Origin of the sequence: Nocardioides sp. CER19 (genome assembly GCF_029846275.1) — a bacterium.
Lineage (GTDB): Bacteria > Actinomycetota > Actinomycetes > Propionibacteriales > Nocardioidaceae > Nocardioides.
Genome location: NZ_JARVWS010000002.1, coordinates 110,049 through 167,719, shown reverse-complemented (window position 1 = coordinate 167,719; position 57,671 = coordinate 110,049). Strand labels below are relative to the sequence as shown.

The 57,671-nt window shown below is 68.6% G+C and carries 43 protein-coding genes and 1 tRNA gene (1 of these 44 only partly in view); 23 read left to right on the top strand and 21 right to left on the bottom strand.

Annotation, left to right across the window (positions count from 1 at the left end; all coding sequences use genetic code 11):
• Positions 1–207: 207 nt before the first annotated feature.
• From QDS12_RS09295 to QDS12_RS09275, 5 genes are all read left to right on the top strand, one after another.
• Positions 208–948: a hypothetical protein gene (locus QDS12_RS09295; RefSeq protein ID WP_279878705.1), complete on the top strand. Its 741-nt coding sequence runs from the start codon at positions 208–210 to the stop codon at positions 946–948.
• 766 nt (positions 949–1,714) lie between these two features.
• Positions 1,715–2,560: a TIGR04255 family protein gene (locus QDS12_RS09290; RefSeq protein WP_279878704.1), complete on the top strand. Its 846-nt coding sequence runs from the start codon at positions 1,715–1,717 to the stop codon at positions 2,558–2,560.
• Positions 2,561–2,571: 11 nt separating this feature from the next.
• Positions 2,572–3,216, top strand: coding sequence for a hypothetical protein (locus QDS12_RS09285; RefSeq protein ID WP_279878703.1), 645 nt, complete (start codon positions 2,572–2,574; stop codon positions 3,214–3,216).
• Between the two features lie 30 nt (positions 3,217–3,246).
• Positions 3,247–3,960: a hypothetical protein gene (locus QDS12_RS09280; RefSeq protein ID WP_279878702.1), complete on the top strand. Its 714-nt coding sequence runs from the start codon at positions 3,247–3,249 to the stop codon at positions 3,958–3,960.
• Between the two features lie 805 nt (positions 3,961–4,765).
• Entirely contained in the window at positions 4,766–5,938 is a 1,173-nt protein-coding gene (locus QDS12_RS09275; RefSeq protein WP_279878701.1) for a restriction endonuclease, read from the top strand.
• Positions 5,939–7,082: 1,144 nt separating this feature from the next.
• Here the strand turns inward: QDS12_RS09275 and QDS12_RS09270 are convergent.
• On the bottom strand, positions 7,083–8,024 hold the full coding sequence (locus QDS12_RS09270; protein ID WP_279878700.1) for a nuclease-related domain-containing protein: 942 nt from the start codon (positions 8,022–8,024) through the stop codon (positions 7,083–7,085).
• A gap of 164 nt (positions 8,025–8,188) precedes the next feature.
• Between QDS12_RS09270 and QDS12_RS09265 the strand changes: the two genes are divergently transcribed.
• On the top strand, positions 8,189–10,618 hold the full coding sequence (locus tag QDS12_RS09265; RefSeq protein ID WP_279878699.1) for a UvrD-helicase domain-containing protein: 2,430 nt from the start codon (positions 8,189–8,191) through the stop codon (positions 10,616–10,618).
• Positions 10,619–10,674: 56 nt separating this feature from the next.
• Here the strand turns inward: QDS12_RS09265 and QDS12_RS09260 are convergent, their stop codons facing one another.
• A complete protein-coding gene (locus QDS12_RS09260) occupies positions 10,675–13,764 on the bottom strand; it encodes a DUF3427 domain-containing protein (RefSeq protein WP_347882181.1) in 3,090 nt (1,029 codons plus the stop codon).
• Positions 13,765–14,208: 444 nt separating this feature from the next.
• On the opposite strand from QDS12_RS09260, the gene QDS12_RS09255 reads away from it, so the two are divergent.
• Entirely contained in the window at positions 14,209–16,053 is a 1,845-nt protein-coding gene (locus tag QDS12_RS09255; protein ID WP_279878697.1) for a hypothetical protein, read from the top strand.
• Between the two features lie 670 nt (positions 16,054–16,723).
• Here the strand turns inward: QDS12_RS09255 and QDS12_RS09250 are convergent.
• From QDS12_RS09250 to QDS12_RS09240, 3 genes are read right to left on the bottom strand one after another with little or no spacing between them, the layout of a single operon-like run.
• Positions 16,724–19,771, bottom strand: a complete 3,048-nt coding sequence (locus QDS12_RS09250; protein ID WP_279878696.1) for a type I restriction endonuclease subunit R — start codon at positions 19,769–19,771, stop codon at positions 16,724–16,726.
• A complete protein-coding gene (locus QDS12_RS09245) occupies positions 19,768–20,964 on the bottom strand; it encodes a restriction endonuclease subunit S (protein ID WP_279878695.1) in 1,197 nt (398 codons plus the stop codon). Before QDS12_RS09245 ends, QDS12_RS09250 begins: the two co-directional genes overlap by 4 nt.
• Positions 20,961–22,523 (bottom strand): type I restriction-modification system subunit M, encoded by a 1,563-nt coding sequence (locus tag QDS12_RS09240; RefSeq protein WP_279880406.1) that lies wholly within the window; start codon positions 22,521–22,523, stop codon positions 20,961–20,963. The genes QDS12_RS09245 and QDS12_RS09240 overlap by 4 nt, the downstream gene beginning before the upstream one ends.
• 89 nt (positions 22,524–22,612) lie before the next feature.
• Here QDS12_RS09240 and QDS12_RS09235 point away from each other — a divergent pair, with 89 nt between their 5' ends.
• Entirely contained in the window at positions 22,613–25,033 is a 2,421-nt protein-coding gene (locus QDS12_RS09235) for a DUF262 domain-containing protein (RefSeq protein ID WP_279878694.1), read from the top strand.
• A 344-nt stretch (positions 25,034–25,377) separates the two neighbouring features.
• Here the strand turns inward: QDS12_RS09235 and QDS12_RS09230 are convergent, their stop codons facing one another.
• Both QDS12_RS09230 and QDS12_RS09225 read right to left on the bottom strand, forming a co-directional pair.
• Positions 25,378–25,983 carry a class I SAM-dependent methyltransferase gene (locus tag QDS12_RS09230; RefSeq protein ID WP_279878693.1) on the bottom strand — a complete coding sequence of 202 codons (606 nt, stop codon included), beginning with the start codon at positions 25,981–25,983 and terminating at the stop codon, positions 25,378–25,380.
• Between the two features lie 104 nt (positions 25,984–26,087).
• Positions 26,088–26,798 carry a thermonuclease family protein gene (locus QDS12_RS09225; protein ID WP_279878692.1) on the bottom strand — a complete coding sequence of 237 codons (711 nt, stop codon included), beginning with the start codon at positions 26,796–26,798 and terminating at the stop codon, positions 26,088–26,090.
• A 450-nt stretch (positions 26,799–27,248) separates the two neighbouring features.
• Here QDS12_RS09225 and QDS12_RS09220 point away from each other — a divergent pair, with 450 nt between their 5' ends.
• From QDS12_RS09220 to QDS12_RS22665, 4 genes are all read left to right on the top strand, one after another.
• Complete coding sequence (locus QDS12_RS09220) at positions 27,249–27,446, top strand: helix-turn-helix domain-containing protein (protein WP_279878691.1); 198 nt, start codon at positions 27,249–27,251, stop codon at positions 27,444–27,446.
• Positions 27,443–28,855: a tyrosine-type recombinase/integrase gene (locus QDS12_RS09215; RefSeq protein ID WP_279878690.1), complete on the top strand. Its 1,413-nt coding sequence runs from the start codon at positions 27,443–27,445 to the stop codon at positions 28,853–28,855. Before QDS12_RS09220 ends, QDS12_RS09215 begins: the two co-directional genes overlap by 4 nt.
• A gap of 60 nt (positions 28,856–28,915) precedes the next feature.
• The gene (locus QDS12_RS09210; protein ID WP_279878689.1) at positions 28,916–29,557 is read left to right on the top strand and encodes an endonuclease/exonuclease/phosphatase family protein; all 642 of its coding nucleotides are present in this window, start codon (positions 28,916–28,918) and stop codon (positions 29,555–29,557) included.
• 81 nt (positions 29,558–29,638) lie between these two features.
• Positions 29,639–30,133 (top strand): DUF4279 domain-containing protein, encoded by a 495-nt coding sequence (locus QDS12_RS22665; RefSeq protein WP_347882180.1) that lies wholly within the window; start codon positions 29,639–29,641, stop codon positions 30,131–30,133.
• Positions 30,134–30,396: 263 nt separating this feature from the next.
• On the opposite strand, the gene QDS12_RS09200 is transcribed toward QDS12_RS22665, so the two are convergent.
• Positions 30,397–30,480 (bottom strand) — tRNA-Tyr (locus QDS12_RS09200).
• Positions 30,481–30,573: 93 nt separating this feature from the next.
• Here QDS12_RS09200 and QDS12_RS09195 point away from each other — a divergent pair.
• Both QDS12_RS09195 and QDS12_RS09190 read left to right on the top strand, forming a co-directional pair.
• Positions 30,574–31,065, top strand: a complete 492-nt coding sequence (locus tag QDS12_RS09195; RefSeq protein WP_279878687.1) for a YajQ family cyclic di-GMP-binding protein — start codon at positions 30,574–30,576, stop codon at positions 31,063–31,065.
• Between the two features lie 55 nt (positions 31,066–31,120).
• On the top strand, positions 31,121–32,476 hold the full coding sequence (locus QDS12_RS09190; RefSeq protein ID WP_279878686.1) for a TrpB-like pyridoxal phosphate-dependent enzyme: 1,356 nt from the start codon (positions 31,121–31,123) through the stop codon (positions 32,474–32,476).
• Here QDS12_RS09190 and QDS12_RS09185 read toward each other — a convergent pair.
• Both QDS12_RS09185 and QDS12_RS09180 read right to left on the bottom strand, forming a co-directional pair.
• On the bottom strand, positions 32,473–33,138 hold the full coding sequence (locus tag QDS12_RS09185) for a response regulator transcription factor (protein ID WP_279878685.1): 666 nt from the start codon (positions 33,136–33,138) through the stop codon (positions 32,473–32,475). The genes QDS12_RS09190 and QDS12_RS09185 overlap by 4 nt on opposite strands.
• The gene (locus QDS12_RS09180; protein WP_279878684.1) at positions 33,123–34,385 is read right to left on the bottom strand and encodes a sensor histidine kinase; all 1,263 of its coding nucleotides are present in this window, start codon (positions 34,383–34,385) and stop codon (positions 33,123–33,125) included. The genes QDS12_RS09185 and QDS12_RS09180 overlap by 16 nt, the downstream gene beginning before the upstream one ends.
• A gap of 108 nt (positions 34,386–34,493) precedes the next feature.
• On the opposite strand from QDS12_RS09180, the gene QDS12_RS09175 reads away from it, so the two are divergent.
• Genes QDS12_RS09175 through QDS12_RS09165 form a run of 3 tightly spaced genes read left to right on the top strand, consistent with a single transcriptional unit; the run spans position 34,494 to position 37,649 of the window.
• The gene (locus QDS12_RS09175) at positions 34,494–35,258 is read left to right on the top strand and encodes an ABC transporter ATP-binding protein (protein ID WP_279878683.1); all 765 of its coding nucleotides are present in this window, start codon (positions 34,494–34,496) and stop codon (positions 35,256–35,258) included.
• Complete coding sequence (locus QDS12_RS09170; protein ID WP_279878682.1) at positions 35,255–37,132, top strand: FtsX-like permease family protein; 1,878 nt, start codon at positions 35,255–35,257, stop codon at positions 37,130–37,132. Before QDS12_RS09175 ends, QDS12_RS09170 begins: the two co-directional genes overlap by 4 nt.
• 58 nt (positions 37,133–37,190) lie before the next feature.
• A complete protein-coding gene (locus QDS12_RS09165; RefSeq protein ID WP_279878681.1) occupies positions 37,191–37,649 on the top strand; it encodes an Rrf2 family transcriptional regulator in 459 nt (152 codons plus the stop codon).
• Positions 37,650–37,777: 128 nt separating this feature from the next.
• Here QDS12_RS09165 and QDS12_RS09160 read toward each other — a convergent pair whose 3' ends face one another.
• Genes QDS12_RS09160 through QDS12_RS09145 form a run of 4 tightly spaced genes read right to left on the bottom strand, consistent with a single transcriptional unit; the run spans position 37,778 to position 41,475 of the window.
• Positions 37,778–38,734 (bottom strand): sulfate ABC transporter ATP-binding protein, encoded by a 957-nt coding sequence (locus tag QDS12_RS09160; protein ID WP_279878680.1) that lies wholly within the window; start codon positions 38,732–38,734, stop codon positions 37,778–37,780.
• 5 nt (positions 38,735–38,739) lie between these two features.
• A complete protein-coding gene (locus QDS12_RS09155) occupies positions 38,740–39,549 on the bottom strand; it encodes a sulfate ABC transporter permease subunit (RefSeq protein WP_279878679.1) in 810 nt (269 codons plus the stop codon).
• Positions 39,542–40,432 carry a sulfate ABC transporter permease subunit CysT gene (gene cysT, locus QDS12_RS09150; RefSeq protein WP_279878678.1) on the bottom strand — a complete coding sequence of 297 codons (891 nt, stop codon included), beginning with the start codon at positions 40,430–40,432 and terminating at the stop codon, positions 39,542–39,544. The genes QDS12_RS09155 and cysT overlap by 8 nt, the downstream gene beginning before the upstream one ends.
• Positions 40,432–41,475 carry a sulfate ABC transporter substrate-binding protein gene (locus QDS12_RS09145; RefSeq protein ID WP_279878677.1) on the bottom strand — a complete coding sequence of 348 codons (1,044 nt, stop codon included), beginning with the start codon at positions 41,473–41,475 and terminating at the stop codon, positions 40,432–40,434. The genes cysT and QDS12_RS09145 overlap by 1 nt, the downstream gene beginning before the upstream one ends.
• Positions 41,476–41,705: 230 nt before the next feature.
• On the opposite strand from QDS12_RS09145, the gene QDS12_RS09140 reads away from it, so the two are divergent.
• A complete protein-coding gene (locus QDS12_RS09140) occupies positions 41,706–43,571 on the top strand; it encodes a 2-oxoacid:acceptor oxidoreductase subunit alpha (RefSeq protein WP_279878676.1) in 1,866 nt (621 codons plus the stop codon).
• An 11-nt stretch (positions 43,572–43,582) separates the two neighbouring features.
• The gene (locus QDS12_RS09135) at positions 43,583–44,548 is read left to right on the top strand and encodes a 2-oxoacid:ferredoxin oxidoreductase subunit beta (RefSeq protein WP_279880403.1); all 966 of its coding nucleotides are present in this window, start codon (positions 43,583–43,585) and stop codon (positions 44,546–44,548) included.
• Positions 44,549–44,557: 9 nt separating this feature from the next.
• On the opposite strand, the gene rarD is transcribed toward QDS12_RS09135, so the two are convergent.
• A complete protein-coding gene (gene rarD, locus QDS12_RS09130) occupies positions 44,558–45,472 on the bottom strand; it encodes an EamA family transporter RarD (RefSeq protein WP_279878675.1) in 915 nt (304 codons plus the stop codon).
• A gap of 126 nt (positions 45,473–45,598) precedes the next feature.
• Between rarD and QDS12_RS09125 the strand changes: the two genes are divergently transcribed.
• The 3 genes from QDS12_RS09125 (at position 45,599) to QDS12_RS09115 (ending at position 49,804) form a co-directional block, all read left to right on the top strand.
• A complete protein-coding gene (locus QDS12_RS09125) occupies positions 45,599–46,600 on the top strand; it encodes a LacI family DNA-binding transcriptional regulator (RefSeq protein ID WP_279878674.1) in 1,002 nt (333 codons plus the stop codon).
• A 74-nt stretch (positions 46,601–46,674) separates the two neighbouring features.
• On the top strand, positions 46,675–48,141 hold the full coding sequence (locus tag QDS12_RS09120) for an FGGY-family carbohydrate kinase (RefSeq protein WP_279878673.1): 1,467 nt from the start codon (positions 46,675–46,677) through the stop codon (positions 48,139–48,141).
• A gap of 25 nt (positions 48,142–48,166) precedes the next feature.
• Complete coding sequence (locus tag QDS12_RS09115; RefSeq protein ID WP_279878672.1) at positions 48,167–49,804, top strand: hypothetical protein; 1,638 nt, start codon at positions 48,167–48,169, stop codon at positions 49,802–49,804.
• Positions 49,805–49,862: 58 nt separating this feature from the next.
• Here QDS12_RS09115 and hutI read toward each other — a convergent pair whose 3' ends face one another.
• The 5 genes from hutI to hutH are packed head-to-tail and all read right to left on the bottom strand — an operon-like array spanning position 49,863 to position 56,757.
• Positions 49,863–51,029 carry an imidazolonepropionase gene (gene hutI, locus QDS12_RS09110; protein ID WP_279878671.1) on the bottom strand — a complete coding sequence of 389 codons (1,167 nt, stop codon included), beginning with the start codon at positions 51,027–51,029 and terminating at the stop codon, positions 49,863–49,865.
• Positions 51,026–52,381, bottom strand: a complete 1,356-nt coding sequence (locus tag QDS12_RS09105; RefSeq protein WP_279878670.1) for a formimidoylglutamate deiminase — start codon at positions 52,379–52,381, stop codon at positions 51,026–51,028. Before QDS12_RS09105 ends, hutI begins: the two co-directional genes overlap by 4 nt.
• Positions 52,378–53,538: an allantoate amidohydrolase gene (locus QDS12_RS09100; protein ID WP_279878669.1), complete on the bottom strand. Its 1,161-nt coding sequence runs from the start codon at positions 53,536–53,538 to the stop codon at positions 52,378–52,380. The genes QDS12_RS09105 and QDS12_RS09100 overlap by 4 nt, the downstream gene beginning before the upstream one ends.
• Positions 53,535–55,205: a urocanate hydratase gene (gene hutU / locus QDS12_RS09095; protein ID WP_279878668.1), complete on the bottom strand. Its 1,671-nt coding sequence runs from the start codon at positions 55,203–55,205 to the stop codon at positions 53,535–53,537. Before hutU ends, QDS12_RS09100 begins: the two co-directional genes overlap by 4 nt.
• 10 nt (positions 55,206–55,215) lie before the next feature.
• Positions 55,216–56,757 carry a histidine ammonia-lyase gene (hutH, locus tag QDS12_RS09090; RefSeq protein ID WP_279878667.1) on the bottom strand — a complete coding sequence of 514 codons (1,542 nt, stop codon included), beginning with the start codon at positions 56,755–56,757 and terminating at the stop codon, positions 55,216–55,218.
• Positions 56,758–56,837: 80 nt separating this feature from the next.
• Here hutH and QDS12_RS09085 point away from each other — a divergent pair, with 80 nt between their 5' ends.
• Complete coding sequence (locus QDS12_RS09085; protein WP_279878666.1) at positions 56,838–57,584, top strand: IclR family transcriptional regulator; 747 nt, start codon at positions 56,838–56,840, stop codon at positions 57,582–57,584.
• A 9-nt stretch (positions 57,585–57,593) separates the two neighbouring features.
• On the opposite strand, the gene QDS12_RS09080 is transcribed toward QDS12_RS09085, so the two are convergent.
• A protein-coding gene (locus tag QDS12_RS09080) for a MerR family transcriptional regulator (RefSeq protein ID WP_279878665.1) crosses the window boundary here: on the bottom strand, positions 57,594–57,671 show its 3' portion. Its footprint extends 309 nt past the window's final position; 78 of the gene's 387 nt are visible here — the last part of the coding sequence; its start codon lies beyond the right edge, outside the window — the gene reads right to left on this strand; its stop codon occupies positions 57,594–57,596.

The window sequence follows — 57,671 nt, the reverse complement described above, 5'->3', positions numbered from 1 at the left end:
GTCGACCGAAGGTTAAGGAGGAAGAACAGCCGGCCGCAGGCGATTCGTGGAGGTGGACCGATGGTGCTCGGCCGAGCCGAGCACACGTGTTCCTGCTTCGAAGGACGGTGCGCCTCCCCTCGCACCCGGCTCGGTTCCGAGGCAGCGGGCCGAACCCGATCCCTGGAGGGTGCAGAGCCTTTACTCTTATGGTGACGAGGAGGCCACGTGGACCCGAAGCAACTAGCTTCTCAAGCGCTGACCAAGGCCTTGACCTTCCAGGGTCCGGTTGCGCGCAAGAACTTCGAGCGACTCCGCCGCGTTCATCCGAACGATTCACCCGTTCAACTCCAACGCCGAATCACGAAGTACTACCTCTCTACGGTGGCCACCTCCGGCGGCGCCATGGGTGCCGCCGGTGCCGTGCCCGGTGGTGGCATCCCGTCAGCAGCTTTCGATGTCGTGGCCTTCACCGAAGCGTCGGTGCTCTATGCGCTCACCCTGGCCGAACTCCACGACCTTCATCCTGAGGACCTAGAGCGGCGGCGACTACTCGTTCAGACGATCCTCATCGGCGACTCGGCGATCACGGCCCTCAACAAAGGCGTAGGTCGGGCAGTCCCCTTCTGGGGGTTCAGGATCGTCAAGAGGATCCCTATGTCGGCGGTCAACGCGGCGAACAAGGTGCTCGGGCCTCGGTTCATTACCAAGTACGGCACGAAGCAGGGCGTCCTCGTGCTGAGCAAACAGATTCCCCTGGGGCTGGGTGTCGGGGTAGGAGCTGGCGCCAACTACCTCATCGGACGGACCATCGCGGGCACGGCAAAGAAGGTCTTCGGTCCGCCACCGGCGACGTTTGCTTCAGAACAGGACGCGGCGGAGGACGTTCTCGAACCGGTTTGGATCACGGACGAGAACGATCGCGGCGAGGACGATGGCTCGGTCTCGATCGAGCCCGACCAGGGCTGAGTGGTCGACCAACGGCGGTCGTTGGCTTGGGCGCGGTGATGGACAAGTGAACCGGCGGATCCGACTCAAATATCGTGCAACACTCAGCTGGTGCCGGCGAAAGAAGGTTCAGCGCGGAGCTCCTCACCTTGATTCGTGAAATGTGTCGACCTCCGAGCCGATCTTCACGATCGCGTCTGGCCAACCGAACTGGATTTACAGTCTAGGTAAAGAGATCTCCCGAACTGGGCGGTCAAGCGAACAGACTCGCGCTCGGACACAGCTTGGACATGAGACCGCCGTCTCAGGATTCGAACGTCCCGGACTGACTCAGTTCGTAGACACCCGAAAGTAGAGGGAAGTTGTACAGGCGCCCTTGAGGGACGTCGGCGCCGCCCGGTTCTTCGAAACTCAGCCTACGCCGCCGATCAGGTTGCCAGGTCGGTGGCGTCCATGTCGATCAGCGCTCGGTATGCCCGCTGTGCAATCAGCACTCGTTGTCGAGCGTACCGCGGGTTGGTTGCGGACTCTGGGGCCCACAAGGCCCAACGCCCTGCCTCGACGCTGACGGCGGAGGGCACGCAAGAGGACCACCGTTGCGACCTGTGGGATAAGACACCCCAAGGCAAAGTTTGGCCTGCCTTCAGGCGGAACCGATCCTCGGTGTCGGTCGTTCCCGATAGTGTCGGTCTCAGTGCGACTCTTGGTACCGTAACCGGTGATGGATCCGGTACCGGGACGAGTGCTACGGTCACTCATCCAAACACACAAAGGGGGTTGACTACGCATGCCGACAACCCATCCACTCGTCTACGGGGTCCTCGAGCTTCGGGTGCCCTTCTCCCCGTCCTTGACAGTTCCGGACTCTGCCCACCGGCTCGCGACGATTCTGGGCGATCTCCTGCCCGTCCTTCGTCAGGAGCAGAGCACGACCCTCGCGCCGGATCCCAACGGAGTCATGACGCTTGCGCCCGGGGGCATGGGATGGCGCCTGCTAAGCGTTGACAGCACGAGAAACCTAGTTCTGTCGAACACGTCCATTCACTACGAGACGACGCGATACCCCGGATACGAAGTCTTCTGCGAGGAAATCCGCCGTTGCCTGTCTGCCATCGCTGAGGTCGCCGCCCCCGTGGGTATCGACCGCCTCGGTCTTCGCTACATCAATGAGATCCGGCCCGAGGCCGCACCTACGACGTATCAGGCATGGAGTCGGAGCATCGCGCCGACGCTTGTGGAAGCCTTCACTGAGCTTGAGACCACTATGGGCGAGGCTTGCTCGCGGCGCTCCGACAACCGCTGTGAGTTGATGACGGCGGAGTCAACCTTGCAGTTCGCAATGCCAGAGAACACGGCACTCACGCTTCGAATGGCGAACCTTCAGGGACCTGGGATCGTAGGAAATGAGCCGCTTCGGCGGGCACCAGTTCCGGACCCCGGCCCCTTCTATGTGATCGACTTTGACGGGTATTGGCCGCGCCAAGCCGCGGAAGTACGCGCGTTCGATGTTGATGACATGCTCGGCTTGATCGAGCAAGTCCACAGTCCAGTTAAGTCTGCGTTCAATTGGGCTACCACGGCCGACTATCGCGCCGACGCCGGCGTTGGCGCCGGCCGGCAAGCAGCGGAGTAGAGATGACAACTATGACCGAACCGACGACGACCGGAAGCTCCCAACTCTCATACGAGCCGCAGATGGATTCCACGACAGCGCCCCAAGTCTCGCGGTGGAACGACCTTCGGAGTCGGGCGGCCGGTGTTCGCGATCAGAGCCGCATCGTTGGCGCAGACGCCGAAGAACTGCACCGCGAAGTGCAGGACTATGACTTGAGCGATCGTGCCGCCGTCCATGTGCGACGTGGGCACGCGGCTCTGCTCGAGGAGCTTTCGAATTTCGGCCTCGGCTGGAACGAGATTGCCACCGCGGCCGGCGTGAGTCTCTCAGCCGTGCGCAAATGGCGGAATGGCGGCGACTGTTCAGCGGACAACCGGATGGCGCTCGCCCGACTCGTCGCCCTCATTGAACTGGCAACCGAGGCCATGATCGAAGACGCTGCGGGCTGGCTACTGACTCCAGTTGTGGATGGCTACACGATCCGACACCTTGATCTGATCGCCGCTGACCGACCGGACTTGGTCCTAGACTTCGCGTTTCAGCGCAAGGGTGGACGGGACGTCCTCGACGAGTTTGATTCCGAGTGGCGTGACCACTACCGCAGAAAGTTCGACGTTGTTACGGATGGAGATGGCGTTCGGAGCCTCAAGCGTCGGGAGACGCCCGAGAGGTGACATAGCGTCTGGCGAAGACAGGGGCGGGGCTTGACTACGGAACTCGAGGATCCAACGGATCCGGAAGCGATGTACTTGGAGGTCGGTACTGCCGTACCGGTCGCGAGACCGATCATGTTTGGTGACGTCTTCCGCGACGTGTCATGCATCCGGGGCGGCGCTCCTAGCCCTTTCGTCATGGTTGTAACGCACCCCTGCTCGATGCGCTCCGGGACGGAACTCAAACAAACCGTCGTTACGGCTTCCCTTGGCGATCCCGGATACCCTGGGCGTAAGGCGGCAAAGTGGCGGCGTGGCTGGTTTGACCAAATGCCGATCTTCGACCTCAGTGGGGGTGCGGAGATCATGGCAGTCGACTTCGGGGCGCTCCATGCCTCAGACACAGCGCAACTCAGCCTGGACAACCGCGTCTTGGCCCTCAGCAACTACGGCATCGCGGTGACCCTCCAGCGGTGGATCTACCAGTTGTCGCGGGACCCTGTGCCGCTTGGCGACCTCGACGGGTACATTGCGCCGCCTCTGGCCGAAGTAGAAATTCAGGAGGAATGGTGCCAGGTCGCCCTGGACACCGCTCCAGCCGATTCGGAGGTCGCCGACGTACTAAAGGTTGCGGGCGAGCGCGTACAGGAGATTCTCGGCAGGCCGGGCAGCGGCGGCCTTCGAGACGGTTTGCTGGAGTCGAGCTCACGGGCTGACGTGCGCCGGAAGGTTAAAGCGATCCGGATGGCTGAGCTGGGGCGATGACCTATCCGGGTGCAGTCGTAGCCAACCCGGGGCCTGCTCAAGGCAAAGCACTGTCCGTTGCCCGAAGCCATCGTCTGCCTCCCCAGACCAGATCGATCGACTGCGGCACTTCCGAGAGATCGCTCCTCGGCCGCAACGGCGCGACTGCCCGCGTGCGCACGACACAAAGCGGGCCATGTGGGCCGAACGTCCGATCGCCATGCGGATCAGCCTGCTGGTAGGCCCCTGGACGAGCGGGACGCGAGGCTGGTTGCGGCGCCACCCGAGCAGCGTTTACGCCACGTTCCACCGCAACGAAGTCGTGGCATCGGTCAGAGCTAGCCATGCAATGTCACGTGCGCAGGTTGGGGGATCCTTCGATCACCGCGGTGTCATCCGGCGGGACTTCCTATGATGACCCCACGCCGACTTGGTGCGTCGCGGTTAACGTTCCGTTTCGCGATAGGTGCTTCCACGACCGTGCCGCTCCGGCACGTCTGCCGCACACCTTAGATTCCCTCAAGGGATTCGAATTCCTTATCAGCGTCCGCCATCGCTGCCGGATTGTCAGAACGACGAAGTTGGCGGGGTCACCTGCGCGATCGGACTGGTGATCCCGAACGCGGACATGCGTCGGCAGGGACGCCGAAGGTGCGGCCCAGACTTGACTCCCCCGGCCAGCCCGGCCGCACACAGCCCAGTTAGGCGCCGGGCACTCGAACTGCGCTGGCGGCCCACGATATTGCCGGCGCGACCACTAACGTGAGTTATCGGTCACGGATCGAGCAGGAGCAGAGCCCGCGGCCCCCGAGGAAGGCATGTTGAAGTGGAGTTGAACGAGTTGCTTGACGTGATGGACCGAGCTGCGGCGAATCTCGCCAAGCTTGAGCAGGTGTGGCTGCGAGCAGCGCCGATGATCCCTGATAGCCCTATCTACCTGACGACCCCGACCGAGTATGAGGACCTCGCGCGCGACTGGCACGACCTCCTCACTGGCATCCCACCGATCGACGGCTGGCGGATCACGGTCGAGTTGCCCGATCCGGCTGCTATCGGCCAGGCCTTCATCGATTACCAGGACAGCGGTGAGCCGCCGATCAGCGTCTTCGAGGAGAGCGTCGGGCCGCAGCGCGGACTCGCCGAGTACCGACAGCGACTCGCCAAGGCTCGCCGGCGCGCAATCCGGGCTCGGCTCGAGGAACTGACCGCCTTGGTGGATGGGACCCTTCCCGCGATCGTGGCTGGCGTTCCCCGAGACTCGACCGACGAACTCAAGAGCGACCACGTCACCTTGATTCGGGGCGCAGTCACCGAGATCGAGCGGCTCCTCGGCGACGCAGTGCAGAGGACTGGACGCTGGAGCGACATGCACCGGCACTTCTACTTCAGCGAGGGCCACGACTGGCACGACGTTCTGGAGTTCGATTGGCCCTCGGTGCGTCCAGATGTGCTCGCCGCGGGTATCGCGGACACAGACCCGCTCGAAGTGCCGGCGATCGACCTGGGCGTAGCGGCCGCGAGCAGTCCTACCGGCGGCGCAGTCACTGCGCTTGCTTGGGACAACCTCGACCCTGACGACTTCGAGCGGCTGCTGTACGTCCTGCTGCACGCCTTGCCCGGGTTCCAGAACGTGCAGTGGCTCATGCGCACCACAGCTGCCGACCGCGGCCGTGACCTCTCCGTGGAGCGGGTCCTGTCGGATGGCTCCGGCGCGGTTCGCACTGAGCGCGTCATCGTCCAAGCCAAGCATTGGCGCACGAAGTCTGTCGGCGTCGACGAGGTGAGCACCAACGTGGCTCAAATGAAGCTCTGGGAACCACCGCTCGTGGAAGGGCTCATCATCGCGACAAGCGGCCGCTTCACATCCGATGCCGTCGCTTGGATCGAGGCGCATAACCAGCGAGGGGTCGCGCCCCGCGTAGAGGCGTGGCCAGACAGCAAGCTCGAGAGTCTCCTGTCCGGCCACCCGGACATAGCGCCGGTCTTCAAGTTGCGCTAGCGACCAGTCGCGCAATGCGTACCGGGGTGGTCCAGTCTCTCGGGGACGCCGCCTGCACGGCACCCGGCCATGCATCGAGGGTCACCGATCCGCCGCTTCGTGGGTCTCCCGCCCGTCGGACACACCTGCCGCGGTCCACTCGGCCACGGTGGCTGCGGGCGCCGAGGTGCACGGATCCGCAGCGGCAGATGCGTTTCCAGCTGGCGTCCTTCCGCCGCCTTCGCAGCGCACCGCGAGACGCCTTGGCGTAGGAAGTTGGATCCAATGGGACGTCCATCTAGCCGAAATTCTTGGCCGCTCTTACAGGAGGCGTTCGAACTCGATCATGTCGACGACAGGCCCCGCCCAGGTCCAACAGATCCGGTGACCGGCATCGTGACGGCCGACTAAGCCTTGCCGATGCATCCGTCGAAGAACCCGGGCGCACATCCAACCCTCTGCGTATGCACTCAACAGGTCGGTCTCGACCCAGCGCCCACCGATCAAGCGATGCCCGAGGTGCTGGACGACCACGCGGTCGGCACCGCCGATCGGCTGGCGGGCGGAAGAACGGCAAACGCATCCGTGCTCAAACAGCACTCGTGTCTTCCGCCCGACTGCCCTTGCGTCCATGCGCTCGGTGGTTCGCTCGAGCAGCGCGGCGATCTGATCCTGGAGCGCAACGCTCTGGGGATTCGGCCGGCGGCTCATGGGGACCACCGCTCGCGCGTCCCGCGTATCGGCGCCACCGCACGCAGACGCGATAATCGCACTCGGACTCGCCGAGTGCCTCGGTCCCTCCCCCGACCATGAACCATGGTCTCACCGGCGGCGATGTTCCAAGATCCGGAGGCCGTGACGCATGGCCTCCGCAGGCATGATGATGAAGCCACGATGTTGCCTCTTAGACAGGCGATGTTGAGGCCTGGGTCGGTGTTCACGCACCGGCTCAGGCCGCTTGTATTGTATGCCGGATCCACACCAGCGTCCCGCTCCAAGGCCAGCCGTCAAGAGCTGCGAGGTCGATCTGTGGATAACGGACGCGCCAGCGAGGTGCTCCGGACTGGCAGGCCGACGCATGGAGCGTCGCAACCTGTGACGTGGGCGAAGTAGGGCTCAGCGGGGACGTGAGAAGGACCTGCGAGCGAGACGATGCCTGAGCGCTTCAGCCCCGCCAGGTCGTGGAGCGACGACCCACATCGTGGATCGCCTCGATGGTCGACGGGTCGAGGATCTCCCCATGACGCAGCAACCACTTCGTCAACTGCATGCGTGGAACAACCGTGACCCCATCGGGCTGGCTCTTCACCAGGACGTCTGCAGCGTTGACGGTGACGATCAGGCCTTCGACAAACACAGGGAAGCCGCATTCACGCGAGAGGGTCTCGGCCGCTCGGTTGGCCTCGTGCCGACTGTTGCGGACATAGGGCTGCTTGTTGCCGTTCACCATAACCGTGTTGCCGCCGACCCAGATCTTAGCGCCGGGGTGGTGCTTGGCGTTGGCGGTGAACACGCCGCCAGGGCCGACGACCAGGTGGTCGATGTCGGATCCGCGGTTGCCCACGGGAATTGCGTGAATAACGCGCCAGCGAGGATCCTTCTTCATCAGCTTGTCGAGCTGGGCTGCCACCTTCTCTTCGCCGTCCGCGCCGATTCGCCACGCTCGTTCCTCGGTGTGGATTCTGAACGCACGGGCAACCAGCGTGCGCACCGGGGCGGCGACCTGAGCGGAAACGGCTTGTTCGCGCGCCGCAGAGCCGGGCGCGTTGGTCGCCAAGTCAACCCACGGCCGCTCGGCGGCAGGTCCAAACTCTTTGGGTGCGGGATCCGGGACGGGGATCGAGTCTGCGGCGCCGCCGACGGAGACGGCGTCCACGGCATCCACGGCGTCCACGGCGTCCACGGCGTCCACGGCGTCCGCTGCCAGCGCAGGCTCCGACTCCGGGACTCTCGCAGGTGTGACCTGAACATTCGCGGCCTTCCAGCCGTCCACGGCAGCGATCAACGGCTCGAGGTCATCGGGATTCTCGGGGTGCGGCTCATCGGTAGCGAGGTCCCACCAACCGACTTTGCGCTCCTCGGCGGACTGGACGTACAGCCGGTCCATGCCATAGCGCTTCCACCGTCTCACTACCAGCGAATCCCTGCCCGTCGCCGCGCTCAGGGGCGCCTCCTGACTCACAAAGCAAAACCCTAATGACGGTAGCCGGTGCACACAGCAGTTTCTGAAGACCGCCCGTGCACAACGCTGGACCGCCCTAGGGTGACGCCGTGCTCGCGGCGATCGGCTTCATCACCTTGGCCATCGTCGTGGGGATGGTGTTGCTGAGGGCCCGGAGCGCGAAGCCACTCTCCGCGACTGAGGCGTCGGCGGTCGATGCTGGCACCCGCTGGGCCACAGACGTCCAAGAGGCCATCGCCCACGCAGAACAAGAGCTCCGATGGATTACGCGTGATCAGTGTCTTGAATGGGCGGCGAGCCGTCCGGCGAGGGTGTCGGCGCGGACCTTGAAGCGCCTTGATCCCGTCGTGCGGTCAGCCGTCGAGTTCGTGTGCGGCGACCTCTCTCTGCTCGTGGCCACGGTCAACGGGCGCATCCGAGAACGCGCCCTCGTCGAGCGGAAGAAGTTCGTAGATTCCATCGAGTCGCAGCCGCTCACCGATGAGCAAGCGACCGCGGTCGTCACAATGGACAACCGCGTGCAGGTGGTCGCAGCGGCCGGTTCAGGGAAGACGTCAGTGATGGTGGCGCGGGCGGCGTACGCCATCCGCTTCGGCTTCGTCCCGGCGGACAAGGTGCTCCTTCTCGCCTTCAACAGGGATGCCGCTGAGCAGCTCCAATCCCGGCTCGAGGGCCGCTTTGCAGCAGCCGGCATGGACTCGACCGGCTTCGCGGCCAACACCTTCCATGCCTTTGGGCTCTCGTGCATCGGTCGTGCGACCGGGCGAAAGCCGCGTCTCGCGGGCTGGCTCGACGGTGGCCAGGATGTCGCCACCGTCAGCCGCATCGTGGACGAGCTGCGCGACTCCGACGTCGGTTTCCGTTTCAAGTGGGATCTCTACCGGCTCCTGTTCGCGCGGATGGGCGAGAACTCCGCCGAGGCTCAGCCCGACGCCTACGACAAGAAGAGCCGCACCACCGGGTTCGGCACGATGCGCGGCGAGGTCGTGAAGTCGGAGGGCGAGCGCCTGATCGCCGACTGGCTCTTCCTCAACGGCATCACCTACGAGTACGAGCGTCCCTACAGCCACGACGTCGCCGACGAGTCGCATTCCCAGTACCGACCCGACTTCTTCTACCCCGACGTCGACGTGTGGCACGAGCACTGGGCGATCGGACCTGACGGGGAGCCGCCGGCGGCGTTCGTCGGGTACGCCGAGTCGATGCGCTGGAAGAAGCAAACGCACCGCCGTTTCGGGACCACCCTCCTCGAGACCACCTGGACCGAAATCCTCGACACGACCGGGTTCGGGCCGCTGCACGACCAGCTCGCCGAGCGAGGCATCACCTTCGACTGGAACCCGGACCGTGCACGCGGGACGGAAGCTGTCTCGCACGAGGACCTGGCGAAGCTGATCCGCACGTTCATGGCGCACGTGAAGTCGAACGGCTTCACGCGTGAAGTGCTCGAGGAACGGTGGGGACGCTCGCGCCGGTCCTACCGGTCGCGGGTCTTCCTCGATATCTACTGGCCGATCCACGAGGCGTGGCAACGGCGGCTGGAGCAGGACCAATCCATCGACTTCGAGGACATGCTTATAGAGGCCGCCAGGCACGTCGAGGCCGGCGCCGACATGGGCTACGAGATGGTGCTCGTCGACGAATTTCAGGACGCCAGCCCCGCCCGCGCCCGGCTCGCACGTGCACTGGTCGACCGACCGCACCGCTACCTGATGACCGTCGGAGATGACTGGCAGGCGATTAACCGGTTCGCCGGAGCCGACATCTCGGTCATGACGGACTTCAACAGCTGGTTCGGCGAGGGACCGACGCTGCGACTGCAGACCACCTTCCGCTGCACGCAGACCATCGCCGACACCGCGGCCGCGTTCGTGCAGAAGAACCCACGCCAGATCGCGAAGACCGTCCGTTCCTTCCGGTCCGACGCGGGCGTTCCCGTGTCACTCATCCGTCTCGAGTCCGAGGACCAGATCACCGACGCCATCGGTGCGTGGCTCGCTGACCTCTCCGCCAAGGTGAGCTCGGCGACTGTCGACATCCTCGGCCGGTACGGCTTCGAGAGGAAGCTGCTACCCCGGGCACCGTACCCGAACCTGACAGTGACGTTCAGGACCGCGCACTCGTCCAAAGGACTCGAGGCGGACTACGTGCTGATCCCGCGGATGGTGTCGGGAACCTACGGATTCCCCAGCGAAATCGTCGACGACCCCGTCCTTCGTCTTGTGATGTCCGATGCCGACCGCTTCCCTCACGGAGAAGAGCGTCGGCTCTTGTACGTCGCGCTCACCCGGGCCCGGAAAGCCGTCACGCTGATGACGGTCAGTGGCCGCGAGTCGTCCTTTGTCGCGGAGCTCGCCAAGGCAGGCGCGCTCGCCGAGTCTCCGCTCAGCACCGCAGTTCCCGTGGTTGCGTGCCCGGCCTGCGGACAAGGCGCGTTGGTGGCCCGGACGGGGCCGTACAGCGAGTTCTTGGGGTGCACTCGGTTTCCCGCATGCCGGCACACACAGCGTCTGAGCTAATTGGCCTCGGGAAGGGTGCCGTCGATCTGCAGCGTCCGCGTCACAGACCCAGGCGCTCACCCGGCCGCGAGCGTGGCGGCCTGAAAGAACTCGATGGGCATGGCGTGCTCGAGCTGCCAGGTGATCGCAATGGGTCGCTCGCCGTCGTGCGATTGATACCGGGCCGGTCCGAGGAACAGGTACGGCGCGGTGCCCAGGTCGTCCTTCTCCTGTTCGCGCACGAAGAGCATGACGGTGCTGGTGCCGTTGAGGTAGCGCTGACCGGTCGGTGAGGCGATCCTCGTCGTTGACTGCGATTCCCAGTGGAACAGCGTCGGGCTGATCGGGTAGTCGCGGTACATGGTGGTCGGCGAGAAAGCCGCTTCGGACTTCTTCAGCGTGATGAAGAAGGCGTCGATGTTGGCGTCCGATGCGTAAGCGACGCCCTGCATCATGCTCGTCGGCTTTCGCTCAAAGGACGCGTAGCCGATCGCCGAGAGGATCTCCTCGCGCTGGTACCGCGCGTGGACGTGCAGTGGCACGGACGCCAACCCGCCTCCGAGCCGGATGGACCGTTGTCGAGCGGCGTCGAAGGAGAGGTCCACGATGCTGCTGAGTTCGGCGCGAGCGGCGTGCTCCGCGCGCAGCGCGGACCATCCCTCGGCGTAGGACTTGTGGCCACCACCATCGGGCCACAACGAGAAGAACAGCATCCGTGCCAGCCGCTGCTCTGCCGGAGACAAGTCGTCGATGGACCGGTCGCCGGAGAGCATCTCGACGTAGGCGGCGGCGCGGCGCTCGTCATCGACGTGCGCAAGGGCACGGTTGCGCTTGAGCAGTTGGTTCTCTCGTGCGGAACCGGTCGGCGTCGCGAGCCCGGCATCGCGGCGCAGACGTGTCCAGGAGCGGTCGCCTCGCACGACATCGGAGAGTTCGAGCGCGGACTCGCGCAGGAACGTCGGCAGGTCCATGTCGCCGTACGCGCGGAGCTCGGCGACGATCTGCGACCACCTCGAGGCGACCTGGGAGCGAATGTTGTCGAGTACGACCGCCTGCGCATGCTCGTCCATGACGATCTGACTGCCAGACGGCAGGAACGGGAAGCCACGTTTGATCTCCCGCTCGACGCCGGCCCGGGTGAGTCCCGTCAACGCGCGGAGCTTGAGGTCCCAGCGGAACTTCTTGTGCTGGAGCCCGACGAAGTCCAGAACCGTGAGCACCGCCTTGTCATGAGTACGACGAAGACCGCGGCCGAGCTGCTGCAGGAAGATCGTCGCGCTCTCTGTCGGGCGTAGGAAAAGAACGGTGTCAACGGACGGAACGTCGAGGCCCTCGTTAAACACGTCGACAGTGAAGACGATGTTGACCCGCCGCTCTCGGAGGTCGGCGAGAATCTGTGCGCGCTCAGCTGACGGTGTCTGACCCGTCACCGTGCGGGCGGCGATCCCCGCATCATTTAAGACACGCGTCATGTAGGTGGCGTGCGCGACATCGACGCAGAAGCCCAACGCTCGCATCGCGCCGGGATCGAGCACCTTGTCGCCGAGCGCGCGCAGAACGATCCGGGTGCGGGCATCGTTGCCGGTGTACAGGTTGGAGAGCTCCGCGCCGTCGTAGCGACCGGCGGCCCAGTTTAGGTGGCTCAAGTCGGTGTTGTCGCCGACGGCGAAGTAGTGGAATGGACAGAGCAGGTCCGCCCCCAGCGCGTCCCACAGCCGCAGCTCGGCGGCGATCCGGCCGCCGAAGAAGGCGTCACGAACATTGACGCCGTCGGCACGCTCCGGCGTGGCGGTCAGCCCGAGTAGTTCCCGCGGCTGCAAGTGGTCGAGAAGCCGGCAATAGCTGCTGGCGGCTGCGTGATGGAACTCGTCGACGACGACCATGTCATAAGCGTCACGCGGGATCTCCTCAACGCCGTAGGACGACAACGATTGGACGCTGGCGAACACGTGCTCCCAGCGCTCCGGGCGCGTGCCGTCGACGTAGAGCTCGCCGAAGGACGCGTCATTCAGCACTTCGCGATAGGTGCGCAGAGACTGCCGCAGGATCTCCTGGCGGTGAGCGACGAAGAGCAAGCGTGGCCGCGTGCCAGTCGCTTCGCCACAGAGCCGGCGGTAGTCGAGAGCGGCGACAACGGTCTTACCTGTACCGGTGGCAGCAACGACGAGGTTGCGGTGTCGATCGTGCACAACCCGCTCGGCGTCGAGGGCGTCCAGCATCTCCTGCTGATAGGGGTACGGCCGGACCTCGAGCCCGGACAACGAGATCGTCACGCGGTCGACCGACCTCCGGCCACTGGCCTCCGCGAGAGCATCGTCCAGCCGGTCGCCGTCGCGGTCCGGGTTGTATTGCTCGTAGCTGCTGTCGTTCCAGTAGGTGTCGAATGTGGCCGCGAACTTGGCCAGCAGCGTCGGTGTGCCGACGCGGGAGAGCCGGACGTTCCACTCCACCCCGTCCAGGAGTGCGGACTTCGACAGGTTCGACGACCCGACATATGCCGTGTCGAACCCGCTGGCCCGGCCGAACATCCACGCCTTCGCGTGCAGCCGGGTGCGTTGGGCGTCGTACTGGATCTTCACCTCGGCCCCGAACTCCCGCACCAAGCGGTCAAGAGCTCGGCGCTCGGTGGCGCCCACGTAGGTGGTCGTGATGACACGCAGCGGAGCCCGGCGCGACCGCAGACGGGCAAACTCCGGCTCGAGCAGGCGAAGTCCATGCCACTTCACGAACGCGCACAGCAGGTCGACTCTGTCGGCCGTGTCCATCTCCGCCCGGAGCTCGCCGCCAAGATTGGGCTCACCGTGTGCATTAGTCAGCAGCGCGGCGTCAGCGAGCGGCGTGTTCGGGCGTGTATCTGCGTAGCTGGCAGTCCCCGGACCGGCTGGCGGTCCGATCCGCAGCAGCTGGCTGGCGGGTGACTCGACTGCTTCCGTTGGCTCCCCGAGCTCGCTCAAGAGGCGGTTGACCAGCGCCAGCCGTTCGTTGTGGTCGCGCACCTCGCCCAGGCGGCGCTGCGCAATTTCATACAGGTGCCGAGCGAGCACGTGCGGAGCGTCGGCCTGATCGACTCGACCGAGCTCGGCATGCTCCGCGTCTACAAGTGCGACCCGCAGCTCGGAGGTCACGAGCGATTCGTACAGGCCAGTGGCGAGTGGCTCCCGGGTCACGGAGGCTAGCTTGGCGTAAAGGACCGCCGCGGCGGGTGTGATCGGCCGGAGCCTCTAGTCATCGGTTTCGCAATCCGAAGCTGGCCCGCGGCCGACGTGCCTTGACGGACCGTTCGATCGGCAACGGGACGGCCACCGGACACTTTCCCGATCGGCTGTCCCCCGGCACCCGCCCACAATGCTGCTGCACCCCTTGCGGGCCCCTGATCCCTACTTCAAGTAGGACACCACGCCAGCGGCTCGGCACTCGGAGGCGGCGCTCGCGTCGTACGCCTCGGGTCGCTGCAGCGTGGCAGGGACTCGGCGACTCCTGCCGGCCGACCGCGCTCTCGATAGGCACCGGACCCCGAACCATTGAGCCATTCGATGACCATTTCGCCTTAAGGTGCATAAAGTCGGTACATGCCGCTAGGCCACCAGCCCCTACCACAGATGCATGCGAGCATGCTGAAGCCGTACGTATCAGTCGTCGTTCTGACGTTTCCCTCGGATGCCGTCTCTGCGCTAGACGTCCTGCGAAAGGCCTTGCTTCGGTTCGTCGAAAGGCAGCACGCCCGGAACGGAGCCGAACTTGTCGCAGACGGACTGGCGGAGCAAGTTCCCGTCGACGAGGCGGGGCTCGAGCAGACAGCCGAGCGGGCGGACGTTCAGATCACGGTCGATGCGTTTGCCTACAGGAAGGAAACGCGACCGGGCTGGGCCACGAAGGATTCTCCATACGTCGACACGACCCACTCGCTTTGCACCTGGGTTGCACGCGAAAATTGGGTCGCTATCGGCTGTGACGGGACTATCGAATCCAAACTGCAGAAGTGGCTCGACACGCCGCCACGCCCAGCATTTCGGCGCGTACCCGCAGGCGTAATAAATGCCACACTACTCTCCGGAGACGCCAAGAACCTCTGGTTGCGCGGAGCTCATGGACGTAGGCGTACGAAGGCGGATTCGAAGACGTTAAGCGGCCAAAGCGTGGGCGAGGCGCTCAATCCTTTGGACGACAGCACCTTCGCGCTCGGTTCGGCACGTGCTCATGTCAGTGTTGCGCCGGAGTTTACGGCGCTTACCGGAATCGTCGGGACAACGCCAAGGAAATCCAAAGTATGGTTTTCGTCAACACAGACCTTTGCCGAGTTCCGCGATACCTGTCTTGACTTGCTTCGCGCGCTCGCCCGCGCATATGCCGACGGCGCAGAAGATGACCATCCTTTCCCGCTTCTCGCGACGGAGGCGAGGGACCTCGCCGGCGTTGCTGGCGCTTACGAGTTGACTTGGTGCGATCCGGACGATCTACCCGCGGCGGACGTGAGTGATGATCTACTGGACGCCTACCAGACCCTCAACCGTTCGACCATTATCGTGACCGGAGGAACCGACGCACGCTTCACCGCTTCTGTCGGGCTCGACGGCCGCGTCGGCGGTAACCTCCGTTGTACGCCATCTGTCACGAATTCGAGGGTGGACCTGGCATTCGGCTTCGACGGCGAACCGACGGATGTAACGCAGGTTCGACCTGTGCTGGACGCCCTTTCCTTCACGCAGCTCCTGACCATTCACTACGAATCGGGCCACTCGGTAACACAGGAAGCGGTGTATAAGAGTAAGATCGAGGATCACGAGTTCCGGTCATGGCGATGGGAATCGTTCGACGGGTACGACGTGACCCGGGAGAAACCGCCGACTTCCGTAGCCCAAGATATTCACGACGCAATCGGGTCGGGCGACAATTCGCTGTTCACATGGGTCTTACAACATTTTGGCAAGCGCGGCTACCTCACCTGCGATGACGGGTCCAACGAGGTTGCGGACTTCGTTCTGCTCGCCGACGACGGAGAGCTTGCACTGATCCACGTGAAGGGCGCCAACTCCTTGAGTCCGAATCGACAGATTAGTGCTAGCAGTCTCGAGGTAGTAACAGGGCAGGCGATCAAGAACTTGCGTCATCTAGATGCAGAGCGACTGAGTCTAGCTCTAGCAAGAGCGCCAGTCGCATCCCCAGCGGTTTGGCTCTACGGAAATCGCGAGGCTAATCGAAACGACATGATCGATCTGTTACGGGCCCGCAGTGCTCGAGATCCTTCTACGGTCTTCATCGTGCAGCCTCACATCACCGAGGCAGCGAGGTTGCGCGCGCTGGGGCCGTCCGGCAGTCGGTTCGAGTTGCATCGCTTGCGGTTAGTCGAGATGTTGCTGAACCACGCAAGAGGCGGGGCAGTGGGCTTAGGGAGTGACCTAGTTGCGGTCGGTGATTCGCTTCATGTGCCGGCGTCGCCGTCGACGACCGGCGGGTGAACCTGAACTTGCTCATCTTGGTGTCCGCTTGCAGAAGCCGACAACTCCGCTTCTGCAGGCCCAGATGAACACAGACGTGCTGAATACGGCGTCGCGATCACGCACACGGCTGAGCCCGCCGAACCCTCGGCGGGCGCTCGCCGGAGCGTTTGGGGCGCGTAGATCGTCTCTATCGCTCATGCCCGCAGACGTTCCGAACTCTCGAAGGACTCACCCAGCAGCCGAAACCCAGCCGGGCAGGCCGCTCACAAGCGCGACGAGTCCGGCTGATAGCCGCAGGCCCGTACCTGAGCGCAGGAGCGGAGCGCAGGAACGCTGGCGCGTTATCGCCTGAAGTTACGTCGCATCGCGACGAACGCGCCCCGCCAGTTTCGCCGACGCGGGCGGACCCGCAGTCCGTGGCGTCAGCGGCGATGACGCGCGTGGATCATCTCGCCGCACCCGGGACGGGCACCTACCTGACGGCGGTATCGAACCGAGAAGAGTGACCCGTCCGGCTCCGGGTGTCACGATGCGCTCCACTCGCGTCGTTCGACGGTGAGGCGCACCTCCGCGATGTCACCCGGCGCCCCGCGACACCGGCCTCGACTGTGCGATGACCGCCGAGGTGTTTCGGGATGCGCTCCCCCGTCGCAGACGGACGTGTGCAGATTAGTGCGAAGGGAGCCAGTCAGGTCAACCCGGCAAACCGTTCGAAGAACTCGATCAGCTTGCCCAGGACCCTCTGCTTCTTTGCGGCGTGGTTGTTGTCCTTCGAGAAGCGCGAGGCCGGCGGAAGGATCTTCGTGACCGCGGTGCCGATAGACGCGACGGCGCCGTCGCGGAACGCGTCCGCCACGAACGCCCGTGTCTCCTCGGACTTGAGCCCCTCGGCGGTGATGAGCTCGTCCAACTCGGCATCGCGTCGCTCGGAGATGAACTGACGCCAGTCGTCTCCGACGTCATCACTGACCGACATCGCGTTCACGAAGTCCATGATGAGGTCGCGCTTATTTCGCAAGGTCGGGCTCGCGTCGATCGCGTTCTCGATGTCGACGACCTGGCCGACGTGCTCCGTGCCGGCGGCCTTGGCGTCGCGCCATTTCGCCACCAGCATAAGGATGTAGTCGATGTTGACCTCGACCTGCTTGACGAGCTCGATCTCGAAGACGACGTCGTCGAGGATTGACTCCTTCTCCTTCTTCTCGCTCTTTCGGTGCTTCTCCCACAAGGCGTTGTAGATGCTCGTGTAGTTCTGCAGGTCGCGCGGTGACAGGGCATCTTCTTCGGCGAACTCGTCGAACGAGGTGAGGACGTTGCGCAGCTTGAGGATCTCGCCGAACAGCACCACGAACCGCTTCTCGGCGGCCTCGCCGAACGGCTCCTCCCCCGGCGGCGTCGACTCCAACAGCTCACCGACGACCTTCTCGTAGGCTCTGCGGTAGTCGGCGTACGGCTTGAGCAGCACGACGCCGCGAGCTTGGCTGTTGCCGAACAGCGCAAGCGCGTCGTCAACGGCCGACTCGAGGTTCCGGAAGCAGACGATGTTGCCGTAGGCCTTGACCGAGTTCAGGATGCGATTCGTACGACTGAACGCCTGGATGAGCCCGTGGGACTTGAGGTTCTTGTCCACCCACAACGTGTTGAGCGTGGTCGCGTCGAACCCGGTCAGGAACATGTTGACGACGAGGACCAGGTCGACGTCGCGGTCCTTCAACCTGCGCGCGAGGTCCTTGTAGTAGTTCTCGAACTTCGCCGACGAGGTGTCGTACGACGTCCCGAACGCCGCGTTGTAGTCGGCGATCGCCTTCTCGAGGAAGTCACGAGACGAGCCGTCGAGCGCGTCAGTGTCGAAGCCCTCCTCGCCGAGGATTCCGCCTTCTTCGATCTCCTCGTTCGCGTTGTAGCTGAAGATCGTGGCGACCTTCAGCGGCTGGTATGCGGGATCTGCGGCCGTGCGGGCGGCCTGCTGCCTCTCGAACTCCAGGTAGTAGGCCTTGAGCGCCGGAATCGAGGCGGTCGCGAACATCGAGTTGAAGCCGCGGACGCGCTTCTCGCCGAGGCTGTAGCTCTGGCCGCGCATCGTCTTGGCGTCGAAGTGGTCGAGGACGTACGTGACGATCTGCCGGATCCGCTCGGGAGCGAGCATGACCTCCTCGGTGTTTATCGCCTCGACGTCCTCATCCCTGACGTGATCAGCGACCTTCACCGTGTTCTGGTACGAGACACGGAAGGGAAGGACGTTCCCATCGCTGATGGCGTCGACGATCGTGTAGGTGTGCAGTCGGTCGCCGAAGACCGCCTCGGTGGTGTCGAGCTTCGCGCCTGTCGCGTTCTCGGGGAAGATCGGCGTCCCGGTGAAGCCGAACAGGTGATAGCGCTTGAACGCCTTGCGGATCGCCGACCCCATGTCGCCGAACTGGCTGCGGTGGCACTCGTCGAAGATCATCACCACGTGGCCGCTGGTGATCTCGTGGCCCGTGTTCTGCTCGATGAAACGGGCGAGCTTCTGGATCGTGGTGACGATGATGCGCGAGTTCGGGTTCTGCAGCTGCCGCTTTAGCTCGGCGGTCGACCTGGAGCCATTGACCGAGTCCTTCTCGAAGCGGTTGTACTCCAGCATCGTCTGGTAGTCGAGGTCCTTGCGGTCGACGACGAAGAGGACCTTGTCGACGCCCTCCACCCGCGAGGCGAGCTGCGCGGTCTTGAACGACGTCAGGGTCTTGCCGGATCCGGTGGTGTGCCAGATGTAGCCGCCGGCCGCCTTCGTGCCGAACTGCTTCATGTTGGTCGACGTGATCACTCGCTGCAGGATCCGCTCGGCGGCGACGATCTGGTATGGCCGCATCACCAGCAGGGTCCGCGACACGTCGAAGACGCAGTACTTCGTCAGCACGTTGAGCAGCGTGTGCTTGGCGAAGAAGGTCTTCGTGAACGCGGTCAGGTCACCGATGCGCTTGTTGTGGGAATCTGTCCACCAGGACGTGAACTCGAAGGTGTTCGAGGTCTGCTTCTTGCCGCGACGGCCGCCCTCGGCCTCCGCAATCCTACGGGCGCGGGTGGTGTTGGCGTAGTACTTCGTGTGTGTGCCGTTCGAGATCACGAAGAGCTGGATGTACTCGAACAGTCCCGCGTCGGACCAGAACGATTCCCGCTGATAGCGGTTGATCTGGTTGAAACCCTCCTTCAGCGGCACCCCGCGGCGCTTCAGCTCGACGTGCACGAGCGGGAGGCCGTTGACCAGGATCGTCACGTCGTAGCGGTGCTGCCGCTCGACGCCGCCGCCCTCACCGACCGACTCATACTGGTTGATCACTTGGAGCCGGTTGTTGTGGATGTTCGACTTGTCGATCAGCTTGATGTTCTTGCTGGTGCCGTCGTCCCGTGTGAGGACCTGGATCGGGTCCTCCTGGATGCGCGCGGTCTTCTCGACGATGCCCTCGTTCTTCGCCGCGATCTTCTCGCCGAAGAACCGCATCCACTCGTCGTCGCTGAATGTGACCTCGTTCAGGATCTCGAGCTGGCGGCGCAGGTTGGCCTCGAGGTCGGCCGACGAGGTGACCGCCAGTCGCTCGTAGGCCTGGGACTGCAACTGCGCGATGAACTCGTCCTCCAGCGCGGCCTCGGACTGGTAGCCCTGTGCGCTCGCCGGGTCAGGCACGTACGCCGCGACGACCGTCGCCTCGTCAGAGACCGCGATCGGCTCGTAGCGGAATGAGGAGTCAGGCGCTTCGGTCATGCCGCTTCCTCGAAGGTCAGCAGCTTGGCGCTGTAGTACTCGTACTGCATTTGACGGGCCGAGATCTCCGCCTCCAACTTCGTCGACAAACCGCTCATTCGCGAGTCCAGTGCGTCAATTGTCGTGACGACCCGCGTTTGATCTTCGATCGACGGGACCGGGATTCGCACATCCAAGATATGGTCCTTTTTGAGGTGCGTTTGGTCCATGCCGTTGTTGTAGGCGAGCAACTGGGGGTTCCGGTCCATCACGTGACGCAGAAAGCGCGGGAGTAGCCGCTCCGGCTCACGGGACCGGAGCAGGCCGACCCGTTGATTTGCCGCGTACTTCCCGTCGGCGTCGACGTAGAACGTCCTGGCCAGCGCCTTACCGTTCGGCAGATCGCTCATTACGAGCGCCACATCGCCGGTGTAAGCGGGAGTCAGGACATCTTCAGGGCGGATGAAGCGGTTGGCCTCACCTCGCGACACGAACCGAGCCGTCATGAGCGCGACTGTTCCGGCTGGGTCCACCAGCTTTTCGTGCGCCTTGGCGTTGAAGAAGTCGACAACGTCACGGACCAACGCCGTCGGCGCGACTGCCACGGAATCGAGCGCCTGTCCGCGGTACAAGGCGTGCTGCTGTGACCGAAGTTGCGACTCCGCCGCGAGGTCCGCCGCGAGCCGAGTCGTGGCGCGCTCGAGTACATTCAGGATCGAGGTGATTTCGCGCTGCACCACGAGCGGTGGCACGGGGATCTTGTAGGCGAGAATCGCTTCCTTGCTCCCGCGTGGCATCTTCGCGCCCTTGGCATGACGCATGTTGTACGCGAAGAAGTCATCGGAGGACATGGCGTAGTACAGGAACTCCGGAGTGATCCTCTCACGGAAGTTCTCCGCGATATGGAGTGCAAGCACATCACCGCTGCATCCACCGGACCGGTCGGCAAGCCAGATCTTCTTGAGGTACGGCCGAATGTTGCCTATCAAAACGTCTCCCGGCGCATAGGCGGCAAGCCGGTCCGTGTTGGGGTCATGGCTGGCATCGATTCGGCCCCCCTTGTCTGGTAGCAGATTGTCGACGCCGACGAACGTAGTCGGGTCCAGCGCCGAGGCATCTACACGACTTGTGGCATATGGGGCCACCTCACGAAGGAATCTGAACTCGACACCGTCCGGGCAGTGCTTGGCGATCAGCTGGTCGATGTAGCTCACGCCTCTCCCTCCAGGCCAGCGATGATCGCGTCGATCTCAGCCCTCAGTTGGGCCTGGCGCTCCACGACCCGCGCGATCTCGGCGTTCAGCGCCTTGATGTCCGTGGCAACGCGCTTGTCTTCGGCCTCCACGTACGCGCTGACCGCGATGTTGTAGTTATTCTCGGCGATCGCGTCGTGGTCGACGACCGTGGCGAAGTGGGCAACGTCCGCCCGTGCCGTGAAGACGTCGAGGATCCGCTGCTGGTGATCGGCGGTGAGCTTGTTCCTGTTGCCCTGCCGGGTGAACTCGGCCGACGCGTCGATGAAAAGGATCTTGTTGTCGGTCTTCGACTTCTTCAGCACGATGATGCAGGTCGCGATCGTCGTGCCGAAGAAGAGGTCCGGCGGGAGCTGGATGACGGCGTCGACGTAGTTGTTGTCGACGAGGTACTTGCGGATCTTCTGCTCCGCGCCGCCGCGGTAGAGGACGCCTGGAAACTCGACGATCGCGGCGGTGCCGTCGACTGCCAGCCAGTGCAGCATATGCATCGTGAACGCCAGGTCGGCCTTCGACTTCGGCGCCAGCACGCCGGCCGGCGCGTACCGCTCGTCGTTGATCAGCAGCGGGTTCGCGTCGCCCTCCCACCTGATCGAGTAGGGCGGGTTCGACACGATCGCCTCGAACGGCTCGTCGTCCCAGTGGGCCGGGTCGATCAGGGTGTCGCCGTGGGCGATGTCGAATTGCTCGTAGTTGATGTCGTGCAGGAACATGTTGATCCGGCACAGGTTGTAGGTGGTCAGGTTGATCTCCTGCCCGAAGAAGCCCTTCCGCACCCCGCCGGGCAGCACCTTGTTGAACTTCAGCAGCAGCGAGCCTGAGCCGCACGCCGGGTCGTAGACCTTGTTGACCTCGGTCTTGCCGACGACGGTGATCCGCGCGAGGAGCTCCGAGACCTCCTGCGGCGTGTAGTACTCGCCGCCGGACTTGCCGGCGTTGGCCGCGTACATGCCCATGAGGTACTCGTAGGCGTCGCCGAAGGCGTCGATCGTGTTGTGGGTGAAGCCGTCGTTGCCGAAGTTGAGATCACCGATCGCATCGAGCAGCTTGATCAGCTTCTCGTTGCGCTTGGCGACGGTCGGACCGAGTTTGCCGCTGTTGACGTCAACGTCGGCGAAAAGTCCCTTGATGTCGTCCTCGGAGTCCGTGCCAACAGCGGAGGCCTCGATGTTGGTGAAAACCCTCGAGAGCGTCTCGTTGAGATTCTCGTCCCAGCGGGCTCGCTCGCGCACGTTCGCGAAGAGGTCCTGCGGAAGGATGTAGAAGCCCTTCTCTCTGACCGTCTCCTCGCGCCCGAATTCAGCGTCCGCGTTCGACAGGTAGCGGTAGTCGAAGTCAGGATTTCCGGCCTGGCGCTCGGCTTCGTTCAGGTATGCAGTCAGGTTCTCAGAGATGAACCGGTAGAAGAGCATCCCGAGCACGTAGGCCTTGAAGTCCCAGCCGTCCACGCTTCCGCGAAGGTCGTTCGCGATCCGCCAGATGGTCTTGTGCAGCTCGGAGCGCTCGGCCTCTTTGGTCATCTGACTCACGGCCGCAGTCTGTCAGGGCCCCCCGACTGAATCGGCAGAACGTGGCGAATCCGTCGGCAGCCGGCAGTAGCGTGCCGAAGGTGAAGACCGACGTACTCACGCCGCAGGCAGTGTTCTACCTCCCGCAGCACCTTGTCGTACCGCTCTTCCAGCGTCCGTACGTCTGGGATGAGGCCGAGCAGTGGCTCCCCCTGTGGCAGGACATCTCGCGCTTGGCGGAGCTTCGGCTGCGTGATCCGTACTCGAAGCCGACGCACTTCCTCGGCGCCGTCGTACTCCAGGCATTGGACGGTCAGCAGGGCACGGTTCCGGCCAAGAACGTCATCGATGGACAGCAGCGGCTCACGACCCTTCAGCTCTTCATCGACGCAGCGGCTGCGGTCTTCGAGAGTCACGGCCTGGACGGCCACGCCGAGCAGCTCGCCGCGTTGACCCACAACCCCGGCCACGCCGGGGTGGTCGAGGCTAGCCTCAAACTCGCGCACACCAACCAGGACGGCGACGCCTTCCGCGAGGTGATGGACGCCGAAGTCCCGGTCGTGCACGAGTCGCTGAAGCACGCCGGATCGCGCATTACACGTGGTCATGCGTTCTTCGTCGCGAGGATCGATGAGTGGCTCGGGGACGCCGACAATGCGCGCCAACGTGCCGACGCGTTGACACAGTCCGTCAGCCAAGGGCTGCAGCTCGTCCTGATCGACCTGCTCGCTCAGGAGAACTCGCAGGAGATCTTCGAGACACTCAATGCGCGAGGCACTCCCCTCACGGCAGCGGACCTCATCAAGAACTTCGTCTTCCAACGCCTCGATGCCGAAGGCGCCGACACGCGCCGGGCGTATGCCGAGGACTGGCCGTTCGAGTCGAAGTTCTGGGAGCAGGAGGTGAGCGTCGGTCGCTACACGATGAGCCGCAGCTCTCTCTTCCTGAGCCAATGGCTCGGCAGCCGACTGGGCGAGGAGGTCAGCCCGCGTCAGACCTTCGTGCGCTTCAAGATCTACGTCGACTACGAGGCCGGTACGAAGATGACCGAGTTGCTACTGGCGATCAAGGCCCAAGCCGAGCTGTACCGCATCTGGACCGAGCACGCGGCGGACAGTTCGCGCATCCTGACTCGCCCGGAGTTGGCGTTCTATCGGATGACGGCGGGCGGGGTCGAGCTGCTCAAGCCCGCCATCATCTGGCTCTACGACCCGGCGCTGTCGGTCCCGTCTGCGGTCGCCGACGAGGTACTCGCGATGCTCGAATCGTGGATGGTGCGGCGCCAGATCCTCCGACTGACCTCCGCAGACCTGGGCCGCATCGTCGCTGACATCATCAAGACCAACAGAGTCACGCCGGCTGACGATCTCGCCGCAAGTGTGCGGCACCACCTGAGCCGGCTCAATGTCGCGTCGAACTACTGGCCCGGAGACGACGAGGTCCGTGAGCACCTCAGGACCGAGCAGGCGTACCGCCGATACCCGCGGGGCCGGATGCGTCTCTTCCTCGAGGCGATCGAGGATCACTTGCGCGCCAGGCACGACTACCCGCAGGTCGCCCGGCTCGGATATCCGATCGAGCATGTGCTCCCACAGAAGTGGGAGGAGAGTTGGGCCGTTAGCGGCTTGGAGGCCCAGCTTGCGCGCGGCGAGCACGTCCACCGGATCGGCAACCTCACCCTGCTGACTTCCAGTCTGAACAGCACCGTCTCGAACGGCCCGTGGAGCACCAAGCGGGAGCGGATCGTGGCCAACGACGTCATGCTGCTCAACCGTTACTTCCGCGATGCCGAGGGCTGGGACGAAGCCGCGATCGACCGCCGGACCGCCGTACTCACCGACCTGCTGCTCCAGATCTGGCCCGTTCCCGACGGTCACACCGGAGCCATCAGCGATGCACCAACAAAGGAGAACGCCTGGGTCGAGGTGAAGCACCTTCTCGCCGCGGGCCTCCTCGAGGCCGGGACTGTCGTGTCGTCGCGCCCCGGCCAATGGGAGGGCATTCAGGCCACCGTGCTCCCGGATGGCCAGATCAGCTTCGAGGGCAAGACCTACGCTAGCCCCTCGAGCGCCGGGTACCACGCCAAGGGTGGACGAGCCACGAACGGCTGGACCTTTTGGCAACTCCCGGACGGTCGCCGGCTCGCCGACGTGCGAGCGCAGTACCGCGGGGACAAGGCCGACAAGCCCGCGGGGTTCGATTGGTCTCGACTCCACGAGATCCTCGCCGCGCTCCCGGCCGGAACCTGGACTTCTTATAGCGACCTCGCCGACGCTATCGGAACCGCGCCCCAACCGCTCGGCACGCACATCACTCGCTGCCAGCAGTGCTCATATCCCTGGCGAGTGCTGACGTCCGACGGGCGCATCGCTGCGGGGTTCGCGTGGTCGGACCCGAACGATGAGCGGAAGCCTGTCGACCTGCTCGTCGAGGAAGGCGTACGACTGATCGACGGAGTCGCCGACAGCGAACAGCGCCTCGGCAGCGAGGCGCTTGCGATGCTGATCGAGGACGCCGACTAAGCAGAGGCGAGCGATCAGGCACGCGACTGGGCCGCGATCGGGTAACTGGCCGAGCCATTTCGGCAAGTTTGCGCGAGCACAGCCCTAGGCGCGCTGGAAGAATCCCGACTGTTTTGTCGGCCCACCCGAACGCCGAACTCGCACAGTCGGACCGCCCACGCCGACGAGCCCGGCCCTCGCCACGCGACGTGGTGCAAGAGGTGTGTCCCCTCTCTCTTGCCGTTCCGACAGACCGCTCGCAGGCTCTGCTGCTGCCCTCGCGTCAGCCCGCGACTGGCAGCACAGATCCTCCTTCGATTGCCGGACCAACTCTGATCTAACTGCTTCACCCATCCGTGCCCGTGTCAGCTGATCAGGCTTGCGACGAGCTCGCCATGGCGGCGAACGCCGGGTTCTTGGCGGGCCCCTGCGCGCCGTACGGCGAAGCCCTCGAGTGCGAGCAGCTCGACCAGTGCGTCGGCCGACCAGTAGTAGGCGGTCGTCACCTTGTGATCGAACGGTTGACCGGCGTCGCCGTCGAAGAAGCCGAGGAGAAGCGACCCCTCCGGCCGCAGGACGCGTGCGAACTCGCCCAGGATCGCCGGCACCTCCGAGGGATCGGCGTGGATGATCGAGTACCAGGCGAGGATGCCGCCGACGGATTCGTTGGCGATCGGCAGGACAGCGAGGTCGGCTCTCGCGAAACCGATTCTCGGGAAGCGACGCCGCGCCGACTCGAGGAAGCGCGAGGAACCGTCGATGCCGACGACGGTGCGAGTGCCGAGCACGGAAAGGACGTCGCTCCAGTGGCCTGGGCCGCAGCCGGCGTCGAGGAGCCGGCCAGGCGTCTCGTCCCGCCACCGTTCGATCGTTCTGCGGTCCGCCTCCGCCAGCTTGTCGACCGACCCGAAGAGGTCGACGTACTCGTCGGCACGCGCGTCGTAGGCGCTCGCTACGTGGCTGACAGACACGGCTCGACGGTAGCGGCGGGCGACCTGCCGACGCCGCGCAACGCCGCCTTAACGCGAAGAGCCCCGCGCCTCCACTCGGAAGCGCGGGGCCGAGTTCATTCAGCTCAGCAGGAGCCCCAGATGCCGCGGTGGGCGCGCTGGGCCTGGGCCTGCATGGCCTTGTAGGTGCGGGTCCGCTTGAACGGCTTCTGGTGGTACACGTAGACCTTCGCGAGACCGGCGCGGATGAGTCGGCGGCCGATGTCGGTGCCGTTCTTCTCGACGTAGCGCAGCGACCGGCCGTAGCGGTCCTTGAGCTGCTGGCTCGGGTCGGAGGTCAGGAGCACCTTCGTGCCGCGAGGCAGCATGCGCTTGGCGCGGGCCGATGCCTGCGGGCCGCCGCAGTCGACGTGGCCGTAGACCTCCGGGGTGTCGATGCCGAGGACGCGGACCCGGATCTTGCGCCCGCCGGCGAGGCGGACGTCATAGGTGTCGCCGTCGACGACCTGGACGATCGTCGCGTGGTCCCGCTGGGTCTTCTTCTTGGCGCTCGTGTGGCTGGTCGTCGCCGGGGTGCTGCTGGCGCCAGTGCTCGTGCTGGTCGAGCACGGGCAGGGGTTGGAGTCGCAGGCGATGCCGTCACCGTCGGCGTCGAGGCGGTCGGGGTCGGAGGACGGGCCGCCGATCGAGATGAAGTAGCTCTGCGCCTCGGCCTGGGTGGCGAAGTCGCCGCAGTCCTTGTCGACGTGGGCCGAGGCAGGGCCGGCGGTCGTGGCGAGGAGGGCGCCGGTGAGGACGAGGAGGAGCGCGCTGAGGCTCCCGAGGATGTGTCGCATTCAGTAACTCCGTGGTTCGAGGGCCCCCCGAGGTTAAGAGAACGCTCTTGCACCTGTCCGGTGAATGGCTCGAACCACCGCCGCACATGCGGGTGGAGGGAGGCCCAGGTCGGTTCCGGTCGGGAGTCCGGCTGACGTCGGGTGGTGGGTGGATGGGGTCCGGCAGGCACCGATTGATCGAGCCGTGCAACTCGCACGCGACGCCGGCGCTCATCCCCACGTCGCGACTTCTCCGACACACGCGGCCTGATATCGCCGTGCCTGTGGAGAACCGCTAGGCCGATCGCGTGTTAACCGCTGTCATCTGTTGCAAGCGGCTTCGACGTCGTTCCCTGGAGATGGCGGGACGTCCGGGCGGAGTCGAGGACGTCCAGAGACGTCCCACCGACGTGGTTGCGCCGTCTCTCGGGTGCGGCGGATAACCGAAGGAGCAGGAGGGGAGGTACTGGAATGACGACAACGACCGTACGCAGCAGCCACCTGACAGTCGCCGATCTGTGCGCTGAGTTGGGCATCGCCAGGTCGACGTTCTACGACTGGCGTGCAGCGCACAAGGCGCCGAGGTGCATCAAGCTGCCCAACGGCGGGATCCGAATCCGGCGGGTCGACCTCGAGCGGTGGCTCGACGAGCACAAGGACGACTGGTGAGCGAGTCGGGCTCGTCGTACGACGTCCGGATCTACTCGATCGACGTTCGGCAGGGCACGCGGCAGGCGAAGCATCGCGTGCGGTGGTCGGTCGGTGAGAAGCGGTTCAGCAAGGTGTTCGCCACGGCCAAGCTGGCGGACTCTTTCCGATCGGTGCTGATGCAGGCGGCCAGCAGAGGTGAGGCGTTCGACCTGGCGACCGGGCGGCCGATGAGCGAGGTCACTGCCGCGAGGGCGGACCGGTTGTGGGTGCAGCTGGCGCGCGAGTTCATCGACGAGAGGTGGGACGAGTTCGCGGCCAGGCACCGGCAGAGCACCGTGGACGGCCTGGTGACGCTGACGTGCGGGTTGCTCCACGAGGGACGGCAGCCGCCGGATCTCACCGCGCTGCGGTCCGCACTGACGCACTGGGAGTTCAACACCGGGGCCCGTCGACGACAGGCAGACCCGCCGGTGGAGTACCGCGATGCGCTGCGCTGGATCGCCGCCAACTCCCTACCGTTGGAGAAGGTTGCGGAGCACGACGGCATCCGAGGAGCCATCAAGGCGATCTCGACGACGCTCGACGGCTCGCGGGCGTCGGCGTCAACGTTCGCTCGCAAGCGGGCCGCGCTGTCGGGACCACTGCGCTACGCGGTTGAGAAGGGCTATCTGTCGCACAGCCCGCTGCGGGACGTCCGGGTGAAGCGCCAGCAGACGGTCGAGGCGATCGATCCTCGGGTGGTCGTCAACCCGCAGCAGGCGAAGGCGCTGCTCGATGCGGTCCGCGAGATCGAGCCGACGGTGCACGGCTTCTTCGCGCTGCTCTACTACGCCGCGCTGCGGCCGGCCGAGGCGCGGGCCATCCGCAAGGGCGACCTGACGCTGCCGGAGTCGGGGTGGGGTCAGATCGTCCTGCACGGCAGCTACCAGGAGTCCGGCGCGGCGTGGACAGACGCCGGCACGCGCGGTGAGGAGCGGCACCTCAAGCACCGAGCCGACCGTGACACGCGAGTGATCCCCGCGCACCCGGATCTTGTGAAGGCGCTCCGTACCCACCTGGCGACGTACGAGCTGGGCGTCGGCGGCCGGCTCTTCGTCACCCGCGCCGGTCGCGGCGGGCATCCGATCCCGGCGCCGTGGCAGAACCCGGTGAGCATGAGCACGATCTATCGGGTTTGGGCGCGGGCTCGCGAGCAGGCGCTCACGCCGGAGCAGGCCGAGTCTCCGCTCGCCCGTCGGCCGTACGACCTGCGCCACGCGGCGGTCTCGACGTGGCTCAGCGCGGGGGTCGACTCGACCCAGGTCGCAGCCTGGGCGGGCCACAGTGTGGCAGTTCTAATGAGGGCCTACGCGTCTAGCCTGCACGGCCATCAGGTCCAGGCGATGAGACAGATCGAGGCATTCCTGGGGCCCGACGAGAACTCCTGAGTGCCATGCGAAGCAGGCACTCGACACGTTCAAGCGACGCATCACCGCAAGGATTGGCTGGTGCGCATCGGGACATGGAATCTGGCGGGTCGTTGGTCCGATGGCCATCAGCATTTCCTCGAAGCGCTCGACTGCGACGTCCTCCTGCTGACCGAGGTGTCGGACCGGGTGACGCTGCCCTCCAGCGTCGGACACGTGACCGAAGCGCTGATGGCGCCGCGCCGCTACTGGAGCGGCATCTGGTCGCGGCGCGGGATCAAGCCGCTCCCCGATCCGCACGATGCGACGGCGATGGCCGAAGTCATGGGCCTGCGCGTCTGCTCGTCCATCCTGCCGTGGAAGGGCTGTGGCGCCAGAACGCCCTGGGTGGGCGTGAACACCTACGAACGGACAGCGAACGCAGTCGACGTCATCGAGAGGGCCGCGCCGGCCATCTGGGGCGGCGACTGGAACCACGCGCTTCGAGACCGCGAGTACAGCGGCTCAAAGGCGGGTCGTCACCACATCGCCGCAGCGATGGAACACCTTGGGCTCCGGGCACCGACAGCCGATGCGCCGCACCAGATCGACGGCCTGCACTCGATCGACCACGTCGCGGTCCCCGCGAGCTGGCAGACCCGCGTCGAGCATCACACCGCCCTTCTGAGCGAAGGGCGCCTCTCAGACCACGACGCCTATGTCCTCGAGGTCATCGCTCAGTGACTTCAGTCCACGGGCGTGGCGCGCAAGCCGGATGCGCGGGACACCTCGGGATGACACGCTCCGTCGCGTGAACGATGAGTCGTGGGTCGAGCAGTACGCCGAGTTCTCCGTGCACGCACGCGAGATCGGCCGCGACTTCGACCCCGCGCTGATCACCCGGACGCTCGGCATCGAGCCGAGGCGTACGCTCGTCGGGGCGAGGTCGACGACGACGGTGAGCCGACGTCCGCCTCGTGGTGGACCTGGGCGGTTCCGCGGCGGACCGAGTTCCGCTGCCAGGCCGTGCTGGACGAGGTCCTCGCCGCGTTCGAGCCGGTGGCCCCGGACCTCGCCGTCGCTCGAGACCGCTACGACCTCGATTACACCGTCAGCCTGCGCATCGACATGCACGGCTTCGTCGCGGCCAGCAGCGAGGGCAAGCCTGACTTCCTCGTCGCCACCCCGGCAATCATCTTTGACCCTGATGTGCTGTCCCGACTGGCTGCGCTGGGCTGCCGGTTCCATGTCGAGCAGAACATCTACTCCGACGCCCGGGAGCTCCGGCCTGAGCTTCCTGATCCGACGCGCGGCATCTGAGCCGCTGACACGGCAGGCGCCTCAGGCGCCTCGGCCTCGCGGTGCTGAAAGGTCTCGATACGCCTCCGCCTAGCGGCTTCGGCTACTCGACCAGCGGTCGTGGCCAGGCTCTCAACGAGGTCTCGGAGGGCACCGATGGCTGAAACTGGGACACGTATGGGACACAGATACCCGTCCACAACCAGATCTGGCCGAACGCGGCCGGACAAAGCGAACGAGGCCCTGGCCGGCGTTTCCGCTGGTCAGAGCCTCGTTTCTCCCAGTGGTGGCGGGTGAAGGATTCGAACCTTCGAAGCTTTCGCGACGGATTTACAGTCCGCTCCCATTGGCCGCTCGGGCAACCCGCCTGGGATGTCGACCCGGTCTTGGACCCGGCACAACAGGACGGAACAATAGCGCAGGCAGTCCGACTGGAGAAAAACGCGGAAGAGGGGCATCCCATGGCCGACAGCTCGTTCGACATCGTCAGCAAGATCGACCGGCAGGAGGTCGACAACGCGCTCAGCCAGACGGCACGAGAGGTCAGCACGCGCTTCGACTTCAAGGGCACCGGCGCGACCATCGAGTGGAAGGGCGACGAGGCGATCGAGATCTCCGCCTCCGCCGACGAGCGCGCCAGCGCGGTGCTCAACGTCTTCCAGGAGAAGCTGATCAAGCGGGGCCAGTCGCTCAAGATCCTCGACGCCTCGGAGCCGCGGCAGTCCGGGCAGCAGTCGAAGATCTCGATCACGCTCAAGGAGGGCATCTCCTCCGAGAACGCGAAGAAGGTCAGCAAGCTGATCCGCGACGAGGGCCCGAAGGGTGTCAAGGCGCAGATCCAGGGCGACGAGCTCCGGGTCTCGTCCAAGAGCCGCGACGACCTCCAGGCCGTGCAGCAGCTGGTCAAGGGGCAGGACTACGACTTCGCGGTCCAGTTCGTGAACTACCGCTGACGAGAGCGGCGGCGGGCGGCGTACGGTCAGGCGCAGCCGACTCGAAGGAGCACCGATGCGCGACGACCAGGTCATGTTCACGCTCGACGAGAGCGAGCAGGTCACCCACTGGTACAACCTGGTCGCCGACCTGCCGACGCCGCCGCCCCCGCCGCTGCACCCCGGGACCCGCGAGCCCGTGGGGCCGGACGACCTCGCGCCGCTCTTCCCGCCGGAGCTGATCGCGCAGGAGGTCACCGGCGAAAGGTACGTCGAGATCCCCGAGCCGGTCCGCGCGGTCTACCGGCAGTACCGCCCGAGCCCGCTCTTCCGTGCGCGTCGCTGGGAGGAGCGGCTGGGGACGCCGGCGCGCATCTACTACAAGTACGAGGGCGTCTCCCCTGCCGGCTCGCACAAGACCAACACCGCGATCCCGCAGGTCTACTACAACCAGCTCAACGGGGTCACCCGGCTCACCACCGAGACCGGCGCGGGCCAGTGGGGCACCGCCCTGTCGTACGCCGCCTCGCTGTTCGGCGTCGAGTGCGAGGTGTGGCAGGTCGGCACCTCGTTCGACACCAAGCCGCAGCGCCGGACGCTCATCGAGGTGTTCGGCGGCACCGTGCACCGCTCGCCGAGCCGGCTGACCGAGTCGGGCAAGGCGTTCCCCGAGGACCACCCCGGCTCGCTGGGTATCGCGATCTCCGAGGCGGTCGAGGTCGCGGCGCAGGACCCGGCGGCGAAGTACGCGCTCGGCTCGGTGCTCAACCATGTGCTGCTGCACCAGACCGTGATCGGCGAGGAGACGCTGCGCCAGCTCGCCAAGGCCGGCGAGTCGGGCGCCGACCTCGTCGTCGGGTGCGCCGGCGGCGGCTCCAACTTCGCCGGGCTGGCGTTCCCCTTCCTGCGCGAGAAGCTCGCCGGCAACCAGGCACCGCGCATCCTCGCCGTCGAGCCGAGCTCGTGCCCGACGCTGACCCGAGGCGACTACCGCTACGACTTCGGCGACACCGCCGGGCTGACGCCGCTGATGAAGATGTACACGCTCGGCCACGACTTCGTGCCCTCCCCCATCCACGCCGGCGGCCTGCGCTACCACGGCATGGCGCCGCTGGTCTCGCACGCGGTCCACGAGGGGCTGATCGAGGCGACCGCGCTGCACCAGACCGAGTGCTTCGAGGTGGCGCTGGACTTCGCCCGCACCCAGGGCATCGTGGCGGCGCCCGAGTCCTCCCACGCCCTGGCGCAGGCGCGCCGCGAGGCGCTGGCCGCCAAGGACGCGGGTGAGGAGAAGGTCATCGTCATCGGCCTGTCCGGCCACGGGCTGCTCGAGCTCGGCGCCTACGAGTCGTTCCTCGCCGGGCGGCTCGAGGACGACCCGCTGTCGGAGGAGGCGCTCACCGCCGCCCTCGACGGCGTGCCGGTCGTCTAGCCACGCAGGTAGGCGAGCACGGCGCTGACCCGGCGGTCGCTGGCCGGGTCGAGCGGGAGCTTGGCGAAGATCGACCCGACGTGCTTGCGGACGGCCGCCTCGCTGACGACGAGCTCCTCGGCGATCGAGCCGTTGGTGCGGCCCTCGGCCATGAGCGCGAGCACCTCCCGCTCGCGCTCGGTCAGCGCGGCCAGCGGCCCGTCGTCGTGGCGACGGCGCAGCAGCTGGCGCACCACCTCCGGGTCGACCACGGTCCCACCACCGGCCACGCGGGCGAGGCTGTCGAGGAACTCACGCACGTGGCCGACGCGGTCCTTGAGGAGGTAGCCGACGCCCGCGCCGCCGACCGGCGTCGAGTCCAACAGGTCGGAGACATAGCTCTCCGCGACGTACGCCGACAGCACGAGCACCGCGATGTCCGGCTGCTCCGCCCGGATCGCGACGGCGGCGCGGAGGCCCTCGTCGGTGTGCGTCGGCGGCATCCGTACGTCGGTCACGACGATGTCCGGCCGCTCCCGGCGTGCGTAGGCCTGGAGCGCGTCGGCGTCCCCGACGGCCGCCACGACGTCGTGACCCGCGCGCTCGAGGATGCCGACGAGTCCCTCGCGCAGCAGTGCCGCGTCCTCGGCCAGGACGATCCGCAGCCCTACTCGATCGGGCACGCGACCCTCATCTGGGTCGGCCCGCCGACAGGACTGCTGAGGTCGAAGGTGCCGTCGAGCGCCTCGACGCGGGCGGCCAGGCCGGCCAGGCCGCTCCCGCGGGCCGGATCGGCGCCGCCGATCCCGTCGTCGCTCACGGTCAGCACGAGCTCGCGCACGCCGTCAGTCTCGCCCATCCACGCCTGGACCTCCGCACGCGTCGCCCGGGCGTGGCGGGCGATGTTGGTGAGCGCCTCGCTGACGACGAAGTAGGCGGCGCTCTCGACCGGTCGCGGCAGCCGGTCCGGCAACGCGAGGTCGACCGTGACCGGTACCGGCGAGCGGTCGGCGATCTCGTCGATCGCCGCGGCCAGCCCCCGGTCGGTGAGCACCTGGGGGTGGATGCCCCGCACGGTCGCGCGCAGGTCGGCGAGCGCCTCCTCCGCCTGCCGGTGCGCCGCGCGCAGCAGCTCCAGCCCGGCGCCGTCGTCCATCTCCAGCTCGGCGCTCCCCAGCGTCATCGTGAGCGCGACCAGCCGCTGCTGGACGCCGTCGTGGAGGTCGCGCTCGATCCGGTGCCGCTCGGCCTCGAACGCGTCGACGAGGCCAGACCGCGTGCGCCGCAGCTCGACGACCGCCTCCTGGAGGCGCTGCTCGGGCGGGTCGAGCAGCAGCCGCGCGAGGGCGGCCTGGCCGCACGCGAGCCAGGTGAGCAGGTAGAGGACGACCACGAGCAGGACCAGTCCGATCGGCACCGCCAGCCAGGCCTCCGCGGCGGAGTCGATGGTCCAGCCGGCGCTCTCCACGCCGTCGCCCCCGTCGAGCCGCCACAGCGCCGGGGACGCGATGAACACCAGCGGGAGGCTCAGCAGGACCAGCGCGAGCGCGTCCACGACGAGCAGCACGGTGGCCAGCAGGACCGCGTAGCCCAGCTCGCTCCACGCGACCGGGAGCGAGCGCCAGGCACGCAGCTGCTCGCGCAGCGGCGTACGCCGCCCGGCCGGCCGGGGGTCCACGAGCCGGAGCCGCCACCGCTCGACGGCGGCGACCGCGCGGGCCACCAACGGCAGCTGCATCAGCACGATCACGCCGACGACGATCACGACCGTCAGCAGACCGATGCCCACCACCACGAAGAGGGCGCTCAGGGCAACCACCCCGACGGGCACGGTCGAGCCGACGTACAGGATCGAGCGCCACGGCCACGCCGAGGCCAGGAACCGCGACGGTCGGCCGCGGACCGCGGTCCAGGCGTCGGGGTGGCTCACGGTGCCGACCCTAGGGCGCGGGGAGCGCGATCGGGGTAGCGCGTGCGCTACCTCGGGTGTCGCGCGCGAGCCAGTGCCGGCAGGGTCCGGAGCGGGTGGGGTGGAGGCATGACCCTCCTCCAGTCACCTCCGCCCGGTGAGGCGCAGGGCGACGCCCCTGCCGTGGCCCTCGATGGCCTGACCCGCAGCTATCGCTCGAAGTCAGGCGCCGTCGACGCGCTGCGCGGCGTCACGCATGCGTTCCGCACGGGCACGTTCACCGCGATCATGGGCCCGAGCGGCTCCGGCAAGTCGACCCTCCTGCAGCTCGCCGCCGGGCTCGACCAACCCACCTCCGGCCGGGTCAGCGTCGGCGGGACCGGCCTGCACGGCCTCAACCAGACCGAGCTGACCAAGCTGCGCCGGACGACGATGGGCTTCGTCTTCCAGTCCTACAACCTGCTCGACGCGCTCACGGCGTACGACAACGTCGCGCTGCCGGCCCGCCTCGCCGGCCAGCGGATCGACCGGGCGGCCGTCCTCGACGCGCTCGACCGGGTCGGGCTGCGCGACCTGGCCAGGCGCCGCCCACCCGAGCTCTCCGGCGGCCAGCAGCAGCGCGTCGCCATCGCGCGGGCGCTGCACACGCGGCCGCGGGTGCTGTTCGCCGACGAGCCGACCGGCGCGCTCGACCGCACGTCCGGCCGGGCCGTGCTCGACCTCCTGCGCACGACCGCCGATGCCGGCCAGACGGTCGTGATGGTGACGCACGACCCGCTCGCCGCGTCGTACGCCGACGAGGTGCTCTTCCTCGCCGACGGGCTCGTCGTCGGACGGCTCCGCAACGCGGACGCCGCGCAGATCGCCACCGCGATGAGCGAGCTCGAACGATGATGCTCTCGCTCAGCCGCAAGAGCGTCCGCAGCTCGTGGGCGGCCTACGCCGGGGCGTTCACCGCGCTCACGTTCGGCATCGTGCTGATCGCCGTCACCGTCACCATGATCGCGTCGGTCGAGACCACCACCGGACGCGCGGGGATCGGCGAGGCCGAGCGGGCCCAGCTCGAGGACCTCTCCGCGATGTTCGGCTTCATGTCCACCGTCTCGCTGTTCATGGCGCTCTTCGTCGTGGGCAGCACGTTCGGCTTCGTGGTCGCCACCCGCCAGCGCGAGCTCGGCCTGCTCCGCCTGGTCGGGGCGACGCCGCGGCAGGTGCGCCGGCTGCTGCTCGGGGAGGCGTCGGTCGTCGCCCTCGCCGCGACGGTGGTCGGCGGCCTCGTCGCGACGGTGCTCGGTCCGGTCGCGCTGTGGGCGGTGCGGGCCGTCGGCGCGACCAGCCTCCACCTCGCCACTCCCTCGCCGTGGCTGGCCTGGGCGATCGCGGCGCCGTGCGGTGTCCTGGCGGCGCTGGCCGGCTGCTGGCGGTCGTCGAAGCGGGCGGCGAAGGTGCCTCCGGTCGCCGCGCTGCGTGAGGCGGCGATCGAGCGGCGTCGGCCAGGCGTCGTCGCGATCCTCATGGGCGTCCTCACCGCGGCCACGATCGTGGCCGCGGTCGTCCTCGCCGGGCGGATGGCACCGCTGGCGGCGATGCTCGTCGCGATCCTGCTGCCGGCGCTCGTCGTGACCGCCCTGACCGCGCTGGGTCCCGTGGTCGTACCGCGGCTGGCGGGCCTCGTGGCCCGGCCGTTCGCCCGCCGGTCGGTCGAGGCGCGGCTCGCGGCGGACGAGCTGCGGGCCGCCGTACGCACCACGTCGTCGGTCGCAGCGCCCGTCATGGCGATCTCCGCCGTGGCCGGGTCGCTGATCCTCACCATGAGCTTCACCGCCGACTGGACCGGCGCGATGGACCGCGCCCAGCTGGCCGCCCCCGTCGTGGTCACCGAGCCGTCCGCCGCCGGCGGCCTCGCCCGCGACCCCGCCGTCGCCCTCGTCGACGCACGGCGCACCGTGTCGATGTCGATCGCCGACGACGGTCTCGAGGACGTCGACGTGATCGACGTCGACCGCGCGGCCCAGACCCGTCGCCTGCACGCCGTCCGCGGCAGCCTCGACGACCTGCACGGCCGGACGCTCGCGGTCTCGAAGTCGTGGACGTTCGACTCCGGCGTGGGCCTCGGCGGGCACGTGCGGGCACGCTTCGACGGCAAGCCGATGCGCCTCAAGGTGGTGGCGGTCGTCCCCGACGCCGCCGACCTGTACGGCGACCTGATGGTGTCCAGCGACCTGGCCGGTGCGGCCGCCGGCGACCCGAGCGCCCTGTTCGTGATGCCGCGCCCGGGCGTCTCCGACGCCCAGCTGCTCACCGCCGCACGGTCGGTGGCCGGCGACTCGGCCGTGACCGCCGACCGGTGGGTCGACGACCTGACCGCGTCGAGCCGGCGCGCCAACAACGTGGCGCTCCTGGTGCTGCTCGGCCCGGCCGGCCTCTACGCCGGCATCGCGATCGTCAACGCCACCCTCATCGGCGCCGCCCAGCGCGGCCGACAGCGCCGGCTGATCGGGCTGCTCGGCGCGACACCCCGGCAGGTCCGGCGTACCGCTCTCTGGCAGGCCGGCCTCACCACCGCCGCCGGCCTCCTGCTCGGCGGGGCGACGACCGTCTTCCTCGGCTGGCTGGTCCGGCAGGCGATCGCCCGCGACCTGGCCGGGCACGCGGTCCCGATGACGATCCCGTGGGGATCGCTGGCGTCGGTCAGCGGGCTCTGCGTCGGGCTCGCCCTCGTGGCGGCGCTCGCGGCGGTCGGCGTACGCCGTCCGTCTTCTCCGTGAACAGCACGAGTCGTGTGAGTCGAGCATTTCAGTCGACTCATCTGCGAGACTGTGCGTCGTGCGAGTCTCCGCGAAATCCGACTACGCCCTGCGCGCGCTCATCGAGATGGCCGCCCGCGAGGACGGCCGTGCCGTCAGCGCCGAGGAGCTGGGCCGCCTGCAGGACATCCCGCACGGGTTCCTCCAGGCGATCCTCGCCGACCTCCGCAAGGCCGGCATCGTCATCTCGCAGCGTGGCCAGTCCGGTGGCTGGCGCCTGGCCCGTACGGCGGACACGGTCACCGTCGCCGACGTGATCCGGGCCGTCGACGGCCCGCTGGTGTCGGTCTACGGGCTGCGCCCCGAGGCGGTCACCTACAACGAGCGCGCCGACGTCCTCCAGCACGTCTGGATCGCCGCCCGCGACTCGCTGCGCGAGGTCTTCGAGTTCGTCTCGATCGCCTCACTCGCGACCCGCGACCTGCCCGAGACGGTCACCAAGCGGACCGCCAGCGAGGATGCCTGGCAGCCCCACTAGTCAGCGAGATGGGGGTTGTTGCCCGTCGAGATCCGGGAAACCGCCCTCGGCGAGGGCGACGATCCGGGATTCGAGGGGCAACAACCCCCATCTCGAGGGGCGACAACTCCAAAGTCGGCGTACGGGAGTCAGACGGTCGTGGCACCGGGAGCGGCGTTGAGCCAGACGGTGGTGCCCTCGGTCAGGCCGAGCGAGCGGGCGTTGGTCCGGGTCATCTCGACGGCGACCTCCTCACCGGCGTCGGTGAGCACGGTCAGCCGCACCTCGAAGCCGACCCGCAGCACGCGCGAGATCGTGCCCTCGACCGAGTCGGCCGACACCGGCGAGGTGCGCACCTCGACGTCGTGCGGGCGCAGCAGCGTGCCGTCGAGCCGGGTGACCTCGCCGAGGAAGCCCATGACGAAGTCGTTGGCCGGGGCGTCGTAGAGCTGGTCGGGCGCGCCGATCTGCTCGACCCGGCCCTGGTTGATGACGACGATCTCGTCGGCGACCTCGAGGGCCTCCTCCTGGTCGTGGGTGACGAACACGGTCGTCACGTGTACCTCGTCGTGCAGCCGGCGCAGCCAGTCGCGCAGCTCCTTGCGCACCTTGGCGTCCAGCGCGCCGAACGGCTCGTCGAGCAGCAGCACCTTGGGCTCGACCGCGAGCGCCCGCGCGAGCGCCATCCGCTGCCGCTGGCCGCCGGAGAGCTGCGACGGCATCCGGTTCGCGAACTGGGACAGGTGCACCAACTCCAGGAGCTCGCCGACGCGCTGCTTCACCTCGGCCTTGGAGCGGTGCCGGATCTCCAGGCCGAACGCGACGTTCTTCGCGACCGACATGTGCTTGAAGACGGCGTAGTGCTGGAACACGAAGCCCACGTTGCGCTTCTGCGGCGGCAGCTTCGTGGCGTCGTTGCCCTCGATGCTCACCGCGCCGGTGTCGGCCGAGTCGAGGCCGGCGATGACGCGCAGGAGGGTGGACTTGCCGCCCCCGGACGGGCCGAGGAGCGCGGTGAGCTGACCGGTGGGAATGGTGACGGAGACGTCGTCGAGCGCGACGAAGTCGCCGTAGGTCTTGGTGACGTTGCTGACTTGGATGCTCATGGGACTCACTTCTTCGCTGACGGTCGGAGGAAGGCGACGACGACCAGACAGGCGATCGACACGAGGACGAGGAGGAAGGCGATGGCGTACGCCGACGGCTGGTCGAAGCCCTGGTACTTGGCCTCGACGGCGAGCGTCGCGGTCTGTGTCTGGCCGGTCAGGTTGCCGGAGACGACCTTGACCGCGCCGAACTCACCGACCGCACGCGCCGTGGAGAGTACGACGCCGTAGACGACCGCCCACTTGATGCTCGGCAGGGTGATCCGCCAGAACGTCTGGGGCCCGCTGGCACCGAGCGACCGGGCCGCCTGCTCCTGGTCGTTGCCGACCTCCTGCAAGGTCGGGACGACCTCGCGGACCACCAGCGGCAGCGCGACGAAGCAGGTCGCCATGACCAGCGCAGGGGTGGCGAACATGACGGTGAACCCGCCCGACTCCAGCGACGGGCCGAACCAGCCGTCCCGTCCGTTGTAGACGAGCAGCAGCGCGAGGCCGACGACGACCGGGGACACCGCGAGCGGCAGGTCGACGAGTGCCGAGAGCGCCCGCTTGCCGGGGAACTCGTAGCGGACCAGCAGCAGCGAGATCGTGACGCCGAAGACCAGGTTGATCGCGACCGCGATGAGGGCGACCCGTGCGGTCAGCATCAGGGCGCCGGTCACGTCGGGGTCGGACAGCGCATCGGACAGGGTCGAGAGGCCGTCCTCGAACGTGCGGCGGGCGAGCATGCCGACCGGCCACGCGACGAGGAAGAAGACGTAGCCGACGGCCACGAGCCGCAGGACCCACTTCACGGGGGTGGGGAGCTCAACCACGACGCGCCACCACCCTCTGCACGATGTCGAGCCCGACGATGACGACGAGCGCGACGAAGAGCATGAGCGACGCGACGGCCGCGGCCGACGCCTTGGAGCCGTTCTCGATGAAGCTCAGTACCCGGACCGAGACGACCTCGGTCTGGAAGGGCCGGTTGCCCGAGAGCAGGACCAGGGAGCCGTACTCCGAGATCGCCCGCGCGAACGACAGCGCCGCGCCCGCGGCGATCGCCGGGACGAGCGCCGGCAGCAGGATGCGCCGGAGGATGGTGCCGCGCGAGGCGCCGAGCGAGGCGGCGGCCTCCTCGACGTCGACGTCGAGCTCCTCGAGCACCGGCTGCACCGTCCGGACGATGAACGGCAGCGTCACGAACGCGAACGCGAGGAACACGCCCTTCACCGTGAATGCCCAGTGCACCCCGATCGGGCTCTTCGGGCCGTAGAGGGAGAGCAGCACCAGGCCCGCGACGACCGTCGGCAGCGCGAACGGCACGTCGATGATGACGTCGAGCAGGGCCTTGCCGGGGAACCGGTCGCGCACCAGCACCCACGCGATGATCGTGCCGACGACGATGTTGAGCACGGTCACGAGCGCCGCCTGGGTGACGGTGAGCGTGACGGCGGCCCACGTCTGCCCGTCGCGTACGACGTGGAAGTAGTTCGACCAGCCACCCTCGGCCGCCGCCGCGACGATCGCGGCGAGCGGCAGCAGTACGAGCAGGCTGAACCAGATCATGGCGATGCCGAGGCTGAGCCCGGCGCCGCGGGTCAGGGTCGAGCGGGGCGTATGCCGAATGCGCCGAGGCCGGCGCCCCTCCTGGGGCGCCGGCTCGGTCGTCAGGTCATCCGCCGGCCCGACAAGAGACGGGGCGGACGACGGCATTACTGATCGACGCCCTTGCCCGTCGCCTGCTGGATCGCGGTGATCAGGCCGAGCGGCTTGCCCTCGGTGCCGTCACCGAAGTACTTGTCGGCCGCCTCGCCCCAACCGCCGAACGTGTCGGTGATGGTGAACAGCTTGGCCGGGGCCGGGAACGGGTTCGACGGGTCGTTCGCGCCCTCGACCTCCGGGACGTCGACGCCGTCGACCACGGGCCGGAAGCCGGACTTGGCGTACTCGGCCTGACCCTCCTTGCTGGTCTGGTAGGCGAGGAAGTCCTTGGCCGCCTTCGGGGCGGTCTTCGTGACCGCGCCCGGGTTCTCGATCTTCAGCGTGTCGTCGGGGACGATGTAGTCCACGTCGGCGCCGCTCTGCTTGGCGAGGATCGCCTCGTTCTCGTAGGACAGCAGCACGTCACCGGAGCCGTCGGTGAAGGCAGTGGTCGCCTCGCGACCCGAGCCGGGCAGCGCGATGGCGTTCTTGAAGAGCTTCGTCACGAAGTCCTTCGCCTGAGCCTCGGTCCCGCCGTTGCCGGTGACGTGCGCCCAGGCGGCGAGGATGTTCCAGCGGGCGGAGCCGGAGGAGCCGGGGTTCGGGGTGATGATCTGGACACCGGGCTTCACCAGGTCGTCCCAGGTCTTGATGTTCTTGGGGTTGCCCTTGCGGACCACGAAGACGACCACGCTCGAGGTGAGCACGCCGTCCGTCGGCGTCGCCGACTTCCAGTTCTCGTCGACCAGGCCGGCTTTGACCAGGCGCGTCACGTCGGACTCGAGCGAGTAGTGCACGAGGTCGGCCTTGTTGCCGGACTCGACGCCGCGGGACTGGTCGCCGGAGGCGCCGTACGACGTCTTGAACTGCACGCCCTTGCCGGCGTCAGTCTTCTGGAAGTCCTGGAACACGGCCTTGTTGGCCTGCTCGAGGATCGAGAACCCGTTCACTCGCACCGTCGACGCAGCCGACGCCGAGTCGCCGTTGTTCGAGCCGCACGCGGTCAGCGCGAGCGCACCCGCTGCCAGTAACGCGGCGATCTTGATGATCTTCATGTCTGCACCCTTTGTTCTGCCGGCCGGCACCATCGGTCGGCACCGGCTATGTCCAGCAGATTACTCCAATTACCCGAGTCGGCTGAAAATGTCCGTATGGCGGGCGGGTCGGCTCGGACCACGCGGAATCGCGCCTGCGTCTCAGCCTGTGCGCGTGGGACGAGCGCCGTTCTTTAACGCCGGGTTTAGGCTGGCGTGACACGGAACACAGCTGTCCGAGGAGTGCCAGGGTGCCCCAGCAGGTCACGCGGCTCGACCGCGTCGTCATTCGCTTCGCAGGAGACTCAGGCGACGGGATGCAGCTCACCGGCGACCGGTTCACCCAGGAGTCGGCGGTCTTCGGCAACGACCTGATGACGCTGCCCAACTTCCCCGCCGAGATCCGCGCGCCGCAGGGCACGATCCCCGGCGTCTCGTCCTTCCAGGTCCACTTCGCCGACCACCAGATCCTCACCGCCGGGGACGCGCCCGACGTCCTGGTCGCGATGAACCCCGCGGCCCTCAAGGCGAACCTCGCCGACCTCCCCAAGGGCGCGACGATCATCGTCGACACCCACGACTTCACCGCGCGCAACCTCCAGAAGGCCGGCTACGACGGCGACCCGCTCGAGGACGAGCAGCTGCTCAGCAACTACCAGGTCCACGCCGTCGACCTCACGGGGATGACGGTCGAGGCGGTCAAGGAGTTCGGCCTGTCCCGCAAGGACGCCGCCCGGGCCAAGAACATGTTCGCCCTCGGGCTGTTGTCCTGGCTCTACGGCCGGCCCACGGAGCCGACGGTCACGTTCCTCGAACGCCGGTTCGGGCGGGCGCCGCACATCCGCGACGCCAACGTCACCGCGTTCACGACCGGCTGGAACTTCGGCGAGACGACCGAGACGTTCGCGGTCCGCTACGAGGTCGCGCCCGCCCCGCAGGCGCCGGGCACCTACCGCAACATCACCGGCAACCTGGCGCTAGCCTCCGGGCTGGTCGCCGCCGCCGTGCGCTCGGGGCTGCCGCTCTTCCTCGGCTCCTACCCGATCACGCCCGCCTCCGACATCCTCCACGAGCTGTCGAAGCACAAGGGCATGGGCGTGACGACGTTCCAGGCCGAGGACGAGATCGCCGGGATCGGGGCGGCCCTCGGGGCGGCGTACGCCGGCTCGCTCGGCGTGACGACCACCTCGGGTCCGGGCGTGGCGCTGAAGTCCGAGGCGATCGGGCTGGCCGTGACGCTGGAGCTCCCGCTGGTCGTCGTCGACGTGCAGCGCGGCGGTCCCTCGACCGGGCTGCCGACCAAGACCGAGCAGGCCGACCTGCTGCAGGCCATGTTCGGCCGCAACGGCGAGGCGCCGCTGCCGATCGTCGCGCCCTCCACGCCGTCGGACTGCTTCGACGCCGCGCTGGAGGCGGCGCGGATCGCCATCACCTACCGCACCCCGGTCATGCTGCTCTCCGACGGCTACCTCGCCAACGGCTCCGAGCCGTGGCGGGTCCCCGACGTGGCGGACCTACCGGAGATCGACCCGGCGTTCGCGACCGAGCCCAACCACACCTCGCCGGGCTCGGCGAACGGGGCGGACACGTTCTGGCCCTACCTGCGCGACCAGGCGACGCTCGCCCGGCCCTGGGCGGTGCCGGGCACCCCGGGCCTCGAGCACCGCATCGGCGGTCTCGAGAAGGGCGACGGCCACGGCAACATCTCCTACGACCCGGCCAACCACGACCTGATGGTGCGCACCCGCGCAGCGAAGGTGGAGCGGGTCGCCGACTCGCTCGCACCGCTGGTCGTCGACGATCCCTCGGGCAGCGCGCAGGTCCTGGTGGTCGGCTGGGGGTCGACGTACGGACCGATCGCGGCCGGCATCCGCCTGGTCCGCGAGGCCGGCCACGAGGTCGCCCAGGTGCACCTGCGCCACCTCAACCCGCTGCCGCGCGACCTCGGCGACATCCTGAGCCGCTACGACCGGGTGCTGGTCCCCGAGATGAACCTCGGCCAGCTGTCCCTGCTGCTGCGTGCCCGCTACCTCGTCGACGCGGTCGGGCTCAACGTGGTGCGCGGACTGCCGCTGACCTCCGCCGAGGTGGCGAACGCGATCGAGGAGCTGATGTGAGCACGCACGCGCTGTCCGGGCTGGAGCTCGTCCCCACGTCGGACGAGCAGCAGAACGGGAAGGACTACACCAGCGACCAGGAGGTGCGCTGGTGCCCGGGCTGCGGCGACTACGCCGTGCTCAAGGCGGTCCAGTCGTTCCTGCCCGACCTCGGGCTGCGGCGGGAGAACATCGTCTTCGTCTCCGGCATCGGCTGCTCCTCGCGGTTCCCCTACTACCTCGACACGTTCGGGATGCACTCCATCCACGGCCGCGCGCCGGCGATCGCGACCGGCATCGCCACCTCGCGACCCGACCTCTCGGTGTGGGTCGTCACCGGCGACGGCGACGCGCTCTCGATCGGCGGCAACCACCTCATCCACGCCCTGCGCCGCAACGTCAACCTCACGATCCTGCTGTTCAACAACCGGATCTACGGGCTGACGAAGGGGCAGTACTCCCCCACCTCGGAGGAGGGCAAGGTCACCAAGTCGACACCGGTCGGCTCGATCGACCACCCGTTCAACCCGGTGTCGCTGGCCCTCGGCGCCGAGGCGACGTTCGTCGCCCGCACCATCGACTCCGACCGCAAGCACCTGACGTCGGTGCTCGCCGCCGCCGCCGCGCACCGCGGCGCCGCGCTGGTCGAGATCTACCAGAACTGCCCGATCTTCAACGACGGCGCCTTCGACGACGTCAAGGGCCCCGAGGCCGGCGACCACCTGGTCCGGCTCGAGCCGGGGCTCGAGGTGACCGTCGGCGGCCGCACGTGGCTGCACGACCCGTCCGCCGTCGACCCGTCCGACCAGTTCGCGCTGTCGCGGATGTCGGAGGGCACCGACCGGGTGCCGGTCGGCGTCTTCCGCCAGGTCCAGCGGCCGACGTACGACGACCAGGCGCGCGAGCAGGTCGCCACGGCCGTGGACGCCTCGACCGCCTCGCGCGAGGAGCGGCTGACCGCCCTCCTCCACGCCGGCGACACCTGGACCGTCGTCTGATCCTCGGCGTCAGACCGACGTGCGGGCCACCGTGCGGAGCTGGCTGCGGCGGTAGCGGATCGCCTCGTAGGTGAACACCGCGAGCGCGACCCAGACCAGGCCGAACCCGATCCAGCGGCCGAGCGGCATGTCCTCGTGGAAGTGCAGGACGCCGAGGGCGAACTGGAGGATCGGGGCGAGGTACTGCAGCAGCCCGAGCACGACCAGGGGCACCCGGACGGTGGCGGCACCGAAGCAGATGAGGGGCACCGCGGTGACCAGGCCGGCCGACACGAAGAGCGCCGTGTGCCCGATGCCCTCGGACGTGAAGTGGCCGGCACCGGTCGCACCGAGGACGACGACGTAGGCCAGGGCGATGGGAGCGACGACCGCCGTCTCGAGCGCGAGGCTCTCGATGGCGCCCGCATTGGCCTTCTTCTTGAGCAGGCCGTAGGTGCCGAAGGAGAACGCGAGCAGCAGCGCGATCCACGGCGGCCGGCCGTAGTCGACCGCGAGCACGAGCACTGCGACGAACCCGACGCCGACCGCCGCCCATTGGACCGGGCGCATCCGTTCGCCGAGCACCAGCACGCCCATGAGTACGGTGACCAGCGGGTTGATGAAGTAGCCCAGGCTGGTCTCCACGACGTAGCCGTTGTTGACGCCCCAGATGTAGCCCGACCAGTTGATGCTGACCACGACACCAGCGGCCGCCAGCAGACCGAACGTGCGGGGCGTCGTCACCAGCCGGCGGAGCTGGGTGGTGCGGCGGAATCCCACGACCAGCGCCGCCATCACAATCGACGACCACACGAGCCGGTGGGCGAGGATCTCGAACGCGCCGGCCGGTTCGAGCAGCGGCCAGTAGAGCGGGAACGCCCCCCACATGACGTACGCCGCCACGCCGTATGCGACGCCCTTGCGGTGCTCGGCCGCCTCAGTCATGGGTGATCACGCGCCGACGGTAGTCGTCGGCGCGTCAGGGGAAGGCATCGCGGCCGCACGCGACCGTCACTCGCCCGCCGCGACCGGACTAGGGTGGCGCCTGCCATTCCCCACAGGAGGTCGAGCGTGGCTGTCACGATCCGCGACGTCGCAGCCGCAGCGCAGGTCTCACCGGCGACGGTCTCGCGCGTCCTCAACGGCAAGGTCGAGGTGGCCGAGGAGCTGCGTCAGCGCGTCGTGGCGGCGGTCGGCGAGCTCGGTTACCGGCCCAACGGTCTCGCGCGCAGCCTGCGGACCCGGGCGACCTCCGTGCTCGGCGTCGTGATCGCCGACGTCACCAACCCGTTCTTCACCGCGATGGTGCGCGGCATCGAGGACGTCGCGCAGGCGGCCGGCTACTCGGTCGTGCTCGCCAACAGCGACGAGGACCTCGACAAGGAGCGCCGCTACCTCGAGGTCGCGGCCGCCGAGCAGATGGCGGGTGTCGTGCTCGCCCCGGCGTCGTCGCGCGGCACCGACGTGTCGCTGCTGCAGCAGTACCGCATCCCGCTGGTCACGGTCGACCGCCAGCTGGCCGGCCTGGACGTCGACAGCGTGAGCATCGACAACCAGCTCGCCGCGCGCGAGGCCACCGAGCACCTCGTCGCGCAGGGGTGCCGCCGGATCGCCTTCGTCTCGGGCCCGTCGGCCACCAGCACCGGCCAGCGCCGACTCGCCGGCTACCGCGCCGCCCTGCGCGCGGCCGACCTGCCCAGCGGCGCCGAGCTCGTCAAGCGGGCCGACTTCCGCGCGGAGGGCGGCTACGACGCGACCATCGAGCTCCTCCGCTCCGCCGAGCGGCCGGACGGGCTGCTCGTGTCCAACAACCTGATGGCCCTCGGCGCGCTCCGGGCGCTCCAGGAGATGGGGATAGACGTTCCCGGTGAGATCGCGTTCGCGAGCTTCGACGGGATCGAGTGGGCCCGGGCCCTACGACCCACGTTGACGGTCGTCGAGCAGCCGACGTACGAGATCGGTCGGCGCGCCGCCGAGCTGCTGCTCGCCCGCGTCGCGGGTGAGACCGGCCCGGCCCAGAGGGTCGTCCTGCCGGCCGAGCTCAAGGTCGGGGAGTCCTCCACGCGCCGCTGACGCGGCCGTCGCGAAAGGAATCCGCTCCGCCTCGCTCTTGACCGTGAAATCGATTTCTGGCAACCTCCAGCGTCATGACCGCGGCAGTGATCGGCGTCGACATCGGCACGTCGAGCAGCAAGGGCGTCCTGGTCGACCTGACGGGCCGCGTCGTCGCGTCGACCACCCGCGAGCACAGCGTCGAGCGGCCTCTGCCCGGCCACGTCGAGATGGACGGCCGCGTCTGGTGGGACGAGCTCGTGTCCATCGTCCGGGAGCTGACCGGGCGCGGTGAGGAGGTCGTCGCGGTCGGCGTCTCGGGCATGGGCCCCTGCGTCCTGCTGACCGACGCCGACGACAGCCCGCTACGGCCCGCGATCCTCTACGGCGTCGACACCCGCTCGACGCGGCAGATCGACGCGCTCACCGAGCGGTGGGGTGACGAGACCATCCGCGCCCGCTGCGGCTCGTCGCTGTCCACCCAGGCAGCCGGCGCCAAGATCGCCTGGGTCGCCGACGAGGAGCCCGAGCTGTTCGCCCGCGCCCGCCGCCTCTACATGCCGGCCTCCTGGCTGGTCCGCGGCCTCACCGGCGCCTACGTGCTCGACCACCACTCCGCCAGCCAGTGCACGCCGCTCTACGACATCACGGCCGAGGCCTGGTACGCGCCGTGGGCCGACGAGCTCTGCCCGGACCTCGAGCTGCCCCCGCTGCGCTGGTCGGGCGAGGTCGCCGGGACGGTGACGCCGCGCGCCGCCGCGGAGACCGGCCTCCCGGCGGGCATCCCCGTCATCACCGGCACGATCGACGCCTGGGCCGAGGCGCTCAGCGTCGGCGCGCACGGCGTCGGCGACCTGATGCTGATGTACGGAACCACGATGTTCCTCGTCAACACCGTGGAGCGCGCCGTCACGCACCCCTCGTTGTGGGGCACCGTCGGCGCGCTGCCCGGCACCCGCTGCCTGGCCGGGGGCATGGCCACCTCGGGCGCGATCACCACGTGGCTGCGCGACCTCTTCGGGGATGCCGACTACGCAGGTCTGACCAAGCTCGCCGCCGACTCACCAGCCGGCGCCAACGGGCTGCTCATGCTGCCCTACTTCGCCGGCGAGCGGACGCCCGTGATGGACCCCCAGGCTCGTGGCGTCATCGCCGGGCTCACGCTCAGCCACGGGCGCGGCGACCTCTACCGCGCCGCTCTCGAGGCGATCGGCTTCGGCGTCCGGCACAACATCGAGACCATCGAGGCGGCCGGGGGCGACGTACGCCGGATCGTGGCCGTCGGCGGCGGCACGCAGGGCGCCCTGTGGACCCAGATCGTCTCCGACATCACCGGTCGGGACCAGGTGGTCCCCAGCCAGACCATCGGCGCCAGCTACGGGGCCGCACTGCTCGCCGCCCAGGCGGTCGCCGAGGTCTCCATCGAGGACTGGAACCCGGTCCGGGAGACCCGGTCCCCGGTCCAGCAGGCGGCGTACGCCGACCTCTACCCCCGCTACCTCGACCTCTACACGAGCACCCGCGACCTGGCGCACGCCCTGGCGGCGCGCCAGGAGCGCTGACCCCGCCCACGACAGGAGCCCCGGCATGACCCACTACACCCTGCCCACCCCGATCGCACCGGCCGAGGCGGCGCCGCGGACGGTCTACACCGTCGCCAGCGGCGACCTGCGCCCGGCGGCGAACCGGACCTGCTGGCCCACCCAGCGCCAGCTCGAGGGCGACCTCGAGGCCGCGCTCGAGAAGCTCGGCTGGTCGGTCAGCCGGGGCCATGCCGTCGACGAGGCGAAGGGGCACGGGTTCATCGACAGCCAGCGCGCGGGCATCGAGGTCTTCAAGACCCTGCCGCCCGACGCGCCGCTCATCGTCGTGGAGGCCGTGTGGCAATACAGCCACCACGTGCTCGCCGGCCTCCGGTCGCACCACGGTCCGATCCTGGTCGTCGCCAACTGGTCGGGCGAGTTCCCGGGCCTCGTCGGACTGCTCAACCTCACCGCGAGCATGACCAAGGCCGGCATCCCCCACTCCACCCTGTGGAGCAAGGACTTCACCGACGACTGGGCCGTCGAGCGGCTCCAGACCTGGCTGGAGACCGGCACGATCCAGCACGACGTCAGCCACGTGCGCGACCTCGGCACGCTCCCCGACAGCGACGAGACGCGGCTCGGCCGCGCGCTCGCCGAGCAGCTCAAGACCGAGAAGGCCATCATCGGCGTCTTCGACGAGGGCTGCATGGGCATGTACAACGCGATCTTCGACGACGAGCTCCTCAACCCGCTCGGCATCTACAAGGAGCGGCTCTCCCAGAGCGCCCTGGTCGCCGAGATGAACCGGGTGACCGACGACGAGGCGGCCGCCGTACGCCGCTGGCTCGACGAGGCGGGCCTCGACTTCCGCACCGGCAGCGACGAGGCCACCGAGCTGACCGACGCCCAGCTGCACAGCCAGTTCAAGATGTACATCGCCGCGCTCCGCATGTCCGACGACTTCGGGCTCGACGCGGTCGGCATCCAGTACCAGCAGGGCCTCAAGGACACCGTCCCCGCCAGCGACCTCGCCGAAGGTCTCCTCAACGACCCGCACCGCCCGCCGGTGCTCTCCCGGGACAGCTCGCGGGAGCTGTACGCCGGCCGGGCGCTGCCCCACTTCAACGAGGTCGACGAGGGCGTGGCCGTCGACTCCCTCGTCACCAACCGGCTCTGGACCGCGATGGGGCTCGACCCGTCCACGACGCTGCACGACGTGCGCTGGGGCGAGGACTACGACGGCCGGTTCGTGTGGGTCTTCGAGATCTCCGGCTCGGTCCCCGCCTCCCACAACGGCGGCTACGACAAGTCGTGGAGCATGCGGCAGCCCCCGATGTTCTTCCCGCTCGGCGGAGGCACGCTGTCCGGCGTCTCGAAGCCCGGCGAGATCGTGTGGTCACGGGTGTTCCTCATGGACGGCGAGCTGCACGTGGACCTCGGCCGCGGCACCGTCGTCGAGCTGCCCGAGGAGGAGACCCGGCGGCGGCTCGACGCGACCAACCCCGAGTGGCCGATCATGCACGCCGTGCTGCACGGCGTCGGCCGCGACCAGCTGATGGCGCGGCACAAGGCCAACCACGTCAACGTGGTCTACGCCCCCGACGCCGCCACCGCCGACAAGGCGCTCACCGCGAAGGCGGCGCTCTTCGAGGCACTCGGCGTGCACGTCCACCTCTGCGGCGACGTCACGCTGGGGTGAGTCGGCCCGGCCGCACAGGTAACCGTCGGTTCGGTCCTCTTCCTGACGCCTGCAGGGTTCAGGAAGCTGACCGAACTGACGGTTGCATGCCGAGGTCGAGCGCCCGCGCGATCGGCACCCCCGGCCGGTAGGCCAGGTGCAGGTGGCTCGGGGCGTCGAGGATCGTCAGGTCGGCCCGGGCGCCGATCCGCACCACGCCGACGTCGTCGCGGCGCAGCGCCCGGGCACCGCCGGCGGTCGCCGCGCGAAGGGCCTCGGTGGGAGTCAGGCCCATCTCCCGGACGGCGAGGGCGATGACGAACGGCATCGACGAGGTGTACGCCGTCCCGGGGTTGCAGTCGGTCGCGAGTGCGATCTCGACGCCGGCGGCGAGCAGCCCCCGGGCGTCCGGGTAGGGCGACCGGGTGGAGAACTCCACGGCCGGGAGCAGCGTCGCCACGGTCTCACCGCCGGCGAGCGCGTCGACGTCGGCGTCGGCCAGGTGGGTGCAGTGATCGACGCTGGCCGCGCCCAGCTCGACGGCGAGCCGGACACCCGGTCCGGGCCCGAGCTGGTTGCCGTGCACGCGCGCCAGCAGCCCGGCGGAGATCCCGGCCTCGAGGATCTCGCGCGACTCCTCGCCGTCGAACGCGTGCTTGCTGCCGGGCTCGCAGAACACGTCGACCCAGCGGGCCAGCGGGGCGCAGGCCGCGAGCATCGGCCCGGTGACCAGGTCGACGTACGCACGCCGGTCGAGGTCGGGCGGGACGACGTGGGCGCCGAGGAACGTGGTCTCCGAGGTGACCTCGCCCGCCAGACGCAGCGCGCGCGCCTCGTCCTCGACGGTCAGCCCGTAGCCGGACTTGATCTCGACCGTCGTCGTGCCCTGGGCCCGCAGCTCGGCGATCCGCCCCGCGAGCAGGGTGCGGAGCTCGTCGTCGGGTGCGTCCCGGGTCGCGGCGACGGTGGAGGCGATGCCGCCGCCGTCGTAGGGCTCCCCCGTCATGCGCGCGGCGAACTCGACGGCCCGGTCGCCCGCGAAGACCAGGTGGGTGTGCGAGTCGACGAAGCCGGGGATCACGGCGCGGCCGGAGGCGTCCACCCGCCGGTCGGCGGCGGGGGCCTGCGCGGCGGGGCCGACCCACGCGATCCGGCCGCCGTCGGCGACCACCGCCGCGTCCTGGAGGATGCCGTGCTCGGGGTCGTGAGTGACCAGCTCCGCGATGTTGTCGACGATGACACTCACGACAGCAGCTCCTCGATCGCGGTCGCGAGCTCGCGGCCGATCGCCTCGTCGTCGCCGCGCCGGAACACCACCCGGCCGTCGACCATCACCCGTGTCACGTCGGCGGCCGTCGCCGCGAAGACGGCCGTCTCCTCGGCCGCCCCGGTGCCAGCGGTCCGCACGCTGCCGGTGTCGATCGTGACGAGGTCGGCGCGGGCACCGACCTCGATCGCGCCGGCGTCCGGGAACCCGAGCGCGCGGTGGTCGGCCCCGGCGTCCACCAGCTCCCGCGCGGTCCAGTGGCCGCGCGCCTGGGTCGCGAGCCGCTCGCCGAGCTCGACGGCCCGCAGCTCCTCGAACGGGTCGACCACCGCCTGGCTGTCGCTGCCCACGGTCACCGGGCAGCCGGCGTCGCGCAGCCGCCGCGCCGGTCCGATGCCATCGCCGAGGTCGCGCTCCGTGGTCGGGCACATGCTCACCGTCGTCCCGCTGTCGCCGAGCAGGGCGACGTCCTCGTCGGTCAGGTGGGTCGCGTGGACGACGGTCGTCCGCGGGCCGAGCGCGCCGGCGTCGGCGAGCAGGCGCGTGGGCGTGACGCCGTACGCCGCCCGGCAGCCGTCGTTCTCGGCGCGCTGCTCGGAGAGGTGGACGTGCAGGAGCCGGCCGTCGGCGGCCAGGGTCGCCAGCTGGTCGGGGGCGACCGCGCGGACCGAGTGGGCGGCCAGGCCGATCCGCGTGCGGTCGTCGTCCTTGAGACCGTCGGCGAGCGCCAGCAGGTCCTCGGCGCGCTGGTGGCGGAAGCGCTCCTGCTCCGGCTCGACGGGCTCGCCGAACCCGCTGCTGGAGTAGAGCGTCGGCAGCAGCGTCAGCCGGATGCCGGCCTCCGCGGCGGCCGCGACGAGGGCGCGCGACATCGCCGCCGGGTCGTCGTAGGGGCGGCCGTCGGGGCGGTGGTGCACGTAGTGGAACTCCGCGACGCCGGTGTAGCCGGCGGCCACCATCTCCCGGTAGGCCGCGCGGGCCAGCGCGAAGTAGGAGTCGGGATCGAGCCGGCCGGCGACGGCGTACATCTGCTCCCGCCAGGTCCAGAACGTCCCGCGCTCCCGCTGCGTCCGGCCCCGGAGCGCGCGGTGGAAGGCGTGGCTGTGGGTGTTCGCCAGGCCGGGGAGGGTGAGGCCGGGGAGGCGGTCGGAGTCGCGGTCGGAGTCCCCGGTCAACCGGGTACTCCGGAACTCCCTGGCCGCCACAGCACCCCGGGAGTTCCGCTCTAGGCCGGGCGCTGTGACGGAAGTGAATCGTCCGTCCTCGATCTCGACGACCACGTCGTCGGCGATCCCGTCGGGCAGAAGCGCGCGCTCCAGGACGAGCCTCACGACGCGAGCTCCTGCAGCGCGTCGGCGAGCGCTTCGACACCCGCCAGGCAGTCGCCGGTCGAGGCCTGCTCGTCGGGCGAGTGGGACACGCCGGTGGGGTTGCGGACGAAGAGCATCGCGGTCGGGATGCCGGCGGTCTGCAGGATCCCGGCGTCGTGGCCGGCCTGGGTGGGCAGCACCGGTCGCCCGCGGCCGATCCGGGCGGCGAGGCCCTCGTCGAACGTGACCGCCGGCGTCACCGACTCCGGCGTCACCGCGAGCGTCGTGCCGTCGCGGCCCGCTCGGTCACGGGCCTGCGAGGAGATGACGCCGACCAGGTGCTCCAGCGCCGGTTCGGTGGACGCGCGCGCGTCGAGCCAGCCCGTCACCCGCGACGGCACGGCGTTGGTGCCGTTGGGGACCGCCTCGACCCGGCCGAACGTCGCGCGCTGGTCGGCCAGCCGCGCCTGCTTGTTGGCGGCGAGCGCCGTGACGGCGTAGGACAGCATCGGGTCGTGCCGGTCCTCCATCCGGGTCGTGCCGGCGTGGTCGGCCGACCCCGCGAACTCGAACCGCCAGCGGCCGTGCGGCCAGATCCCGCTGGCCACGCCGACCGGCGCCTCGAGGTCGACGAGCCCGCGGCCCTGCTCCACGTGGAGCTCGACGAAGCAGCCGACGTCGCGCAGGATCCCGGAGTCACCGCCCTCCACCAGGTCCCCCAGCCGTACGCCGTCCCGGTCGGCGAGCTCCCTGGCCGACTCCCACGACAGCGACCCGGTCGCCAGCCGCGAGCCGAGGCAGGCCGGGCCGAACCGCGACCCCTCCTCGGCCTGGAACGCGGCCACCGCGATCGGGCGGTTCAGCGCGACGCCACGATCACGCAGGACGTCGAGCGCGGCGAACGCGCTCACGACGCCGAGCGGGCCGTCGTAGGCCCCGCCCTCGATCACCGAGTCGAGGTGCGAGCCGACGAGCACGCGGTCGCCGTCGGCGCCGGCCGTCGTCGCGAGCAGGTTGCCGAACGCGTCCCGCTCGACACTCAGCCCACGCGCGACCGCGGCCTCGGTGAACCAGGCCTCGAGCTCACCGGTCGCCGAGGTCCAGGGGTGCCGGACGTAGCCGCCGGAGGCGACCCGCCCGACGGGGGCCAGGTCGGCCCACATCGACTCGAACGTCATGGCATCGGGACCGAGACGCCGCCGTCGGCGTGGTCAGCGAGCGGGCCCACCTCGTTGGAGAAGCCCGGGGCGTCGCCGGAGTCGATGTGCCGGATGACGCCCATGCCGGGGTCGTTGGTGAGGACGCGCTCGATCTTCTGCGCGGCCAACGGCGTTCCGTCGGCGACCGTCACCTGGCCGGCATGGATCGACCGGCCGATGCCGACGCCGCCGCCGTGGTGGATCGACACCCAGCTGGCGCCGCTCGCGGTGTTGACGAGCGCGTTGAGCAGCGGCCAGTCGGCGATCGCGTCGGAGCCGTCGGCCATCGCCTCGGTCTCGCGGTAGGGCGAGGCGACCGACCCGCAGTCGAGGTGGTCGCGACCGATGACGATCGGCGCGCTGACCTGCCCGGACGACACGAGCTCGTTGAACGCCAGGCCGGCCCGGTCGCGCTCGCCGTAGCCCAGCCAGCAGATCCGCGCCGGCAGCCCCTGGAACGCGACCCGGTCCTGGGCCGCGCGGATCCAGCGGTGCAGGTGGTCGTTGTCCGGGAAGAGGTCGAGCACCGCCTCGTCGGTACGGCGGATGTCGGCCGGGTCGCCGGAGAGGGCGGCCCACCGGAACGGCCCCTTGCCCTCGGTGAACAGCGGGCGGATGTAGGCCGGCACGAAGCCCGGGAAGTCGAAGGCCCGGGTGTAGCCGCCGAGCCGCGCCTCGTCGCGGATCGAGTTGCCGTAGTCGAACACCTCGGCGCCGGCGTCGAGGAAGCCGACCATCGCCTCGACGTGCTTCGCCATGGACACGCGGGCGCGGTCGGTGAACTCCTCCGGCTTGGCCGCGGCGAGATCGGCCCAGTCCTCGAGCGCGACGCCCTCGGGCAGGTAGGACAGCGGATCGTGGGCCGACGTCTGGTCGGTGACGACGTCGACGGCCACGCCCCGGCGGAGCAGCTCGGGCAGCACCGTCGCGCAGTTGCCGACCAGTCCGACCGAGAGCGCCCGCCGCTCGCCCTTCGCGGCCAGGCAGCGCGCGATCGCGTCGTCGAGGTCGTCGGCGACCTCGTCGAGGTAGCGCGTCTCCACCCGCCGCCGGAGCCGGGCGGCGTCCACGTCGACGACGAGGCAGACGCCGCCGTTGAGGGTCACCGCGAGCGGCTGGGCGCCGCCCATGCCGCCGCAGCCGCCGGTGACGGTCAGCGTCCCGGCCAGCGTCCCGTCGAAGCGCTTCGCCGCCACCGCGGCGAACGTCTCGTAGGTCCCCTGGAGGATCCCCTGCGTGCCGATGTAGATCCACGAGCCGGCCGTCATCTGGCCGTACATCGTCAGCCCGGCCTGCTCGAGCCGGCGGAACTCGGGCCAGTTCGCCCAGTCGCCGACCAGGTTGGAGTTGGCGATGAGCACCCGAGGCGCCCACTCGTGGGTTCGCATGACGCCGACCGGCTTGCCGGACTGGACCAGCATCGTCTCGTCCTCGCGCAGGTCGGTGAGGGTCCTGACCATCGCGTCGAAGGCCGGCCAGCTGCGCGCGGCGCGGCCGGTGCCGCCGTACACGACCAGGTCGTCGGGGCGCTCGGCCACGTCGGGGTCGAGGTTGTTCATCAGCATCCGCAGCGGGGCCTCGGTCTGCCACGAGCGGGCGGTCAGGGTGGTGCCGCGGGGAGCGCGGACCGGTCGTGCGCCTTGCATGTGCTTCTCCTCAGCTCAACGGGCCGGTGACTGACTGGGCGGCGGCGAGGATCTCCCCGCTCGCCACGAGCGCGACGGCGCGCTCGATCTCGGGGGCGAGGTAGCGGTCGGTGCCCGGGCCGGCCACGCCCGCCTCACGCAGCGCGCGTACGACGGCGCCGGTGGCTGCGGCGGGCTGCAGCGGCGCCCGCAGGTCGATGGCCCGAGCGGCCGTCAGGACCTCGACCGCGATGACCCGGGTGAGGCCGTCGATCGCCCGGCGCAGCTTGCGCGCGGCAGACCAGCCCATCGAGACGTGGTCCTCCTGCATCGCGCTGCTCGGGATCGAGTCGACGCTCGCGGGAGCGGCGAGCCGCTTGAGCTCGGAGACGATCGCGGCCTGGGTGTACTGCGCGATCATGTGGCCGCTGTCGACCCCGGGGTCGTCCGCGAGGAACGGCGGCAGGCCGTTGCTGCGGGAGACGTCGAGGAAGCGGTCGGTACGACGCTCGCTGATGCTCGCCGCGTCGGCGACCGCGATGGCCAGGAAGTCGAGCACGTAGCCCACCGGCGCGCCGTGGAAGTTGCCGTTGGACTCGACCCGCCCGTCCAGCGTGATCACCGGGTTGTCGACGGCGCTGGCGAGCTCGCGGCCGGCGACCGTCTCCGCGTGGGCGAGCGTGTCGCGGACGGCGCCGTGGACCTGCGGTGCGCAGCGCAGCGAGTAAGCGTCCTGGACGCGGGTGCAGGTGCCGTCGCGATGGCTCGCCATGATCAGCGAGCCCTCGAGCAGCGCCTTCAGGTTGGCGGCGCTGGCGGCCTGGCCGGGGTGCGGGCGCAGCGCCTGGAGGTCGGCGGCGAAGACGGCGTCGGAGCCGAGCAGGGCCTCGACGCTCATCGCGGCGGCGATGTCGGCCGTGGTGAGCAGCCGGTGCAGGTCGTGGGCGGCGAGGACGAGCATGCCCAGCATGCCGTCGGTGCCGTTGATGAGTGCGAGCCCCTCCTTCTCGGCGAGGACGACCGGCTCGATGCCGGCGTCGGCCAGCGCCTGGGCCGCGGGCAGGAGCGTGTCGTCGGCGTCGCGCACCTCGCCCTCCCCCAGCAGCGCCAGCGCGCAGTGCGCCAGCGGGGCGAGGTCGCCGGAGCAGCCCAGCGAGCCGTACTCGCGGACCACCGGGGTGATGCCGGCCGAGATCAGGGCGGCGTACGCCCGCGCCGTCTCCAGCCGTACGCCGGTCCGGCCGGTGGCGAGGGTCGACAGGCGCAGCATCATGAGCGCCCGCACCACCTCGCGCTCCACCTCCGGCCCGCTGCCGGCGGCGTGGGACAGCACGAGGCTGCGCTGCAGCTGGGCGCGCAGCTCGGGGGCGATGTGGCGGGTGGCGAGTGCGCCGAACCCGGTCGAGATGCCGTAGTGCGGCTCGACGTCGTCGGCCAGCGCCTCGACGAGCTTGCGGCTCTGCTCGATGGCCGCCTCGGCGTCGTCGGACAGCCGGACGGCGGCCCCCTCCCGCGCGACGACGACGAGCTCCTCGGGTGCGACGGGACCGATCCCGACCTCGATGACCTGCATGTCTCCTATTGGAGACCGTGCCCGCCGCCCGGAACAGAGCACGCTCGCCATCGGTGTCTCGGATACGAGACAATGGCCCCGTGACCCAGGTGCCGGCCGCCACTCGCGCGCTCCGCGTGCTCCGGTTCCTCGCCGCCCAGCCGGGCCCGGTCCCGCTCGACCGGATCGCCCGTGCCGTCGGGCTGCCTCGGAGCTCGGCCTACCACCTGCTCGCCGCCATGGTCGACGAGGGCTTCGTCGTGCACCTCGCCGACGAGCGCACCTACGGGCTCGGCGTCGCGGCGCACGAGATCGGCAGCGGGTACGCGCGCCAGGAGCCGCTGCAGCGGATCGCGCGCCGCCCGCTCGCCGAGCTCGTCGACCGCACCGGGCAGACCGCCCACCTCGCGGTGATCCACGGCCGTGACGTCCTCTACGTCGTCGAGGAGCGTGCTCCGGGTCGGCCGCCCCTGGTCACCGACGTCGGCGTACGCCTGCCGGCGCACCTGACCGCCAGCGGTCGGGCGATCCTCGCCGCGCTCCCGCCGAGCCAGGTGCGCGCGCTCTACCCCGACCGCACCGCGTTCGTCGACCGTCACGGCAAGGGGCCGTCCTCCCTGACCGCGCTCCGGTCGGTGCTGTCCGAGACCCGGCGGCGGGGCTATGCCGACGAGGACGGCGAGGTGACGCCCGGCTTCGCGTCGGTGGCCGCCGCGGTCGTCGACCACAACGACCAGCCGGCCGCCGGCGTGGCGGTGACCTTCACCGGCCCGGTCGACCTGCCCGTCATCGTCGCTGAGGTGCGCCGGACCGCCACCCTCGTCTCCGCCCGCCTCCGCGGCCGCTGACGGTCGACCTCAGCCGGCCGCCACGCCGGTCTCTTCGACCTGGCTCGCGCGCCAGCGACGGTTGATCTCGATGATGCCGTCGAGCGA

Coding starts and splice junctions, on each gene's coding strand:
- QDS12_RS09290 (WP_279878704.1), top strand. CDS start 1,715: ATGCCGACAACCCATCCACTCGTCTACGGGGTCCTCGAGCTTCGGGTG.
- QDS12_RS09285 (WP_279878703.1), top strand. CDS start 2,572: ATGACCGAACCGACGACGACCGGAAGCTCCCAACTCTCATACGAGCCG.
- QDS12_RS09270 (WP_279878700.1), bottom strand. CDS start 8,024: ATGGACCGGCTGTACGTCCAGTCCGCCGAGGAGCGCAAAGTCGGTTGG.
- QDS12_RS09255 (WP_279878697.1), top strand. CDS start 14,209: ATGCTGAAGCCGTACGTATCAGTCGTCGTTCTGACGTTTCCCTCGGAT.
- QDS12_RS09250 (WP_279878696.1), bottom strand. CDS start 19,771: ATGACCGAAGCGCCTGACTCCTCATTCCGCTACGAGCCGATCGCGGTC.
- QDS12_RS09240 (WP_279880406.1), bottom strand. CDS start 22,523: ATGACCAAAGAGGCCGAGCGCTCCGAGCTGCACAAGACCATCTGGCGG.
- QDS12_RS09225 (WP_279878692.1), bottom strand. CDS start 26,798: ATGCGACACATCCTCGGGAGCCTCAGCGCGCTCCTCCTCGTCCTCACC.
- QDS12_RS09220 (WP_279878691.1), top strand. CDS start 27,249: ATGACGACAACGACCGTACGCAGCAGCCACCTGACAGTCGCCGATCTG.
- QDS12_RS09195 (WP_279878687.1), top strand. CDS start 30,574: ATGGCCGACAGCTCGTTCGACATCGTCAGCAAGATCGACCGGCAGGAG.
- QDS12_RS09190 (WP_279878686.1), top strand. CDS start 31,121: ATGCGCGACGACCAGGTCATGTTCACGCTCGACGAGAGCGAGCAGGTC.
- QDS12_RS09175 (WP_279878683.1), top strand. CDS start 34,494: ATGACCCTCCTCCAGTCACCTCCGCCCGGTGAGGCGCAGGGCGACGCC.
- QDS12_RS09170 (WP_279878682.1), top strand. CDS start 35,255: ATGATGCTCTCGCTCAGCCGCAAGAGCGTCCGCAGCTCGTGGGCGGCC.
- QDS12_RS09160 (WP_279878680.1), bottom strand. CDS start 38,734: ATGAGCATCCAAGTCAGCAACGTCACCAAGACCTACGGCGACTTCGTC.
- cysT (WP_279878678.1), bottom strand. CDS start 40,432: ATGCCGTCGTCCGCCCCGTCTCTTGTCGGGCCGGCGGATGACCTGACG.
- QDS12_RS09145 (WP_279878677.1), bottom strand. CDS start 41,475: ATGAAGATCATCAAGATCGCCGCGTTACTGGCAGCGGGTGCGCTCGCG.
- rarD (WP_279878675.1), bottom strand. CDS start 45,472: ATGACTGAGGCGGCCGAGCACCGCAAGGGCGTCGCATACGGCGTGGCG.
- QDS12_RS09120 (WP_279878673.1), top strand. CDS start 46,675: ATGACCGCGGCAGTGATCGGCGTCGACATCGGCACGTCGAGCAGCAAG.
- QDS12_RS09115 (WP_279878672.1), top strand. CDS start 48,167: ATGACCCACTACACCCTGCCCACCCCGATCGCACCGGCCGAGGCGGCG.
- QDS12_RS09100 (WP_279878669.1), bottom strand. CDS start 53,538: ATGACGTTCGAGTCGATGTGGGCCGACCTGGCCCCCGTCGGGCGGGTC.
- hutU (WP_279878668.1), bottom strand. CDS start 55,205: ATGCAAGGCGCACGACCGGTCCGCGCTCCCCGCGGCACCACCCTGACC.
- hutH (WP_279878667.1), bottom strand. CDS start 56,757: ATGCAGGTCATCGAGGTCGGGATCGGTCCCGTCGCACCCGAGGAGCTC.